Origin of the sequence: Bradyrhizobium sp., assembly GCF_049519115.1 — a bacterium.
Classification (GTDB): domain Bacteria; phylum Pseudomonadota; class Alphaproteobacteria; order Rhizobiales; family Xanthobacteraceae; genus Bradyrhizobium.
Window position 1 is genome coordinate 1 of the sequence record NZ_JBEKRB010000026.1, and the last position, 57,671, is coordinate 57,671.

The 57,671-nt window shown below is 62.0% G+C and carries 47 protein-coding genes and 3 pseudogenes (1 of these 50 running past the window's edge); 18 read left to right on the forward strand and 32 right to left on the reverse strand.

Going from position 1 to position 57,671, the window contains the following annotated elements:
* Window positions 1-172, forward strand: a pseudogene (locus tag ABSE61_RS19685) (NADP oxidoreductase coenzyme); the annotation flags it as partial.
* A 169-nt stretch (window positions 173-341) separates the two neighbouring features.
* Here the strand turns inward: ABSE61_RS19685 and ABSE61_RS19690 are convergent.
* Window positions 342-526: pseudogene (locus tag ABSE61_RS19690) on the reverse strand (GMP synthase (glutamine-hydrolyzing)); the annotation flags it as partial.
* Window positions 527-582: 56 nt separating this feature from the next.
* Between ABSE61_RS19690 and ABSE61_RS19695 the strand changes: the two are divergent.
* The 3 genes from ABSE61_RS19695 to ABSE61_RS19705 all read left to right on the forward strand — a co-directional run bounded on the left by ABSE61_RS19695 (window position 583) and on the right by ABSE61_RS19705 (window position 3,254).
* Window positions 583-813, forward strand: a complete 231-nt coding sequence (locus ABSE61_RS19695; RefSeq protein WP_423872805.1) for an AbrB/MazE/SpoVT family DNA-binding domain-containing protein — start codon at window positions 583-585, stop codon at window positions 811-813.
* Window positions 803-1,207: a PIN domain-containing protein gene (locus ABSE61_RS19700; RefSeq protein WP_423872806.1), complete on the forward strand. Its 405-nt coding sequence runs from the start codon at window positions 803-805 to the stop codon at window positions 1,205-1,207. The genes ABSE61_RS19695 and ABSE61_RS19700 overlap by 11 nt, the downstream gene beginning before the upstream one ends.
* 706 nt (window positions 1,208-1,913) lie before the next feature.
* Complete coding sequence (locus ABSE61_RS19705) at window positions 1,914-3,254, forward strand: GSU2403 family nucleotidyltransferase fold protein (protein WP_423872807.1); 1,341 nt, start codon at window positions 1,914-1,916, stop codon at window positions 3,252-3,254.
* Window positions 3,255-3,359: 105 nt separating this feature from the next.
* On the opposite strand, the gene ABSE61_RS19710 is transcribed toward ABSE61_RS19705, so the two are convergent.
* The 4 genes from ABSE61_RS19710 to ABSE61_RS19725 form a co-directional block, all read right to left on the reverse strand.
* The gene (locus tag ABSE61_RS19710) at window positions 3,360-3,584 is read right to left on the reverse strand and encodes a hypothetical protein (protein WP_423872808.1); all 225 of its coding nucleotides are present in this window, start codon (window positions 3,582-3,584) and stop codon (window positions 3,360-3,362) included.
* 6 nt (window positions 3,585-3,590) lie between these two features.
* On the reverse strand, window positions 3,591-4,136 hold the full coding sequence (locus tag ABSE61_RS19715) for a hypothetical protein (protein ID WP_423872809.1): 546 nt from the start codon (window positions 4,134-4,136) through the stop codon (window positions 3,591-3,593).
* A gap of 265 nt (window positions 4,137-4,401) precedes the next feature.
* Entirely contained in the window at window positions 4,402-4,995 is a 594-nt protein-coding gene (locus ABSE61_RS19720) for a hypothetical protein (RefSeq protein WP_423872810.1), read from the reverse strand.
* 116 nt (window positions 4,996-5,111) lie between these two features.
* Complete coding sequence (locus tag ABSE61_RS19725) at window positions 5,112-7,604, reverse strand: DEAD/DEAH box helicase (RefSeq protein WP_423872811.1); 2,493 nt, start codon at window positions 7,602-7,604, stop codon at window positions 5,112-5,114.
* 255 nt (window positions 7,605-7,859) lie between these two features.
* On the opposite strand from ABSE61_RS19725, the pseudogene ABSE61_RS19730 reads away from it, so the two are divergent.
* Window positions 7,860-8,401, forward strand: a pseudogene (locus ABSE61_RS19730) (amidohydrolase family protein); the annotation flags it as partial.
* 277 nt (window positions 8,402-8,678) lie between these two features.
* Here ABSE61_RS19730 and guaA read toward each other — a convergent pair.
* From guaA to ABSE61_RS19745, 3 genes are all read right to left on the reverse strand, one after another.
* Window positions 8,679-10,274 (reverse strand): glutamine-hydrolyzing GMP synthase, encoded by a 1,596-nt coding sequence (gene guaA / locus ABSE61_RS19735; RefSeq protein ID WP_423872812.1) that lies wholly within the window; start codon window positions 10,272-10,274, stop codon window positions 8,679-8,681.
* 148 nt (window positions 10,275-10,422) lie between these two features.
* Entirely contained in the window at window positions 10,423-11,724 is a 1,302-nt protein-coding gene (locus tag ABSE61_RS19740) for an RsmB/NOP family class I SAM-dependent RNA methyltransferase (RefSeq protein WP_423872813.1), read from the reverse strand.
* Window positions 11,725-11,753: 29 nt separating this feature from the next.
* Complete coding sequence (locus ABSE61_RS19745) at window positions 11,754-12,176, reverse strand: MAPEG family protein (RefSeq protein ID WP_423872814.1); 423 nt, start codon at window positions 12,174-12,176, stop codon at window positions 11,754-11,756.
* 171 nt (window positions 12,177-12,347) lie between these two features.
* Between ABSE61_RS19745 and ABSE61_RS19750 the strand changes: the two genes are divergently transcribed.
* The 3 genes from ABSE61_RS19750 to ABSE61_RS19760 all read left to right on the forward strand — a co-directional run bounded on the left by ABSE61_RS19750 (window position 12,348) and on the right by ABSE61_RS19760 (window position 14,533).
* The gene (locus ABSE61_RS19750; protein WP_423872815.1) at window positions 12,348-12,743 is read left to right on the forward strand and encodes a hypothetical protein; all 396 of its coding nucleotides are present in this window, start codon (window positions 12,348-12,350) and stop codon (window positions 12,741-12,743) included.
* Window positions 12,744-12,824: 81 nt separating this feature from the next.
* The gene (locus tag ABSE61_RS19755) at window positions 12,825-13,625 is read left to right on the forward strand and encodes an SDR family NAD(P)-dependent oxidoreductase (protein WP_423872816.1); all 801 of its coding nucleotides are present in this window, start codon (window positions 12,825-12,827) and stop codon (window positions 13,623-13,625) included.
* Window positions 13,626-13,705: 80 nt separating this feature from the next.
* Window positions 13,706-14,533 (forward strand): metallophosphoesterase family protein, encoded by an 828-nt coding sequence (locus ABSE61_RS19760; RefSeq protein WP_423872817.1) that lies wholly within the window; start codon window positions 13,706-13,708, stop codon window positions 14,531-14,533.
* A gap of 18 nt (window positions 14,534-14,551) precedes the next feature.
* On the opposite strand, the gene ABSE61_RS19765 is transcribed toward ABSE61_RS19760, so the two are convergent.
* The 3 genes from ABSE61_RS19765 to ABSE61_RS19775 all read right to left on the reverse strand — a co-directional run bounded on the left by ABSE61_RS19765 (window position 14,552) and on the right by ABSE61_RS19775 (window position 18,162).
* Entirely contained in the window at window positions 14,552-15,946 is a 1,395-nt protein-coding gene (locus tag ABSE61_RS19765) for an MFS transporter (RefSeq protein WP_423872818.1), read from the reverse strand.
* A 240-nt stretch (window positions 15,947-16,186) separates the two neighbouring features.
* Window positions 16,187-17,674 carry an IMP dehydrogenase gene (gene guaB, locus ABSE61_RS19770; RefSeq protein ID WP_423872819.1) on the reverse strand — a complete coding sequence of 496 codons (1,488 nt, stop codon included), beginning with the start codon at window positions 17,672-17,674 and terminating at the stop codon, window positions 16,187-16,189.
* Window positions 17,675-17,916: 242 nt separating this feature from the next.
* Window positions 17,917-18,162, reverse strand: a complete 246-nt coding sequence (locus tag ABSE61_RS19775; protein WP_423872820.1) for a hypothetical protein — start codon at window positions 18,160-18,162, stop codon at window positions 17,917-17,919.
* Window positions 18,163-18,463: 301 nt separating this feature from the next.
* Between ABSE61_RS19775 and ABSE61_RS19780 the strand changes: the two genes are divergently transcribed.
* On the forward strand, window positions 18,464-19,939 hold the full coding sequence (locus ABSE61_RS19780) for an MFS transporter (protein ID WP_423872821.1): 1,476 nt from the start codon (window positions 18,464-18,466) through the stop codon (window positions 19,937-19,939).
* 332 nt (window positions 19,940-20,271) lie between these two features.
* Complete coding sequence (locus ABSE61_RS19785; protein ID WP_423872822.1) at window positions 20,272-21,987, forward strand: methyl-accepting chemotaxis protein; 1,716 nt, start codon at window positions 20,272-20,274, stop codon at window positions 21,985-21,987.
* Window positions 21,988-22,020: 33 nt separating this feature from the next.
* On the opposite strand, the gene ABSE61_RS19790 is transcribed toward ABSE61_RS19785, so the two are convergent.
* Window positions 22,021-22,710, reverse strand: a complete 690-nt coding sequence (locus ABSE61_RS19790; RefSeq protein ID WP_423872823.1) for an RlmE family RNA methyltransferase — start codon at window positions 22,708-22,710, stop codon at window positions 22,021-22,023.
* 96 nt (window positions 22,711-22,806) lie between these two features.
* The gene (locus tag ABSE61_RS19795; RefSeq protein WP_423872824.1) at window positions 22,807-23,868 is read right to left on the reverse strand and encodes a Ppx/GppA phosphatase family protein; all 1,062 of its coding nucleotides are present in this window, start codon (window positions 23,866-23,868) and stop codon (window positions 22,807-22,809) included.
* A gap of 206 nt (window positions 23,869-24,074) precedes the next feature.
* Here ABSE61_RS19795 and ABSE61_RS19800 point away from each other — a divergent pair, with 206 nt between their 5' ends.
* Window positions 24,075-26,450 carry a xanthine dehydrogenase family protein molybdopterin-binding subunit gene (locus ABSE61_RS19800; RefSeq protein WP_423872825.1) on the forward strand — a complete coding sequence of 792 codons (2,376 nt, stop codon included), beginning with the start codon at window positions 24,075-24,077 and terminating at the stop codon, window positions 26,448-26,450.
* A gap of 135 nt (window positions 26,451-26,585) precedes the next feature.
* Here the strand turns inward: ABSE61_RS19800 and ABSE61_RS19805 are convergent, their stop codons facing one another.
* Window positions 26,586-27,386 carry a hypothetical protein gene (locus ABSE61_RS19805; RefSeq protein WP_423872826.1) on the reverse strand — a complete coding sequence of 267 codons (801 nt, stop codon included), beginning with the start codon at window positions 27,384-27,386 and terminating at the stop codon, window positions 26,586-26,588.
* A gap of 172 nt (window positions 27,387-27,558) precedes the next feature.
* Here ABSE61_RS19805 and ABSE61_RS19810 point away from each other — a divergent pair, with 172 nt between their 5' ends.
* The 3 genes from ABSE61_RS19810 (at window position 27,559) to ABSE61_RS19820 (ending at window position 31,141) form a co-directional block, all read left to right on the forward strand.
* A complete protein-coding gene (locus ABSE61_RS19810; RefSeq protein ID WP_423872827.1) occupies window positions 27,559-28,056 on the forward strand; it encodes a YaiI/YqxD family protein in 498 nt (165 codons plus the stop codon).
* 11 nt (window positions 28,057-28,067) lie between these two features.
* Window positions 28,068-29,876 carry an ABC-F family ATP-binding cassette domain-containing protein gene (locus ABSE61_RS19815; protein WP_423872828.1) on the forward strand — a complete coding sequence of 603 codons (1,809 nt, stop codon included), beginning with the start codon at window positions 28,068-28,070 and terminating at the stop codon, window positions 29,874-29,876.
* Between the two features lie 182 nt (window positions 29,877-30,058).
* Complete coding sequence (locus ABSE61_RS19820; protein WP_423872829.1) at window positions 30,059-31,141, forward strand: D-TA family PLP-dependent enzyme; 1,083 nt, start codon at window positions 30,059-30,061, stop codon at window positions 31,139-31,141.
* 83 nt (window positions 31,142-31,224) lie between these two features.
* On the opposite strand, the gene ABSE61_RS19825 is transcribed toward ABSE61_RS19820, so the two are convergent.
* The gene (locus tag ABSE61_RS19825) at window positions 31,225-31,638 is read right to left on the reverse strand and encodes a cupin domain-containing protein (protein ID WP_423872830.1); all 414 of its coding nucleotides are present in this window, start codon (window positions 31,636-31,638) and stop codon (window positions 31,225-31,227) included.
* Between the two features lie 122 nt (window positions 31,639-31,760).
* Between ABSE61_RS19825 and ABSE61_RS19830 the strand changes: the two genes are divergently transcribed.
* Window positions 31,761-32,633: a LysR substrate-binding domain-containing protein gene (locus tag ABSE61_RS19830; protein ID WP_423872831.1), complete on the forward strand. Its 873-nt coding sequence runs from the start codon at window positions 31,761-31,763 to the stop codon at window positions 32,631-32,633.
* A 3-nt stretch (window positions 32,634-32,636) separates the two neighbouring features.
* On the opposite strand, the gene ABSE61_RS19835 is transcribed toward ABSE61_RS19830, so the two are convergent.
* From ABSE61_RS19835 to ABSE61_RS19875, 9 genes are all read right to left on the reverse strand, one after another.
* Window positions 32,637-33,866: a BaiN/RdsA family NAD(P)/FAD-dependent oxidoreductase gene (locus tag ABSE61_RS19835; protein ID WP_423872832.1), complete on the reverse strand. Its 1,230-nt coding sequence runs from the start codon at window positions 33,864-33,866 to the stop codon at window positions 32,637-32,639.
* A gap of 178 nt (window positions 33,867-34,044) precedes the next feature.
* Window positions 34,045-34,962, reverse strand: a complete 918-nt coding sequence (locus ABSE61_RS19840) for an SDR family NAD(P)-dependent oxidoreductase (RefSeq protein WP_423872833.1) — start codon at window positions 34,960-34,962, stop codon at window positions 34,045-34,047.
* Between the two features lie 125 nt (window positions 34,963-35,087).
* The gene (locus tag ABSE61_RS19845; protein WP_423872834.1) at window positions 35,088-35,567 is read right to left on the reverse strand and encodes a MaoC family dehydratase; all 480 of its coding nucleotides are present in this window, start codon (window positions 35,565-35,567) and stop codon (window positions 35,088-35,090) included.
* On the reverse strand, window positions 35,568-37,304 hold the full coding sequence (locus tag ABSE61_RS19850) for an AMP-binding protein (RefSeq protein WP_423872835.1): 1,737 nt from the start codon (window positions 37,302-37,304) through the stop codon (window positions 35,568-35,570).
* Window positions 37,305-37,314: 10 nt separating this feature from the next.
* On the reverse strand, window positions 37,315-38,202 hold the full coding sequence (gene mmsB / locus ABSE61_RS19855) for a 3-hydroxyisobutyrate dehydrogenase (RefSeq protein WP_423872836.1): 888 nt from the start codon (window positions 38,200-38,202) through the stop codon (window positions 37,315-37,317).
* A gap of 36 nt (window positions 38,203-38,238) precedes the next feature.
* Window positions 38,239-39,318: an enoyl-CoA hydratase/isomerase family protein gene (locus tag ABSE61_RS19860; RefSeq protein WP_423872837.1), complete on the reverse strand. Its 1,080-nt coding sequence runs from the start codon at window positions 39,316-39,318 to the stop codon at window positions 38,239-38,241.
* Window positions 39,315-40,460, reverse strand: coding sequence for an isobutyryl-CoA dehydrogenase (locus ABSE61_RS19865; protein ID WP_423872838.1), 1,146 nt, complete (start codon window positions 40,458-40,460; stop codon window positions 39,315-39,317). Before ABSE61_RS19865 ends, ABSE61_RS19860 begins: the two co-directional genes overlap by 4 nt.
* Window positions 40,461-40,497: 37 nt before the next feature.
* Window positions 40,498-41,994 carry a CoA-acylating methylmalonate-semialdehyde dehydrogenase gene (locus ABSE61_RS19870; protein WP_423872839.1) on the reverse strand — a complete coding sequence of 499 codons (1,497 nt, stop codon included), beginning with the start codon at window positions 41,992-41,994 and terminating at the stop codon, window positions 40,498-40,500.
* Window positions 41,995-42,151: 157 nt separating this feature from the next.
* Window positions 42,152-42,772: a TetR/AcrR family transcriptional regulator gene (locus ABSE61_RS19875; protein WP_423872840.1), complete on the reverse strand. Its 621-nt coding sequence runs from the start codon at window positions 42,770-42,772 to the stop codon at window positions 42,152-42,154.
* Window positions 42,773-43,019: 247 nt separating this feature from the next.
* Here ABSE61_RS19875 and ABSE61_RS19880 point away from each other — a divergent pair, with 247 nt between their 5' ends.
* The 3 genes from ABSE61_RS19880 to ABSE61_RS19890 all read left to right on the forward strand — a co-directional run bounded on the left by ABSE61_RS19880 (window position 43,020) and on the right by ABSE61_RS19890 (window position 46,554).
* Window positions 43,020-43,790, forward strand: coding sequence for an enoyl-CoA hydratase (locus tag ABSE61_RS19880; protein ID WP_423872841.1), 771 nt, complete (start codon window positions 43,020-43,022; stop codon window positions 43,788-43,790).
* A 159-nt stretch (window positions 43,791-43,949) separates the two neighbouring features.
* The gene (locus ABSE61_RS19885) at window positions 43,950-45,146 is read left to right on the forward strand and encodes an acetyl-CoA C-acyltransferase (RefSeq protein WP_423872842.1); all 1,197 of its coding nucleotides are present in this window, start codon (window positions 43,950-43,952) and stop codon (window positions 45,144-45,146) included.
* Window positions 45,147-45,255: 109 nt separating this feature from the next.
* Window positions 45,256-46,554, forward strand: a complete 1,299-nt coding sequence (locus ABSE61_RS19890) for an MFS transporter (protein WP_423872843.1) — start codon at window positions 45,256-45,258, stop codon at window positions 46,552-46,554.
* On the opposite strand, the gene ABSE61_RS19895 is transcribed toward ABSE61_RS19890, so the two are convergent.
* The 8 genes from ABSE61_RS19895 to ABSE61_RS19930 all read right to left on the reverse strand — a co-directional run.
* Complete coding sequence (locus ABSE61_RS19895) at window positions 46,544-48,103, reverse strand: acyl-CoA carboxylase subunit beta (RefSeq protein WP_423872844.1); 1,560 nt, start codon at window positions 48,101-48,103, stop codon at window positions 46,544-46,546. The two genes, ABSE61_RS19890 and ABSE61_RS19895, sit on opposite strands and share 11 nt — an antisense overlap.
* Window positions 48,104-48,223: 120 nt before the next feature.
* The gene (locus ABSE61_RS19900) at window positions 48,224-49,084 is read right to left on the reverse strand and encodes an IclR family transcriptional regulator (protein ID WP_423872845.1); all 861 of its coding nucleotides are present in this window, start codon (window positions 49,082-49,084) and stop codon (window positions 48,224-48,226) included.
* Window positions 49,085-49,328: 244 nt separating this feature from the next.
* A complete protein-coding gene (locus ABSE61_RS19905; protein ID WP_423872846.1) occupies window positions 49,329-49,853 on the reverse strand; it encodes a carboxymuconolactone decarboxylase family protein in 525 nt (174 codons plus the stop codon).
* Between the two features lie 735 nt (window positions 49,854-50,588).
* Window positions 50,589-52,685 (reverse strand): acetate--CoA ligase family protein, encoded by a 2,097-nt coding sequence (locus ABSE61_RS19910; RefSeq protein WP_423872847.1) that lies wholly within the window; start codon window positions 52,683-52,685, stop codon window positions 50,589-50,591.
* A gap of 62 nt (window positions 52,686-52,747) precedes the next feature.
* Window positions 52,748-53,914 carry an acyl-CoA dehydrogenase family protein gene (locus tag ABSE61_RS19915; RefSeq protein WP_423872848.1) on the reverse strand — a complete coding sequence of 389 codons (1,167 nt, stop codon included), beginning with the start codon at window positions 53,912-53,914 and terminating at the stop codon, window positions 52,748-52,750.
* 4 nt (window positions 53,915-53,918) lie between these two features.
* Window positions 53,919-55,130, reverse strand: a complete 1,212-nt coding sequence (locus ABSE61_RS19920) for a CaiB/BaiF CoA transferase family protein (protein ID WP_423872849.1) — start codon at window positions 55,128-55,130, stop codon at window positions 53,919-53,921.
* Between the two features lie 118 nt (window positions 55,131-55,248).
* Complete coding sequence (locus tag ABSE61_RS19925; RefSeq protein WP_423872850.1) at window positions 55,249-56,781, reverse strand: class I adenylate-forming enzyme family protein; 1,533 nt, start codon at window positions 56,779-56,781, stop codon at window positions 55,249-55,251.
* 15 nt (window positions 56,782-56,796) lie between these two features.
* Window positions 56,797-57,671, reverse strand: partial view of an acetyl-CoA acetyltransferase gene (locus ABSE61_RS19930; protein WP_423872851.1) — the 3' portion only. 295 nt of this gene lie beyond the right edge of the window; only the last 875 of its 1,170 coding nucleotides appear in the window; the start codon falls outside the window, past its right edge — the gene reads right to left on this strand; the stop codon is at window positions 56,797-56,799.

Genomic DNA, 57,671 nt, shown 5'->3' on the forward strand with positions numbered 1-57,671 from the left:
TCTGTCCAGCGACGACGAGGATGCGACCGCTCCCGTGGCGGCCTTGGCCAAACAACTCGGGTTCGCACCCGTCAAGCTGGGAAAGCTCAACGAGGGTGGCGCGCTGGTGCATGCACGCGGCCGCATTTGGGGCCAGCTCATCTTCCAGGATTTGTTCAAGAAGGAGCAGTAATCGGCGTATGGGCGCCGTTCAAAGAGCAGGGAGACGCCTACGGAGCGGCAGATCTGCGGGTCGCTTAGACTCTATCGACTACTATCGATAGCCTAGGATTCGCCCGAGTATCCTCTGCTCTCCGATACTTCTCCACGGTACTTCCCCTCACACCCACTCGATCATCCCCTGCGGTAACGTCATAGACCACGCGGTTGACGCCCTTGACCTCGTTGAGGATGCGGGTTGCGGTTTCGCCCAATGCTTTCATGTCGAACGAATAGAAGTCCGCTGTCATGCCGTCGGTCAAGGTCACCGCGCGCCCACGACATATTCATGCGTGCGCCCGTCGCCCATGACGCCGACGGTCTTGACCTCCGAGCATCCAAGATATACACTGCACTAATTGTATATCAATCGAGGATGAAGCCGTGCAAGTTGCCAAGTGGGGAAACAGTCTCGCGGTCCGCTTGCCTGCTGCTGTCGTCGAAGCACTCAAGCTCAAGGAAGGCGACGAGATCGAAATCCACATCGCGGATGGCCGGCTGTTCGGCGTGGCGCGCAAGCCTGGACGCGGCGAACTGTTAAAACGTTTACGCGCCTTCCGCGGCCGTCTCCCTGCCGATTTCAAGTTCGATAGGGACGAGGCGAATGCCCGTTAGCTTCTTCGACACCAACGTTCTCGTTTACATCGCCTCAGGCGATGCGAAGAAGGCCGATCGGGCGGAAGCGGCGATTGCCAAGGGCGGCTCCATCAGCGTGCAGGTTCTCAACGAACTCGCGAACGTCGCACGCCGGAAGATGCAAATATCATGGGATGAGACGCACGCGTTGCTCAACATGCTGCGCGACCTGCTGACGGTTCATCCCCTCACCGTCGAAGCCCACGAGACCGGCCTTGGAATTGCCGAGCGATACGGCCTTTCCATCTACGACGCGATGATCGCAGCTTCCGCGCTTCACGCCGGCTGCGACACGCTGTGGTCGGAAGATATGCAGCACGGCTTGGCGCTGAAGGAAGGGTTGCGGATCGTCAATCCGTTTCGGGATACGTAGTTTGTAGGGCAGTCAACGAACTGCGAACGCGCCATTGGAAGCCCCCTACTCCCACTCAATCATCAATTGCCGTTCTAAATTCTTGTAATAGCAAATATTTTTTGGCGTTGATTCTTCAATACCGTCATCCATGCCGTCAGATTTCTTCGCTGTTGAAATTATTGGCTTAATCTTGGCCTCCCCAGAATATGCATCTCATCATCTATCGGCTGCAGACGACTCGACGAGCCGGCAGTCGAAGACGATCAAACGCAACTTCCGTTGCGCGACGAAAGATGTCGCTGGATAGCGTTAGAACACAGAGCAATGCGCACAACGCGACTCGCATTCTGGCGAAGTGCTTTAGTATTATCTAGCCGAACTGGTCGAGCACTGAAATGACAATGGGAAGGCTGTTGCCGTAAGCGGCCCATGGCGGTGTTTCTACGAATAGGTTCACCGCGATGGCCCTGATGCCTCGTTGCCGTGCGCACCTCGCAACGTATTTCTAGCAACGCCAGCCCGACGTCCTTGAACACCGCATGCGGCCCGCACAGCCGCACAGCGTCAGCCTTCTGAATCTCGACACAGGGCCGGCTGCCCATACTTCCATGCATTAACTGTTGTTATACTCATTTTGCGAAATGAGTATAAATTTGGTGGACGCCCTTAGTCCGGCAAGGTTATACTCATTTTGCAAGATGAGTATAACGCCCCGGAGGTCGTCATGGCCGTGCCCCCACTGGTCGCCCAGACGACCTATGCCGAGTTGCTGGAGCGCTGCGCCAACGCTGCATTCAACGACGCCTTCACGGAAGGCGGCGCCTTCACCTCCAAGACCCTCAAGGGACGCAAGTACTGGTACTTTCAGACAGGGACTGGTGCGGCGCGAACTCAACGATATGTCGGCCCGGAGACGCCTGAATTATTGGACCGCATCGCGCATCACACGGAAACGCGTGACGACGAGCGCGAACGCCGCGCCCTAGTATCCACGCTGGTGCGATCATTCGGTCTTCCCCGGCCTATTCCCGAAATCGGCGATGTCATCGCCGCGCTCGCCAAGGCCGGCGTCTTTCGGCTTCGCGGTGTTCTCGTCGGCACAGTCGCCTATCAGACCTATGCCGCGATGCTGGGTGTCCGGCTCTCCGCCGCTCCCCTGCAGACGGGCGACATCGATATCGCTCAGTTCAAAAATGTATCGGTTGCGATCGGCGATAGCACTCCGCCGGTGCTCGAAATTTTGAAGGAAGTCGACAAGACCTTCCGTGCCATTCCGCACGTCGTCGATGGCAGGCGCGTGACCAGCTATACTGCCAAAGGCGGATTGCGGGTTGATTTTCTCACCCCCAACGAAGGACAGGAGACCGGCAAGCCCCGGGCACTTCCGGCGCTGCAAACAGACGCGCAGCCGCTGCGCTTTCTCGATTTTCTCATTCACGACCCGGAACCAGCCGTGATCCTGCACGGCGCCGGTATCCATGTTCACGTTCCGGCTCCCGCGCGCTATGCGGTGCACAAGCTGATTGTTTCGCGACGGCGTCCCGAAGGATTGGCCAAGCGCGATAAAGATCTTCAGCAAGCCGATGCCCTGTTCGAAGTGCTCGGGCAAAAAAGACCCAACGAGCTGAGGCTCGCGTGGCAGGAGGCCTATAAGCGCGGTCCGAGCTGGCGCGAATTACTCAACGAGGGTCTTGCCGCCGTCAGCGGCACCGGTCGTGATTGGGTGCTCAAGGCTATTGACGGTCGGCGCTCGGCGATCGCAGATATCGATCTGACCTTCAATAATCCACCCCCACGTTACGATTTCAGCCGGGATGTTGTGACGTTCGTCGGCCAGGCGCTTGGCAGCTCCGTCAGTTGTGAAATTAGCCGTGAAGCTCTTGATGATCATTTCGGGACCAATGGTCTCGACCAGAAGGGGCGGGTCGAAGCTTTTCTCAAAAACCGATCGAGAATTGAGCTTATGGCTCACGCGAAATATCTTTCATGGCCGATCGAGGAACCTGGCACGGTTCTGATCAAGACCATGGACGTGCAGAATCTCCTGAAAGAGATTGGCTCGTAGAACGTCGCGACATGTACATTTTGCGCAAAGCACCTCAACCTTATTGAGATGCGAGCTAACAAGCGCAATAAATTTTAACAGAGTGAAGCTGCCGGGCATCAAGGGTTACTCGAAACGGCCGCTGCGTGCGCGATCCTGTTCGGTCTCGCGGCTTCGCCAAGCATCAACCTCTTTCTGCAAGGCATCCTTGGCCCTTGCCAGCGGCGCCGCAAGTGCGGGCATATCGCTAAGATCTAACTGGCCGAGAAGCTTGAGCCGGGCTTCGTACTGCGAGGAGAGCGAGCCGACGCCACCCGTTGGAAACAACCGGCTGGCGATCTCCTTGAACACAGCCTCCTAGTCCGGGGTTTTCAAGAGAAGGGTCCGTGCGATGTCTCTCCATCCGTCCGGATTCTCGTCGTCCTTCTGATTATACAGGGTGGCAATCGCGGCCGCGAAGGGATAGCGCGCTACAGGATCCCGGTCACACCATGCGACCAGCGTGGCATCTGGCACCGCATCCATCGGGCTCGTGTGATGGCGCGCGAATTCGCCGATCAATCCCACGCTTCCGCCTTTGGCTTTCTTATCGCCGCTTATCTGTTCATCGAGCACGTCGTCCGGATGGACCCTAAGTAATCCCGTCATCAGGTCGTCGTACTCAAAGGCGGATACGCTGTGGCTGGCAGCTGCAGCGAGCAAACCCCGACACAGCTGCCGCGCGATCGGCTTTCCCTCGTCGCCCGTTAGCGAGGCCCGGACGATGACACCCAACTCGTAATCCTCGCGCTGGTGGTGGTTGCCCGTGCGCTGAAACGAATACGCCGCCAACAGCGCGCGGCCGGCGTCAGCCACTTCGGGAACGGAAGCCTTCTTATTGCTGCCATCGGAGCGGATAATCATTCAACGTGAAATCGATTCCGGAGCGTTTGCGAAGTGAACGTAGCCGGCCTCGCTGTTCGAGTACACCCAGATCGGCATCAAACCCGTCATGCACCGATCGCTTTTCCTCTCACAGCCGAACCGGCCCGGCTGTCCGGCTGCCCGGACTAACTTGTAATCCCACCTGTGCCCGCGGCGTTTTGAGGTCCTCCACGAAACTCGTAAGCAGGCGCTGCATCAAGCCTAAACCGAGGCGTAGTCAATGCCATATTGCCCTTCGCGTATCTCAATCCTGATCCTCATCCACCGAAGGCAGGTCGAGCGCTGAGCGCAGCAGGCCGGCACCGCGCTGGTAGAGCATCGCCCGCGCGGCCGAGGCGAGAAGATCGCCGCGAGGCGCAAAATCCGCAATGCGCTTGTTGAACGGAATCGCGCCACAACCGGGAACCGAGCAATCCGGTTTTCCCTTGGGACAATGGTTGAACGAGCACAACCGACCGAGATAGCGATCATTCTGCGGCTCGAACAAAAACACGTCAACCTCATGGTTGGCGATGCTCGTGCCGATCCCGCCCTCATAAGCTTCGCGCAAGGCGCGATCGCCTACCCGACGCAGCTCACCGAGTCGATGCTGCAAATCGATCCAAAGAGCCAGATCGAGGTCCCTGCATTCGTGCCAAATCTCGATCCGCTGTTCGCGAAACTCCCTAAATCTCGGAACCTCCTTCCATAACGGCTTTGCGACCGAGCCTATCACGGCGAGCGCCTGAACCTCCGGAAAGGCCGTCCACGCCTTCGTCACCACGTCTGCAGCGGTCCGGAGTTCGCGCTGGCGTCTGACCATGAGACGGTTTTGTTCCTCGATCTTGGCGCGCCGCATGAAGCTACCCCAATGACTTCATGAAATTGCACCAGCGACCGAAACGCACTTTGAGCGTGAGAACGTAGGTGACCTGTTCCGCCTCGCCGCGCATGTTCGCCATCCGCCCTCGCCCGTCACTCAATCCCACCCCGCAGATTGTCCGCGAGCGCTGAAAGCGCATCGGCCAGTTGCTTCGCGATTTTCGGTGATGGCAGCGGTATTTTGAGGTTTTGCGCGCCGGTGGCCAGATCGCGCTCGATCCACGGATGCGTCGCAGCGTTGGGTCCACTGGCAGCCGCCAGTGCACCGATCAACTGCGCACCCACGTGCACTAAGGCTTGCCACGGATCGGGAGCTGCATCGCGCGGTGGTGCTCCAGCCCCATCGGTCCGCGCGATCGCCATCTCGCCAGCGCCAATGTTCGCGTCCGCATGTACATCTTCTATGGATCCGGCGTCATCAGAAGTGATGATATTCCTCACTTCCTCAGCCGGCGTCACGGCCTCGCCCTCGCCCATATTTCCGGTGACGTTTTCCACGTCCTTCATGAAGCGGTTGAGACGCGAACCGCCGAGCGAAATCTCGCCGCTGCCGCCGTCGAGAATTCCTGCCGATAAGGAGCGTTTGAACGCCAACGTCGAAAGCATGCCCTCCTCGATGGTGCCCTTTGCCACGAAGTTTATGACGCGAACCGGCCGCACCTGACCCATACGATGGATGCGCGCGATACGCTGTTCGAGAACCGCCGGGTTCCACGGCAAGTCCATGTTCACCACGGTCGAGGCATGCTGCAGATTGAGGCCGGTGCTGCCGGCATCGGTCGACAGGAACACGCGGCAGGCGGGATCATCGCGAAACCGCTCGATCAACGCCGGCCGTTTGTCCGACGGCACGCCACCGTGGAAGGAGACGTAGCCGATCCCGCGGGCTTCGAGACGGCGGATAACGATGTTGTGGGTCCGTGTCCACTGCGAAAACACCACCGCCTTGGCTTCGAGCTCGGCGAACAATTCGTCGAAGAGTGCCGCCAATTCGTCAGCCTTGACGCCATGGTCGGTTTCCCGGTCCAGCAAATAGGTGCTGTTGCACGACATGCGCATGTTCTGCAGGGCGATCATCAGCCGCCGCTGATCCTTGTCCGACAGAAACCTGGTCCTGCGCCAACGCCGAACGATTTTCGCCACCTCGTCGGCGTTTTCCTGGTGATAGAGCATTTGCATCTCGGTCATCGGCACCAGCAGGTTCTGGTCGGTCCGGCTTGGCAGTTGCCGCAGCACCTCGGATTTGCGCCGGCGGATCATGACCGGCGCCAACGTTTGGCCGATCTTCTCCAGCCCGGTATAGCCGGTGACGCGCCCGGTTTCGTCCTTGACCTGATGCTCGTGCAACAGCTTCCAGGTTGGCCCCAGCCGGTGCTGATCGACAAACTGGACGATGGAAACCAGTTCTTCTAGCTTGTTTTCCAGGGGCGTCCCGGTCAGCACGATCGCATAGGAGCTATCGATGCGTTTCAAGGCGCGTGCTGCGATGGTGTTCCAGTTTTTTACCCGTTGCGCTTCATCGACGATCACCAGTTCGGGCGCCCAGGCGGCGATCAGGTCGAGATCGGGCTTGAGTTTCTCGTAGTTTGTGATCTTGCAGAAGTCGTCTAACGCATAGTCCTTCTGCCGCTGCGCCCGGCCGCCGTTGATGACGCGCGCCGCATTTTCACCATGTCGCCCCGAGAAACGCCCAATCTCGCTTTGCCACTGGTATTTGAGCGAGGTCGGGCAGATCACCAGCACTTTCGAGACGCCAAAATTCCGTGCCAGTATTTCTGTGGCGGCGATTGCCTGTATGGTCTTGCCTAGCCCCATATCGTCGCCGATCAGTGCCCGACCGACCCGCACCGCGAATAGCGCCCCCTCGGCCTGATAGGGATGGAGAGGCGCCTTCAGAAGCGCTAGCAGCTTGGGATCGGCAGCGCCGCGTGGGAACAACTGCTCGAGCTTTGCGGCCCGCCGGTCCGCATCCCGCCGTCCCGCGAAAAAATCGAGAGCGTCTTCGTAGGCCCGTAACTCATGACCGGACTTGGACGCCATGGTCATAAAATGCTCGAGTTCGCCAAGGCGATTGTCCGGCAGCATTCCGTCGTGCCCGGCGTCGAACAGGCCGGCAGCGGCCTCGCGCACCGCCGGTGGGCAATCCGTCCCGGCACGAAAATGCACGCGGCGCTTGCCTTCATTGCGCAAATACAGCTCGGAAAATGCCGGCTGATAGCCGCGCGCGAACGCGGTCTTCGCGCCGCGCTTTTTCTCCAACCGGGCGAGCGTGAATTCGATGTGCTTGCAGGTACCTAACTCGCTGGTGGCATAATCCGGGCAGGAACAGAAATTTCCGCCTGGTCCACTGCCTCGAATCGCCACGCGATAGCTTGATTTCGAATCGGGATTGCTGACGCGAAACTCGGAGAAAAACGGTTCGCTGCCCAGATTCTCAATCCCGAAGGCCTGCTCGCGCCCGAACTGGCGGCGCAAACCGCGCTGCCAGTCCACCGGTGAAAGATCGGCGGGTGAGTGAGTGCGGGACAGCTTCGGTTCCTTGTTCGGCTTGGTCGCGGAATTCAGGTTTCGGCGCGTGGATTTCATCGAGGCAGGCTCCGTCTGGCTTGTGCGGCCGAGCACAAACCACTCCCGCTCCATCGTCGCGTCAAGTCATAAGCCAGACGATCAACAGCCCAGATGTTTGGGATTTTCATGCAGCCGAACACGTGCAAATTCGATCCCGCGGCGCCGATAGCGCCCGAGTTGTGCCTGGACCTTGTTCCTCCAAGGACAGAGGGCGCAGGGAAAGCCGAGTGTCCGATGCACCCGCGGCCCCATGTGCAAAGGTAGAAAGCACATGGGTATTGGACGGATCCTCCGCTCACCGACCGGTGGTGGTATCCACTCTACGAGAAGATGGTTGAGCTCGATGTGCCCGCCATGGTCCACGTCAGTTCGTGTTGCAACCCCAATTTCCACGCCACGGGCTCTCACTATATCAACGGCGATACCACGCCTTCATGCGATTCCTGACATCGAAGCTCTTCAAGGATTTCCCGGGCCTCATGTTCATTATCCCGCACGGCGGCTGCGCGGTGCCCTATCATTGGGGGCGCTATCGTGGCATCGCTCAGGATATGAAGCTTCCGCCACTCGCGGAACATCTGCTCGGAATCGTCTTCTTCGACACCTGTGTCTATCATCAGCCGGGTATCGAACTACTCACCAAGGTGATTCCGATCGATAACATCCTGTTCGCGTCGGAGATGGTGGGAGCAGTGCGCGGCATCGACCCGGAAACCAATCACCATTACGACGACACACGGCGTTACGTCGATCAGGTGGCGGCCCTCAGTGCAGAGAATCGTGCGAAGATTTTCGAGGGTAATGCCCGCACGGTCGCCTCGACGCCTATCTTGATCGCCGAAGTGCAACCGCCTGGACCCTTCCACAAGTCCAATAGTTCTGACGTCCGAACCAACGCCACCGATCTGCACGCCAGACTACACAATGGCTCTCTGGCCGGGTGAACGCTCTTTACGGTCGGCGCCGATCGCGCTTCAGTTCACTGGCGGCGATCGAGACGGAGCGGAAGAACCGAGCGAAGACCATGAGCGCTGCCATCTCAGCTGGCAATAAATCCACCAAACCTACGCTATAGCCGCCCGTGGTATCCCCTTACTCCCACTCGATCGTCCCCGGCGGCTTTGACGTCACGTCATAGACGACGCGGTTGACGCCCTTGACCTCGTTGATGATGCGGGTCGCGGTCTCGCCCAGGAATTTCATGTCGAAGGCATAGAAGTCGGCGGTCATGCCGTCGGTCGATGTCACCGCGCGCAGGCCCACGACATATTCATACGTCCGCCCGTCGCCCATCACGCCGACGGTCTTCACCGGCAGCAGCACGGCGAAGGCCTGCCAGATCTTGTCGTAAAGTCCGGCTTTGCGGATCTGGTCGATGTAGACCGCGTCCGCGTTGCGCAGGATGCCGAGCTTTTCGCGCGTGATGTCGCCGGGGCAGCGGATCGCAAGCCCCGGTCCGGGGAATGGATGCCGGCCGACGAAAATCTCCGGCAGGCCGAGTTCGCGGCCCAGCACGCGCACCTCGTCCTTGAACAGTTCACGCAACGGCTCGACCAGCTTCATGTTCATGCGCGCGGGCAGGCCGCCGACATTGTGGTGGCTCTTGATCGTCACCGACGGGCCGCCGGTGAACGACACGCTCTCGATCACGTCGGGATAGAGCGTGCCTTGCGCGAGAAATTCCGCGCCGCCGATTTTCTTCGCCTCCGCATCGAACACGTCGATGAACAGACGCCCGATGGTTTTGCGCTTTTGTTCGGGATCCGTGATGCCTTCGAGCTCGCCCAGAAACTGCTTCGATGCATCCACGTGAACCAGCGGGATGTTGTAGTGGTGCCGAAAGAGGTCGACGACGGTTTCGGCCTCGTTGAGCCGCAACAGGCCGTGATCGACAAACACACAGGTGAGCTGGTCGCCGATCGCCTCATGGATCAAGACGGCCGCGACCGCTGAATCGACGCCGCCGGAGAGACCGCAGATCACTTTACCCCGGCCGACCTGGGCGCGGATCTTCTCGATCGCCTCTTCACGAAACGCGCGCATGGTCCAGTCACCGGCAAGCCCCGCGACCTTGCGAACGAAATTGCGAATGAGCTTGGCGCCATCTGGCGTATGCACCACTTCAGGGTGGAACTGCATGGCGTAGAATTTTCGCGCGTCGTCGGCGATCACCGAGATCGGCGATCCATGCGCGCTCGCCACGCCGCGAAATCCCTTCGGCAGTTGCGTGACGCGGTCGCCATGGCTCATCCAGACGTCGTAACGGCCGCCCTTCTGCCAGACGCCGTCGAACAGCGCGCAGTCATCGGTGACCTCGATGGTGGCGCGGCCAAACTCGCGGTGGTGGCCGGCTTCCACCGTGCCGCCGAGCTGCTGCGCCATGGTCTGCTCGCCGTAGCAGATGCCGAGCACGGGAATCCCTGCATTGAGGATCGACATCGGAGCCGCGGGTGCATCCTTGTCCAGCACCGAGGCCGGGCCGCCGGAGAGGATCACGGCTTTGGGCTGCATCTCGCGGAAGGCGGTTTCAGCCTTCTGGAACGGGACGATTTCGGAATAGACGCCCTCCTCGCGAACGCGGCGGGCGATCAGTTGCGTGACCTGGCTGCCGAAATCGACAATCAGAATCTTGTCATGCGCCGAGGCCACGGAGGGCACCGACTCTGCTGCGGGCTGGGCCTGAGTCATATCAAGCAATTACGCGACGGAGGCCGGGGTCGCAAGGCTGAAACAGCCGTCATGGCCGGGCTTGTCCCGGCCATCCACGCCTTAAAATATGCAGCCGAGGAAGACGTGGATGCCCGGCACAAGGCCGGGCATGACGAGCTTATTCGTCTCAGCTTTTCCGGGTCAAAATCGACACATAAAACCCGTCCGTACCCGTCCGGCGCGGGGTCATCAGTAGCCCCTCGGCCGACTGCAACGTGGCGGCGGTGAAATCCTCGGCCTTGTCCCAAAGCGCCGTCACGGTCTCGGCGGCCGGAATCACCGCGAAATCCGCACTCCGGGCCAGAAATTCGCGGATCTGGCCGCCGTTTTCAGCAGACAATACCGAGCAGGTCACATAGGCGATACGGCCGCCCGGCTTGACCAGAGGAGCCGCGCGATCAAGCACTTCGGCCTGGGCCTTCAGACGCTGTTCGAGCGCGCCGGGACGAATTCGCCATTTGGCGTCGGGGTTGCGCCGCCAGGTTCCGGTTCCGGTGCAGGGCGCGTCGATCATCACGAGATCGGCCGAGCCGCGGATGTCGGACAATTCGCCGCCGTCACCCTTTGGCGTCCGCACGTCGCAATTATGGATCCCGGCGCGCGACAGCCGCTCATGGATCGGCGCGAGCTGGCGCTTGTCGCTATCCGTTGCAATGAGCCGGCCCTTTCCACCCATCATCGCGGCGAGCGCCAGCGTCTTGCCGCCGGCCCCGGCACAGAGATCGATCACCTGCTCGCCGGGTTTGGCGGCCGACAACAGCGCCGCCAGTTGCGAGCCCTCGTCCTGCACCTCGAGTGCGCCCTTGATGAAGGCTTCCTCGGCATGAATGCCGGGGTTGCGGGCATCGGCGCCAAGTTCGATGCGCAGCCCCAGTGGCGACCACGGCGTCTCCATGGTGCCGAGATGCGCGGTCGAAGCCAGCACCTTGTCGCGCTTGGCTTTGAGCGTATTGACGCGCAGATCGAGCGGCGCGCGGCTCGCCATCGCGGTGGCTTCCGCTACGCGGTCCTCGCCGAATACTTCCGCCAAATAAGGATCAAGCCATTCCGGATAATCGCCGGCAATCGGTGGAGGCGCGGATCGAAGCGAATTCGAGATCAATGCGGATCGTTCAGTATCGGTCACCGCGGAGGGCGCGAAACGGCTGCCGTCGCACAACGCCGAAATCTGGTCGGCATCGAGCTTGCGCTCGAGATGGAGCATGCCGAGCAGGCGCGCGCGCGGCGTGTCGCTGCCCATCAACCAGGCGCTCGAGGCGCGCCGGCGCAGCACGTCCCAGACCAGGCCCGAGATCGCGGCACGGTCGCCCGAACCGGCAAAGCGATGCGCGGTGCCCCATTCCTTCAAGGCTTGGGCCGCGGGAACACGCTGGTCGTCAATGGTCTGGAGCAGCTCGATAGCTGCCGAAAGCCGTGCGGCGGGGGTCATTCAGATCTTTCGATTGGGGTCTAGATGCTTCAGATCAGAAGCAGAATCTTCAACGCGAAATAGACCCACATCGCGAGCAACACAAGCACGCCGGCAAACCAGGCCAGCGAACGCTGGTTGAGGTCGTTGGAACTCACGAAAATGCCGGCATGCACGAAGCGCGCCACCACGAACACCCAGGACAGCATCACGATCACGAGGTCCGCATGGCGGATCGGCAGCGCAATCGCGATCAGGACGTAAAACAGCACCGGCAGTTCGAACTGGTTCCGGTAGCAGTTGCCGATCTGGGTAGCACGTGTCGGCCAGTTCTGCTGCCCCAGCGCAATATCCCTGATCTTGGTCTCCTTGCTGACCAACGCCCTGCGGCGGGCGCCGGCCATGCCGAGCAGGAGCGCGAAAGTCAGCCCGATCAGGACGAAGACCGGCAAGAGAACGCTTTGGATCGACATGTCAGCCCCCGATTCTCTTTGAGAGTGCCTCCCCCGCTATAGCGACGAGCCGCCGCCGTGACAATGAATTGGGCAGGGAATAGACGACCCCGGCTTGAACCGTGGCCGAGGCGAAGGCGACCAATGGTCACCTGTTCGCGTTGTCATCCCTTTAGCCGCAAAGAGGCTGCGATGAACCTCGATCCGCTCCACACCGCTGCCACCGAATTAACGAGCCTGGTCTCGGGCGCGGCAGGCATTTTGCCCGATTTGAGCGCCGACGACGGAACCGGTGTGCTGATGCCGGCGCTGACGGGTGTCGTCGCGGCCGTGACGGTCGCGCTGGCGCTCGCGATCTACTTCCAGACCGGCTATCGCAGCTACCGCGACATGATCCGTCACGGCCTGGCGGCAGCGATTGGCCTCGCCCTGATGGCGTTCGTGATCTACGACATGCGCAATGCCGCGATGGCCCATCTCATCAGTACGCAGGTCAGCCCCACCGCCCAATTCGAACTGCAATGGCAGAAGACGACCGAACGGGCGAAAGAACTCGCCACCGAGATGGACCGGTCGCATCAGGGCTGAGCGGCTCCGCGCAACGGGAATTAGCCTCGCACCTGCGCTTCCGGTAAACTCTCCGCAAATGAAAATTTGCGGGAGTGAAACATGCGGCTGAAAGATCGTACGGCCATCGTCGTCGGCGCCGGCCAGAGCCCCGGCGAAGGCATAGGCAACGGCCGCGCCACGGCGATCACCTTTGCGCGCGAAGGCGCTTCCGTGCTCTGCGTGGATCGCAACTTGGCGTCCGCGCAGGAAACCGCTGATCTGATCGAATCCAAAGGCGGCAAGGCGGTCGCCTTTGAAGCCGATGTCACGAGAGAGCGCGACCTCAAGGCCATGATCGAGGAAGCACCGAAGCGATGGGGCCGCCTCGACATCCTCCACAACAATGTCGGCGTCAGCCTCGCTGGTGGCGACGCCGAATTGCTGCACATCACGGAAGCCGCGATCGACAATTGCGTCGCGATCAATCTGAAGAGCTGCATTCTGGCGGCGAAATATGCGATTCCCGTCATGCGGCAACAAAAGAGCGGCGCCATCATCAATATCTCCTCGATGGCCGCGATCACCGTCTATCCCTATGTGGCCTACAAGGCGACCAAAGCGGCGATGATCGCGTTCACCGAACAGCTCGCCTATCAGAACGCCGAATACGGCATCCGCGCCAATGTGATCCTGCCCGGCCTGATGGACACGCCGATGGCGGTCGATACCCGCGCCAAGGCGTTCAAGAAGACCCGAACCGAAGTCGCCGCCATGCGCGACGCCCAGGTGCCGTTGCGCGGCAAGATGGGCACCGCGTGGGACGTCGCCAATGCCGCGCTGTTCCTGGCTTCCGACGAAGCAAGCTTCATCACCGGCGTGACGTTGCCGGTCGATGGCGGCGCCAGCGTGCGGCGGGGTTAACTTGGTCACACGGCCGCAACCAACCGAGGCGATGATCAACGACGTCAGATGCGCCGGATTTCATCTGGAGGGATATCGCCATGGTCGAATTTCGCCTAACCCAGATTTCAGATACGCACCTCACCCGCAATTTTGCTGTGCTGACCGAAAATTTCCATCGCGTCAGCGAACATATTGACGCGCACCGGCCCGATCTCGTCATCAACACCGGGGACGTGTCTTGGGATGGGCCGACCAGCCGCGCCGACATGGAATTCGCGAAAGAACTTCATCGCATGCTGCCGGTGGATTGCCGTTACCTGCCCGGCAATCACGATATCGGCGACAACCCGAGCGCGGTCGGCGCAGCACCTTCATGCCCAGCGACTGAGGAGCAGCGCGACGCCTTTATTTCGGTTTTCGGCGAAGACCGCTGGCAATTCGAGGCACAGGGTTGGCGCTTTATCGGATTGAACTCGCTGATCATGAATACGGGAATCCTGAGCGAACTGGAGCAGGAGGAATGGCTGACCTCGCAGCTTGCGGGCGCGAACGGAAAACCGGTCGCGCTGTTTCTGCACAAGCCGCTATTTTTGAATACGCCGGAAGATCTCGAGGAAGCGGCTACGGCCATCCGGTTCGTTCCCCAGCCCGTGCGCGCGCGGTTGGCTGCTTTGCTTGATGCGTACGATGTCCGGCTAGTTGCGAGCGGTCATGTGCATCAGCGCCGCGATTTCACTTACGCGCATACCCGGCACATCTGGGCGCCGTCGGTCGGATTCATCGTCCCGGATCGGATGCAGGAAGTGATCGGCGTGAAGGAGACCGGACTGGTGGAGTACCGGTTTCGGCCTGGGAGTTTCGAGGTCCGGCACGTCCGCGCATCCGGTCAGGTCAATGTCAGCCTGGACGATATTTTCTCGAGGTAATCCGCCTCTGGCCGCGCTTCAGGGCTTGGTCGCCGGTATCGTCAGCCGCAGAAAACTCATGACGCTGCCGACCGCGGCAAATCCCGCACCGAGCGCAAGCGCATAGGTGGCGCCTTCGCGGCCGGCCAGCACAAAGCAGAACGCGGTCAGCGCCGCGCCGATCGTCTGTCCGGTCAGGCGCGCGGTCGCCACGATGCCGCTGGCGCCGCCGCTGCGGCCGGGCGGCGCGCTCGACATGATCGCCCTCAAATTCGGCGTCTGGAAGAAGCCAAAGCCGAGCCCGCAAATCGCCATGCGCCAGACGATGTTGAGAATGCTTGGCGAAGTCGGCAACGTCGCCAGCAACGTCATGCCGATCCCAAGCAGAACGAGACCGACGCCGCCGAGCAGTCCCACCGGATAACGATCGCTCAAGCGGCCGGCGACGGGCGCCATGATCGCGACCACCAGCGGCCATGGCGTCATGAAGAAACCGGTTTCGACCTGGCTCCGGAGCAGAATGTCCTCGAAATAGAACGGCAACGAGACGAAGGCGATTCCCTGGATGGCAAACGAACAGACGGACGTGACGGCCGAGAGCGCAAACATCGGCCGGCGAAACAAGTCGATCGGCAGCATCGGCGCCGGATGATCGGCGTGGCGGCGGATCAGAACGATCCCCAGCACCAGTCCCAAAACGAGTTCGGCCGACACCAAACCAAGTTCAGCCCTATGCGCCGCGCTGCCGACACCGAGAATGACAAGGCCGAGGCACAACGAGGCCAGGATAGCGCCGAGAAAGTCGAAACCATGTTCGGCGCGCGGCGTCAGCGGCAGGGTCCGCATGCCGATGGCCATCGCCAACAGGCCGAAGGGAATGTTGACCGCGAACAGCCATGGCCACGTCCCGAGCGACAGAATGCCGGAGGCAATTGTGGGGCCGAGGGTAAATGCGGTGCTGACGGCCATCGCGTTATAGCCGAAGCCGCGGCCGAGCAGCCGGCTTGGATAGACGAAACGGATCAGCGCCGAATTCACGGCCATCAGACCGCTGGCGCCGAGGCCCTGGAGCACGCGCGCGATCAAGAGAGTCGGCAACGACCAGGCGCAGGCGCATCCGAGCGAGGCGATCGTGAACAGCAACAGGCCGCCGAGATAAATGCGCCGGTGGCCGACGATCTCGCCGAGCGCGCCGAGCGGCAACAACGTGGCCACCAGCGCGATCTGATAGGCGTTGACCACCCAGACCACATCCGCCGGGCTCACTTTCAGGTCGGCGGCGATCGTCGGCAAGGCGATATTGGCAATCGCTGTGTCAAGCGAAGCCATCCCGACCGCGACGGAGATCGCGACGACCGCCCAGATCCGGCTCTCCGGCGGCAAGCCGTCCATCGGCGGCGACGCCGGCTTTGCGATCTTGACCTCCTGCAACATCCGGCTGAACTCTCACCGCGGGCAAAAGCGTCCGCATCTCGGCTGGATGTACACTGGATGATCAGCCCACCCCATACGCCATGTTGCATAATGCGTATGCGGCGAGTTGGTGTTCTGAAGACTCGAGCACCTTATCGTCATGGCCGGGCTTGTCCCGGCCATCCACGTCTTTTGTATCCGCAGAAAGCAAGACCTGGATGCCCGCGACAAGCGCGCGGGCATGACGGACAGAGGCAGCAATTACGCCCCGCCCGGATAGTTCGGCGCCTCGCGCGTAATCGTCACGTCGTGAACGTGGCTTTCGCGCAGGCCCGCACCGGTGATGCGCACGAACTGCGCCTTCTCGTGGAATTCGGCGAGATTACGCGCACCGACGTAGCCCATCGCGGCGCGCAGACCACCGGCAAGCTGATGCATGACATTGGCGACCGGCCCCTTGTACGGCACCTGCCCCTCGATGCCTTCGGGCACGAGCTTGAGCGTATCCTTGATGTCCTGCTGGAAATAACGATCGGCCGAACCGCGGGCCATCGCACCCACCGAGCCCATGCCGCGATAGGCCTTGTAGGAACGGCCCTGCCATAAAAACACTTCGCCCGGCGTCTCGTCGGTGCCGGCCAAGAGCGAGCCGACCATCGCGATATCGGCACCGGCCGCCAGCGCCTTGGCAAGATCGCCGGAAAACTTGATGCCGCCGTCCGCAATCACGGGCACGTCGGCCTTCTTGGCGGCTTCCACCGCATCCATGATCGCGGTGAGCTGAGGGACGCCGACGCCGGCGACAATGCGCGTGGTGCAGATCGAGCCCGGGCCGATGCCGACCTTGATGGCGTCAGCGCCGGCATCGATCAGCGCCTGGGCGCCTTCCTTGGTCGCGATATTTCCGGCGATCACCTGCACCGCGTTGGACAGCCGCTTGATGCGATTGACCGCTTCCAGCACCCGCGCGGAATGGCCGTGCGCGGTGTCCACCACGATCAAATCGACGCCGGCGTCGATCAATCGCTCGGTGCGCTCAAAACCGCCCTCGCCGACCGTGGTCGCGGCCGCCACACGCAAACGTCCCTGCGCGTCCTTACACGCCAGCGGATGGGCGACGGCTTTCTCCATGTCTTTCACGGTGATCAGACCGACGCAGCGATATTGTTCGTCGACCACGAGCAGCTTTTCGATGCGATGCTGGTGCAGCATCCGCTTGGCCTCGTCCTGGCTGACGCCCTCGCGCACCGTCACGAGGTTCTCGTGCGTCATCAGCTCGGAGATCTTCTGCCTCGGATCGGTGGCGAAACGCACGTCGCGGTTGGTAAGAATGCCGACCAGTTTTCCCGGCCTGCCCTCACCGCCGCCGGTGACAACGGGAATGCCGGAAAAGCCATGGGCGCTCATCAGCGCCAGCGCATCCGACAGCATCGCGTCGGGGCCGATGGTGAGTGGATTGACCACCATTCCGGATTCGTACTTCTTGACCTGGCGTACCTGCGCCGCCTGACCTTCGGGATCGAAATTGCGGTGGATGACGCCGACCCCGCCCGCCTGCGCCATCGCGATCGCCATGCGCGCTTCGGTGACGGTGTCCATGGCAGACGCCATGATCGGAATATTGAGCGGGATAGCGCGGGTGACGCGCGAGCGGATATCGGCTTCTGAAGGCAGAATGTCCGAAAGGCCGGGTTTCAGCAGCACGTCGTCGAACGTGAAGGCTTCGTTGATGGATTGAACCTGCGCCATTACCAACTCCATCCGGCGGCTCGCAGGCCGCGGTTGATCCAGGATGTGCCAATGCAACGGCGAAGCGGGCTTCGTCGTCGAATCAGGCCCATCAGTAGGGTTGGCGGTGGTCGATAGCACGCCACCATGACGAATCAAAGGGGCCAATCCAGCAATCGTGTGGGCGGCCCACAGCCACCGTAGCGGCAAAAAAGCCGCGGGCGCACATCACGTGCATCCCGCGGCAATCACTTATAGTTGGATTAGTGCATGTCCTGAGCGGTGCGAACGCGCGAAGATCCGGTATCGAGGCAGCGCCGGGCTGCTTCGATTTCAGCCTCGGTCGCGCCCTTGCTGCGCGCGTAGGCTTCCGCCATCGACGCGCTGTACTTGGCGACGTAATAACGAACGACCGAGCAGGATGCACGGTGCAGAATACCCTCAGCGGACGCGCTGACGGGAGCGAGACCAAGAACGATCGCGGCAACAAACAGCAAACGGTGCCCCATTCCGGGTTTCTCCTTCTCTAAAAGATTGACTGGGAAATGAGCATCACAGCTCTGTAGGGCCTAGCTCCCACAATGTTCTCCCAGGCACAACCCCTCTTGTGCAGACGAGCTATGCACATCAGGGCACGTTAAGGTTTCCGCACAGAATCGCCACAAACACTAACCGAAGCCTTTTGTTAGCATGCGCCGGGAATGCATTGAAATCAAAGATCAACTAAGATGAATCCCCAGGTTCCGCTGTGTTCCACGAGCAACTAAGGCAGGACTGCCTCATAAGTTCCCCGCATCACAAAGTATCTCCATGGACAAACAACGTCTGCTTCCACTGATCGTGGCCACTGCGCTGTTCATGGAGAACATGGATTCGACGGTCATCGCGACGTCGCTGCCGGCGATTGCCGCCGACATCGGCACGAGCCCGTTAACGCTCAAGCTCGCGATCACGTCCTATCTTTTGTCGCTTGCCGTGTTCATTCCGGCGAGCGGCTGGACCGCCGACCGTTTCGGCGCGCGGCTGGTTTTTTCAGCGGCGATCGCGGTATTCATGGCCGGCTCGATCGGCTGCGCGTTGTCGGAATCGGTCGCCGGTTTTGTCTTTGCACGCACGCTGCAAGGCATCGGCGGCGCGATGATGACGCCGGTCGGACGGCTCGTGCTGTTACGCTCGATCGACAAGAGTGCGCTCGTGAACGCCATGGCCTGGGTCACCGTTCCGGCGCTGGTAGGCCCTGTGATCGGACCGCCGCTCGGCGGATTCATCACCACCTATTTTTCCTGGCACTGGATTTTCCTGATCAACATCCCGATCGGGCTGCTCGGCATCTTCATGGCGCTGCGCTACATCGATCCCATCAAAAGCGAGAACCCCGAGCGATTCGATCTCTACGGCATGGTGCTCGCCGGCGTTGGGCTGGCCGGAATCGCCTTCGGCCTCTCGGTCGCCGGACTCAATCTGTTGCCGTGGAGCGTCGTCGCCGCGTTAGTCGCCATCGGCTCGATTTCAATGACGCTTTATGTCACCCACGCCCGGCGGACCTCTTCCCCCGTGCTCGATTTCGGACTGCTTCGGCTGCCGACCATGCGCGCCAGTATTCTCGGCGGCTTTCTGTTTCGGCTTGGCATCGGCTCGCTGCCGTTTCTGCTGCCGCTGTTGATGCAGGTCGGTTTCGGCCTGTCCCCGTTCCACTCCGGGCTTGTCACCTTCGGCACCGCCGCGGGCGCCATGGGCATGAAGACGCTCGCCGCGCGCATCATCCGAACGTTCGGCTTCCGCAATCTGATGACAATCAACGCCGTCATCAGTTCGATCTTCCTTGCCGCCTGCGCGCTGTTCACCGTCACGACGCCACTGCTGCTGATCGTGATCATCCTTGTGGTCGGCGGTTTCTTCCGCTCGCTGGAATTCACCGCGATCAACACGGTCGCTTATGCGGAAGTCGAGCCGCCGCAGATGAGCCGCGCCACGACACTCGTCAGCGTCAACCAGCAGCTGGCGGTTTCGGCCGGCGTCGCGGTCGGCGCCTTCTCGGTGGAATCCACCATGTGGTTCCGCCACGTGAACGAACTGACCGCCGACGTCTTCGCCCCGGCCTTCCTTGTGGTCAGCGTGATATCGGTCGCCTCGGCCTTCCTGTTCTGGCGGATGCCTGACGATGCGGGCCACGAAATCTCGGGCCGCAAGGCGGTGGAGATTTCCAGCCGCAAGGGCGCGGCCAAGGAAGCCGTCAAGGCGGCAAGCCAGGGCACTCAGGATGCGCGGGATCAGCGGTTGGGGTGATGGTCTGTCTCGTGTCCCGAACGCGGTGCATCGTGTAACGCTGCACCGCAGAGCCGGGACCAATTGGACCCCGGATCAGCAGCGCAACGCGCCAGAGATCTACCGACAACGTTCCAAATATGCGCCGGCGCTGCGCTGCATCCGGGGAACGCCGGATGCACCATCGTCATGTGTTCGCATGATCCGCCTTTCACTGCCTAACTCATAAGCATCGCCATAACCAAGGCGTGAAATGATCGTGAATCCGATTTTAACGATTGGGTTTTAGCGTCGCGGTTATTAGCCAGCGCATGATCGACACGCTTTAGCGCAGCACTCGCCGGACCGTACCCATGTCGAAATTTCTCAATCTGTTTTCGAACCGCTCGATTGCCGCGAAACTAGCGGCCATGACGATTGTCGGGGCGATATGCATGGCGCTGGTCGCAACCTCGGTACTGCTCGTCGGACGCAACCAATTGATTGTCGAACGGACGCAGAAGGCACAAGCCATCGTCGATTCGGTCTGGCAGATCGCCGATGGCTTTCAAAAGGCCGTTACCGCGGGCCAGATGACGGATCAGGAAGCGAGAGCGCGCTTTCTGGCTGTCGCCAGCCTGGTTTGGTATGAAAACCACACCAACTACGTCTTCATCTACGACTACGACACCGGAATCATGGTCGCCAACCCCAGCGTGACCACGCTGGTGGGCAAGGACATGCGCAACATGAAGGATGCCAATGGCATGCCGTTCGCATCGACCCTGATCGATATCGCGCGGCAAGGCGGGGCGGGCTCTAGCCTTCGTTTTGTTTTCCTGAGCAGCAGCGCCGATCCGACACCCGTCGACAAAGTGGCCTGGGCCCGCGGCTTTGAACCCTGGCACCTGATGATCGGGAACGCGCAGTTCATTTCCTCGGTCGACGCGTCGTTCTGGTCGATGGTGCGTACCGCATCGATCGTCATCGCCGTGCTGATGATGCTGTCGATCGCCATCGCCTGGATGATTACCCGTAGCGTGGTGAAGCCGCTGGCCGTTCTGAAACATCGCATGGCCTCGCTCAGCATCGGCGAATTCGAGGCGCCGGTCGCCAATATGGACCGCAAGGACGAAATCGGCGAGATGGCGCGTACCGTCGGTGTATTCCGCAATGCCATGATCGAGACCGATCGTCTGCGCGAGGAGCAAACCGCGATCGAAGGCCGACAGACCGAGCAGCTCAAATCCGAGATGAACCGGCTGGCCGATCAGTTTGAGCGCGATGTCGGCGAGATTATCGTGCTGGTGTCGAGCGCAGCGAGCCAGCTGGAAGCCTCGGCAACGACATTAAGCCGGACCGCGGACACGGTTCAGACCGTCAGCAACCACGCGGCGGATGCGTCGAGCAGCGCATCGACCAATGTGCATTCGGTGGCCGCGGCCAGCGAGGAACTGGCGTCGTCGGTGGCCGAGATCAGCCGTCAGGTCGATGCTTCTTCTCGCATTGCGTCTGATGCGGTGGATCAGGCACAGAAGACCGATGCGCGCATCGGCCGGCTATCGCAATCGGCGGCGGAGATCGGCGAAGTGGTCAATCTCATCAAGAATATCGCGGAGCAGACCAATCTCCTGGCGCTTAACGCCACCATCGAGGCGGCGCGCGCCGGCGAAGCCGGCCGCGGTTTCGCGGTGGTCGCGGCCGAAGTGAAGAGTCTGGCCGAGCAAACCGCCGATGCCACCGGCAGGATCAGCCAGCAAGTCGCCAATATTCAGTCTGAGACGCAGGACTCGGTGGTAGCGATCAAGGAAATCGGCACGACCATCGGACGGATCTCGGAAATTTCCTCCACCATCGCTTCGGCCGTTGAAGAGCAGAGCGCCGCCACGCAAGAGATCTCCGGCAACGTGCAACGCGCGGCTGAGGGCACCTCACAGGGCGCCGCCAACATCGCCGACGTGCAGCGCGGCGCTGCCGAAACCCGCACCGCCTCGTCGCAGGTGCTGTCAGCGGCCCAATCGCTGTCGACTGAGAGCAACCGGTTGAAACAGGAAGTCGGAAAATTCATGGACTCGGTGAGGGCGGCATAATCTCTGGCGGACACGGCTCGCGGCGTATGCGGTCTAGGCCTGTTCCTTGCCGCCTCGAAATCCCGTTGCCAGCACGTAGCGCTCGGAGGAATCCTGCCGGCTCGCTGCCGGCTTGACGTGGCGGACGTTCGCATAATCGCGTTTCAACTGAACCATTAGTTCGGCGTCGGCGCCGCTCTGAAAGGCTTTCGCCAGGAACGTCCCGCCCGGTTTCAACACTTCGGCGGCAAACGACGCGGCCGTTTCAATCAGACCGACCATCCGCAACTGGTCGGTCTTGCGATGGCCGGTCGTGTTCGCCGCCATATCGGACATCACGATATCGGCGCGCCCTTCCATCATCGCAATCAGACGCTCCGGCGCGCGGGAATCGAGAAAATCGAGCTGCGCGAAAACGACGCCGGCGATCTCCGGCATTTCCAACAGGTCGATCGCCACCACCCTGCCCTTGCCACTCGCGAGCCCGATCCGCTTGGCCGCGATCTGGCTCCAGCCGCCCGGCGCGGCACCGAGATCGACCACCGTCATGCCGGGCTTGAGAAGATGATGTTTGTCGTCGATCTCGATCAGCTTGTAGGCCGCGCGCGAACGCAGGCCTTCACGCTTGGCGCGGGCCACATAGGGATCGTTGAGCTGGCGTTCGAGCCAGAGCTTTGAGGACAGCTTGCGCTTGCCGCCGGTCTTGACGGTGACATGCAGCCGCCCAGTGGTATCCTTGGCCATTCTATCCTGCTTGAGGTCATTGCGGGGTGCGCGAAGCGCAGGCCCGGACTCTCGAGATTCCGGGTTCGCATCTTCGATGCGCCCCGGAATGACATTTTAACGTGAACTTAGCGCGCCGTCCTCGCGCATCATTTCCACCAGCATGCCCTCGCGCAAGCCGCGGTCCGCGACGCGCAGCCGCGGCAGCGGGAAGGCGTTGCGGATGGCATCGAGTATGGCGCAGCCCGCCAGCACCAGATCGGCGCGCTCTGCGCTGATGCAGTGATTGGCGGCGCGCTCCTGATAGCTCATGCGCAACAGGCGCGCGATGGTCGCGGTGATGTCCGCATCGTTCATCCAGATTCCGTCGACCCGCCGCCGGTCGTAGCGGTGCAGATTGAGATGAATGCCGGCGAGCGTCGTCACCGTGCCGGAGGTGCCGAGCAGATGCATGCCCGCAAGATCGCCGCTGTGTTCGGCCGCGAATGGCTCGACGTGCTTGGCGACTTCGGCGATCATGGCGGCATAGGATTGCGCGGTGACATCACGGCCGCCGAAATGCTCGGCCAGCGTGACCACGCCGAGCGGGATCGACATCCAGGCCTTGATGCGCGGCGTGGCACCCGCCTGCGGATCGCGCTCGATCCGCACCAGTTCGCTCGATCCGCCGCCGATATCGAACAGGATGGCGCCGCGCCCCAAGGGATCGATCAGCGGCGAGCAGCCGATCACCGCCAGCGCCGCCTCGGTCTCGCGGTCGATGACTTCGAGCCGGATGCCGGTTTCGGCGGCGACGCGTTTGCGAAAGCCTTCGGCATTCGAAGCGGCCCGGCAGGCTTCGGTTGCGATCAGCCGCAAACGCCTGGCCTTTCGCGATTTGATCTTGTCGCGGCAAACGCTCAAGGCGGCAATCGCGCGATCGATCGCGGCGTCGCTGATGCAGCCGGTGGCCGAAATGCCTTCGCCGAGGCGAATGATCCGTGAAAACGAATCGACCACGCGAAAGCCGTCTTCGGTCGGGCAAGCGATCAAAAGGCGGCAGTTATTGGTGCCAAGATCCAGCGCCGCATAGACCTCGGCGCCGGGAACCAGCTTTGCCTCCGCGGCATCGGCCGCGACCGGTATTACCGAGCTACCGCGCGACGCCGCGTCGTCGCGCGCTCGCGTATCGTCCGTCATCCAAATGTCTTTCCCCGGCCATGAAGGGCCGACGAGGAATGTCTGTTTCGGAAACGACTCTAGCAGTGGCAAGAATGGTGGCAAGGGCGGTGCAGCAACCCTACATGGCATCATACCCAAACAGACGTTGTCGCCGCCAAAAGCGTGGTCTATTGGGGTGAAGGCCGGAAAAACTTCAGGAAAACCGGCCATTTTCAGGTTTTTCAATGCAAGATCATACCTCCCCCGGTTCGCTGGAAAACGCTATTGCACTGCAAAAATACGGGGTGGGGCAGCCGGTCCGCCGCAAGGAGGACGACACGCTCGTCCGCGGCAAGGGCAAATATACCGACGATTTCCAGCTTCCCGGGCAGGCCTATGCCTGGATCGTGCGCTCCAGCCACGCCCATGGCGTGCTGCGCGGGATCGACACCTCAGCCGCCAAAGCCATGCCCGGCGTGCTCGGCGTGTGGACCGGAACCGATCTGGTCGCCGCCGGCTATGGCCCCTTCACCTGTGCGTTGCCGCTGAAGAGCCGCGACGGCACGCCGCTCCATCAAACCAATCGCACCGCGCTGATGACCGACAAGGTGCGCTATGTCGGCGATCCGGTCGCGTTTGTTGTCGCCGAAACGCTCGTGCAGGCCCGCGATGCCGCCGAGGCGGTCGAGGTCGACATCGATCCGCTGCCGTCGGTCACCGACCCCGAGGAAGCGGCCCAGCCCGGCGCGCCGCAGCTTTACGATCACATCCCCGACAACGTCGCGCTCGATTATCACTTCGGCGATACCGAGAAGGTGGAGCAAGCGTTCAAGAATGCGGCGCATGTCACCAGACTCGACATCCTCAACACCCGCGTCGCGGTGGTGGCGATGGAACCGCGCGCCGCGCTCGCCTCCTATGACAAGCCAAGCGAACGCTTTACGATTCAGGTTCCGACCCAGGGCGTTGCCGCCAACCGCGTCGGTCTCGCCAAGAACATCCTGAAAGTGCCGAACGATAAAGTGCATTTGCTGACCGCCAATGTCGGCGGTTCGTTCGGCATGAAGAATATCAATTATCCCGAATATATCTGCATCCTGCACGCGGCAAAGGCGTTGGGACGGCCTGTGAAATGGACCGACGAGCGCTCGACCAGCTTTCTGTCGGACAGCCACGGCCGCGCCCAGAAGGTCCATTGCGAGCTCGCGCTCGATGCGGAAGGCAAGTTCCTGGCGGTCAAGATTTCCGGCTACGGCAATCTCGGCGCCTACATTACCGGTGTCGCCCCACAACCGTTGTCGCTGAACATCGGCAAGAATCTCGGCAGCGTCTACCGGACGCCGGCGATGACGGTCGACATCAAGACCGTGCTGACCAACACCACGCTGATGGGCGCCTATCGCGGCGCCGGGCGGCCCGAGGCCAACTATTTCATGGAGCGGCTGATCGATCGCGCCGCCGACGAGATGGGCATCAACCGGCTGACGCTCCGCAAGCGCAATTTCATCAAGCCTGCGCAGATGCCCTTTGCCGCCTCCTCCGGCGTCACCTATGACAGCGGCGATTTTCAGGGCGTGTTCGACAAGGCGCTGGATATCTCCGACCACGCCAATTTTGCCAAGCGCAGGAAGGAGAGCCGCAAGCGCGGCAAGCTGCGGGGGATCGCGGTCGGCTCCTACCTCGAAGTCACCGCGCCGCCCAATGTCGAACTCGGCAAGATCGTGTTCGAGGACGACGGCTCGGTGAAGATCATCACCGGCACGCTCGACTACGGGCAAGGTCACGCGACGCCATTTGCACAGGTGCTCGCAACCCATCTCGGCGTGCCCTTCGAGCGCATCACACTCGAACAGGGCGACAGCGACCTCGTGCATACCGGCAACGGCACCGGCGGTTCGCGCTCGATTACGGCAAGCGGCATGGCGATCGTCGAAGCCTCACAGCTCATCGTCGAAAAGGGCAAGCGCGCCGCCGCGCACCTGATGGAAGCCGCCGAAGGCGACATCGAATTTGCGGGCGGCCAGTTCACCATCGCCGGCACCGACCGCTCGATCGACATCATGGAGCTTGCAAAGCGCGTGCGCGAAGGCCAGATGCCGGAAGACGTGCCCTCCTCGCTCGACGTCGATCATACGAGCGGGCCGGTGCCTTCGACCTTCCCCAATGGCTGCCATGTCGCCGAGGTCGAGATCGATCCCGAAACCGGCGTCGTGGAAATCGTGCGCTACACCGGCGTCAACGATTTCGGCACCGTCGTCAACCCGATGCTCGTCGCGGGTCAGCTGCACGGCGGCGTCGCGCAGGGCATCGGACAGGCCTTCATGGAATGCGTCAGCTACGACGCCAACGGCCAGCCGATTACGGGTTCGTTCATGGACTATGCGCTGCCGCGCGCCGAAGACATCCCCTTGATGCAAATCGGCGATCATCCGGTGCCGGCCAAATCGAATCCGCTCGGCACCAAAGGCTGCGGCGAAGCCGGCTGCGCCGGCTCGCTCTCGACGCTGACCAATGCGGTGCTGGATGCGCTCTCGGAGCTCGGTATCACCCATATCGACATGCCGCTGACAACGGAGCGCGTCTGGCGCGCCATTCGGGATGCGAAGACGAAGGCGGCGTGAGGGAGCGTTATTCCTCCACTCGTCATGGCCGGGCTTGACCCGGCCATCCACGTCTTGGCGCCACAAAAAGGAAGACGTGGATGCCCGCGACAAGCGCGGGCATGACGTAGGAAGGTGTCGCGCCTTCGCTGACGCCTACGCCGCCGCCTGCTCGCGCGGCTGATAGATCGCGATATGATGACAATGCGCCAGCGGCGTCGTGCCATTGCCGACAACGAGTGCATCGAGCTCAACGAAGCGATGGCCCTTCTTCTCGTAATTGCCGGTGACTTTCGCCCGCGCGATTATTTCATCGCCGCGGCGCGCGGCGTTCAACAACTGCATCCGGCTGCCGACGTGAATCCACGGGCCCAGGATCGCGTTGTCGACCAGCACCTTGTTCATCACCCGCTGCAGCAATCCGGGATGGCCGAGCCCTTCGCGCGCGTAGACGGGATCGTGCTCGCGCACCTCGCCCAGATATTCATCCGCCGCCTCATCGGCCCATGTGCGCGGCATCGAGCCCAGCCATTGGCCGGCCTCATAGGAGGTGACGCTGACCGGCTTGCGTTCCGACACCGGCGCGGTTTCCGGGTAATCGGCGATCGAGAGGCGAGGTGCGGCCGCAGGAAGCGACGCGGTTCCGGTCGCGCAGAGTTCGCCACGGCTTTCGACCTCGATCGCAATCACGCCATCGTTTTCCGCACCCCTGATATCGGTGATTTCGCCGTCATAGACCGGCTTGACGAAGCGCGCCTCGATCAGGCCGCGTTCGAGGAAGGCACGGCCCCATTTTGCGACCGGAACATGCATCATGTAGGCCATGACGTCGACGCCGGGAACGAGACCGCCGCTGAAGCCGAAACGGCGCGCCACCGTATCGTCATGCATCCTGTTTTCGGACAATTTGGCGGTGTTATAGGCCTCAACACGATAGGTTTCGATTAGGCCAGCCATAGCCCCATCCCTTTTTGACTTTGGATTTCGCGGCCGATGGTACGCCAAGGGAAATCCATATCAAGGGTCTCCAAGGGGCTCGGCAAGGAGCTTCAAGGGTCGCCTTTTGGTGGCCGATGGGCTACACGCGCATCGCAAACCCTGCGACCGGTTCCTATCTATTCAATCAACAATGACAACGCCCCCAAATCCCACCCGCATCTATGTCGATGCCGACGCCTGCCCAGTCAAAGACGAGATTTACCGGGTCGCGGCGCGGCACGGGCTTGCCGTGAGCGTTGTCGCCGGACAGTTCATCCGGGTGCCGCAGGATCCGATGATCGAGCGGATTGCGGCAGGGTCGGCGATGGACGCCGCCGATGACTGGATCGCGGGTCGCGCTGGCCAGGGCGACATCGTCATCACGTCGGATATCCCGCTCGCCAGCCGCTGTGTGAAGGCCGGCGCCGAGGTGATCGCGCCGAACGGCAAGCCGTTCACCGAGCAATCGATCGGGATGACGCTGGCGGTGCGCAATCTTATGACCGACCTGCGTTCGTCGGGCGAAGTCACCGGCGGGCCAAAATCGTTCGCCGCCCGCGACCGTTCGACGTTTCTTGCCGCGCTAGACCAGACCATCCGCCGCATCCAGCGCCGGCGCGCCGACGCGCCCGCACCCCCTCAAGGTTGAACCGAGACATCATGGCCCCGCCGCTGATCCAGTTGAAAGACATCGCGCTGACCTTCGGCGGCACGCCGTTATTGTCAGCCGTCGAACTGTCGGTGTCGGCCCAGGAGCGCGTCTGTCTGATCGGCCGCAACGGCTCCGGCAAATCGACGCTGTTGAAGATTGCCGCGGGTCTGGTCGAGCCCGATAGCGGCAGTCGTTTTGTGCAACCCGGCGCCACTGTCCGCTATCTGCCTCAGGAGCCGGATTTCGCAGGCTTTAACACCACGCTCGCTTATGTCGAAGCAGGGCTCGGACCCGGCGATGACCGCTATCCGGCGCGCTATGTGCTGGAACAGCTCGGCCTTCGCGGCGATGAGGACCCCGCGCATCTGTCCGGCGGCGAGGCGCGCCGCGCGGCGCTTGCGCGGGTGCTGGCGCCGTCGCCCGACATTCTGCTTCTGGACGAGCCGACCAACCACCTTGACCTCACCACGATCGAATGGCTGGAAAGCGAACTCGATGGCCGCCGCAGCGCGCTGGTCATCATCAGCCATGATCGCCGATTCCTTTCCAATTTGTCGCGTGCCACCGCCTGGCTCGACCGCGGCAAGATCAGGCAGATCGATCGCGGCTTTGCGGGCTTCGAGGCCTGGCGCGACGAGGTACTGGCCGAGGAGGAGCGCGAGCAGCACAAGCTCGACCGCAAGATCGTCAATGAAGAACACTGGCTGCGTTACGGCGTTTCAGGCCGCCGCAAGCGCAACGTCAAACGGCTCGGCGATCTGCATGCGTTGAGGCAGCAGCGGCGCGACTATCGCGGCACGACGGGCAACGCCAATCTCGCCGCCACTGAGGCGGATAAATCCGGCAAACTGGTCATCGAGGCAAAAAACATCGGCCGCAGCTATGGCGATCGCAAGATCGTCGACGACTTCTCGATCCGCATTCAGCGCGGCGACCGCATCGGCATCGTCGGCCCCAACGGCGCCGGCAAGACCACCCTGATCGAAATGCTCACCGGCGCCAATCCGCCCGACACCGGCAGCATCCGTTTCGGCGCCAATATCGAAATGGCGACGCTGGACCAGCATCGCGAAAGCCTCGATCCGAAATCGACACTGGCCGAGGCCTTGACGGGCGGACGTGGCGACCACGTCATGGTCAGCGGCAAGCCAAAACATGTCATCGGCTACATGAAGGACTTTCTGTTCGGCGAAGAACAAAGGCGCACGCCGCTGGAAGCCTTATCTGGTGGCGAGCGCGGCCGGTTGATGCTGGCGCGGGCGCTGGCAAAACCTTCCAATCTCCTGGTGCTGGACGAGCCGACCAACGACCTCGACCTTGAAACCCTCGACGTGCTCGAGGACATGCTCGGCGACTATGAGGGAACGGTGATCCTGATCAGCCACGACCGCGACTTCCTCGACCGCGTCGTCACGTCCGTGATCGTGCCCGAAGGCGACGGCAAGTGGATCGAATATGCCGGCGGCTATTCCGACATGCTGGCCCAGCGCGGGGTGGACCTGAAGCGCGAAGCCAAGGCGGCGGCGATCGAGCGCAAGAAGACCGCCTCGACGGACACGTCTTCGAGCGCGCCGAAGCGCCGGCTCAATTTCAATGAAAAGCACGCGCTCGAAACCCTGCCGAAGACCATCGCCAAGCTGCAGGCCGAAATCGCCAAACAGCAACGGCATCTTGACGATCCCGATCTCTACAAGAAGGATCGCAAGAAATTTGACCAGGCCTCTGATGCCCTGACCAAGGCGCAGAAAGAGTTGCAGGAAGCCGAGGACAAATGGCTGGAACTTGAAGTGCTACGTGAAGAGATAGAACAGGCCTGAGTGTCTTCTCCCTCCCCTCCCCCTGCAAGGGGGAGGGTTGGGGTGGGGGTCGGACGCACGCAGATGGAATTGACCCCCCCTCCCGTCTCGCTCAGCCGCTTAAAAATTGCGGCCGAGCGCGCCGACCTCCCCCTTTGAAGGGGAGGTGAAAACGGCAACATCGTTGGTTGGAGAAACAAGAAATGACAACTCCCCTCGCCGCCAAAATCGCCCGCGAATACGGCACGCCCGTTGCCGTGATCGACATGGACCGGGTCGAGCGCAACATCGCACGCGTGCAGAAGGCTTGCGACGCGGCCGGCGTCGCCAACCGCCCGCACATCAAGACCCACAAGAGCCCGATACTCGCGAAACTCCAGATCGCGGCCGGCGCCAAAGGCATTACCTGCCAGAAGATCGGCGAAGCCGAAATCATGGCGGCTGCTGGCATCGACGACATCCTGATCAGCTACAATCTCCTGGGCGAAGAGAAGATGGCGCGCCTCGGCGCGTTGCAGGCCAAGGCCCACATGACGGTCGCGGCCGACAATCCGACCGTTGTGGCAAGCCTGATGCAGGCGGCAGCGGCTTCAGGCCTTCCGCTCTCGGTCGTGGTCGAATGCGACACGGGGCGCAAACGCGCCGGCGTCGAAACACCAACGGAGGCGATTGCGCTGGCGCGGCAGATTGCCGATTCCAAGGGTCTCGTCTTTGCGGGCTTCATGCTCTACCCGACCGAGACCGGCTGGACGGAAGCGCAGAAATTCTATGACGAGGCGCTGGCCGGCGTCCGCGCGCATGGCCTCGATGCATCGATGGTCTCGACCGGCGGCTCGCCGAACCTGAAGAATCTCGGCAAGCTCAGGGGCGCGACCGAGCATCGACCCGGCACCTACATCTATAACGACCGCATGCAGGTCGGCGCCGATGTCGCGACCTGGAACGACTGCGCGCTCAATATCTATTCCACCGTGGTCAGCCGCGCCGGTCCCGATCGCGGCATTCTCGATGCGGGCTCGAAAACGCTGACATCAGATACCGGCAGCGGGCTCGACGGCCACGGCCTGATCCTCGAACACCCCGAAGCCAGGATCGCGAAATTCGCCGAGGAGCACGGCTTCCTCGATCTCACCCGCAGCAACACGAGGCCGGAAGTCGGCGATGTCGTGCGGATCATCCCCAACCACGTCTGCGTCGTCGTCAACATGATGGACGAGGTGGTGATGGTGCGCGGCGAGGAGATCCTCGGCACGCTGAAGGTCGAGGCGCGGGGGAAACTGCGCTAGCTGCGCGCGAGTGCTGAAAGACGCTCTACGCTGCGAGGAAGGATCTTCCGGCGCGACGCGCCCAGCAAGGAATCCAGCACAATTTACTTCGAACCCAGCATTTCGATCAGCGGTCGATCCTTTGTATCGGTGATATAGAAGGCGATAAGCTCGGCAGGCTCGGTTGCAGATGCATTATCGAACCGCTCGGTGGTGACACCAGCCGGCTCGAAGAAACTGTCGCCCGTCTTGATGACCTTCTCAGGCTCCCCCTCTCTCTTGAAGATGAAGCTGCCGGCGGTGACCACGCCGGCAACCGAAATCGGATGACGATGAAGACCCGTCGGCTGCCGCGGGGCAAACCGGATACGCGCACCACGAACCAGCTTGACGGGCGGATTGCTCGATGGAATCGCCTCTTCCAGTACCGGAACACGCTGCAAGGGCGGAAAGTCTTCGGCGATAGCTGCCGCCGAAATGGCTGATAATGCCCCGACGGCTATCAACGTTTGTTTCATCGATTTGTCTCCCGTTTCGTCAATATTCAGTGAGTGCCGTTCCGTGACCTTCTTCGCCCGTGGATTACGCCGTGTAAAACGAGTAATTCTGTAGCCGTGACTTGAGCAAAACCGGAGATCACATGCAGACGCTCGACCTGGCTGTTATGCGCACTCTGCTCGCGGCGGTCGAAACCGGAAGTTTCGCCGGCGCGGCACGGAAAGTTGGACGCTCGGAATCCGCGGTCAGCCTGCAACTGAAGCGGCTCGAAGAGCAGATCGGTGAGCCGGTTTTCTTGCGTGCGGGAAAGCAAATGACGCTTACGGGCGCGGGCTCGCGGCTGGTCGAATATGCGCGGCGGTTACTCGATCTGAACGATGAGGCGTTGTCAGCTGCGTCGGAAAGCTCGACCGGCGGAACGGTCACGCTCGGTGTTCCGCACGATGTAACGGAAACATGGTTGCCCGCGGTGATCGAAGGATTTCGGCGCAGCCATCCATCCGCAACATTGAAAGTTGTCGAGGGGCGAAGCGCCATCCTGTTGAGCCGGCTTGCAGACGACCAGATCGATCTCGCTATCGTGTTTTCGGCGAAGAGACCTGAAAACGCGGTGTGGTCTGCCGACCTTCCGATGGCGTGGATCGGGCGTGACGATTACGGTCTGAAAAAACATCAACCGCTTCGGCTGGCCGCGTTCGATCCGCCGTGTTTCTTTCGCGCCGCAGCCATCGCGTCGCTGGAACACGCCGGCATCGATTGGTCGATCGGCTATGTCAGTAACACGCTTCCCGATCTCTGGAGCGCGGTGAAGCTCGATCTGGGCATCGCGGTCCGAACGCCTGCTGCAGTGCCGGCGGGACTCGCGATCCTGGACAGCGAACACGGCCTTCCGGACTTACCGCCCTTCCGCGTATCGCTCTGCCGGTCGGCAACGGAGTTAAAACGGCCGATCACCGATCGGCTTCGGGTCATTCTGGAAGAATGCCTCGCTTTGTCCGTAAGCGCGGCGACATAACCGTCAGCCCACAAGACACTTCAGTGCTCCTCGCCCAGCCGCAACACCTGTCGCAAAACAGGCCTGCAACAGATAGCCGCCGGTCGGCGCTTCCCAATCGAGCATTTCGCCCGCGGCAAACACGCCGGGTAAACGACGCAGCATGAAATCGGCATCGAGTTCGTCGAATGCGACGCCGCCTGCACTCGAGATCGCTCTCGCAATCCAAGCGATGCCGGTGAGCTGGATCGGCACTGCGTTGATTAGCGCGGCAAGTTTTTCCACCGGCAATGACGCAAGCGGCGTCCTCGAATTGATCGCCGCCTCTTGCAACAAGCCGATCGCGACCGGCGATAATGCTGCGGCCTTGCGCAGCCAGTTTGACAACGTCTGCTTGCCGCGCGGCGCCGACAGGCGCGTGACGAGATCATCTGACGCCACGTCCGGCCGGAGCGCGATATGCAACGTCGCCTGCCCCGATGCCAGAATGGCGTCACGCAGCTCGGCGGACAACGCATAGACCGCCCCACCCTCGATGCCCTCGCGCGTGATCATGGCCTCTCCGCGAACGCTGCGCCCGGCAAACGACAGCGCAATTCCCTTCAGGGGAGCGCCCTCAAAGCGCTCGCGAAAGATGTCTGACCATCCAACCTCGAAGCCGCAGTTAGCCGGCTTGAGTGCCGAGACCTTCACGCCGCTGGCATGAAGCGTTTCTACCCATCCACCGTCCGACCCCAATCGTGGCCAGCTCGCGCCGCCCAGCGCCAGCACGGTCGCGCGGGCCTCAACGGCGCTTTCTCCCGCCGGCGTCTGAAACCGCAAGCGCCCGCTGTCGTCGCAGCCGGTCCAGCGATGACGCAGCGAAAATGACACGCCCATCGTGTCGAGTTTCCGAAGCCAGGCCCGTAGCAACGGCGAGGCCTTCAAGGCTTTCGGGAATATGCGTCCGCTGCTCCCGACGAAGGTCGGTTGTCCCAGCTCCTCGCACCACGCCCGCAGACGTTCGGGCGGAAAAGCTTCAATGCACGTGGCCAATTTCGGCGCGGCTTCGCGATATCGCGCCAGAAATGCCGTTAACGGCTCGCTATGCGTGAGGTTAAGCCCGCCGCGGCCCGCCATCAGGAATTTCCGACCAACCGACGGCATGGCATCATAGACGGTGACTTCGACGCCACCTTGCGCCAACACTTCTGCCGCCATCAAACCGGCCGGCCCCGCGCCGATGATGGCGACGTCAACAGTGGCTGAAGACATTCAACGTCCGATCAGTAAAAGGTCGTCATGCCCGGACTTAGCCGGTCGAAGAACGGCGTCGCTTCCGCTTGCCTATGATCCGGGCATCTCCGCCTTTCCTGCTGTGGCCTTCGTGGATGGCCGGGTCAAGCCCGGCCCATGACGGGCGAGTTCGGGACGGATTGCGGAGAACAGTAATCTACAGCTTCACACCAGCCCGTGCCGCGGCCTGACCGACATATTTGTTGGTCTGCTGAAAAGCGTTTTCCAGTGCCCTCGCGGTCGACATGTCGCCGATCTCTGCGAAATGCGCCGCGATGGTCTCCGGTGTCCATTCGCTTGGCGGAAAGTTGATGCCTTCGGTCTCCACGACCTTGATCACGGCAAAGGAGCCTGCGCCCGCGCCCATGATGGTGCGGGTCGGCGCGTCTTCACCCAGCAGATAGAGCACGGCCGGCGTAATCGCCTCGGGCTTCATCAGTTCAAGCGCCTGTGGCGGCAACAGCTCTTCCGTCATCCGCGTCGCCGCCGTCGGTGAAATCGTGTTGACGCGGATATCGTTCTTGCGGCCCTCCTCCGCCAGCACGTTCATGAGGCCGACAATGCCGGCCTTCGCCGCGCCGTAGTTGGCCTGGCCGAAATTCCCGAACAGGCCGGACGACGACGTCGTGACGACGATGCGGCCGTAGTTTCGTTCGCGCATGCCGCCCCACACCGCCTTGCAGCAATAAAACGTACCGTTGAGGTGCACGTCCAGCACCTTGGCGAAATCGGCGATTTCCATCTTGGCGAACGACTTGTCGCGCAGGATGCCGGCATTGGCGCACAACAAATCTACGCTGCCCCACTCCGCCGTGGCACAATCGACCATCGCCTGCACCTGTTCGAAACTGGAGACATCGGCGCCATCGGCCATCGCGACGCCACCCGCTTTGCGGATCTCCTCGACCACGGCTTCTGCCGGCGTCAGCGAACCGCCGGTGCCGTCGCGCCCGCCACCGAAATCGTTGACCACGACCTTGGCGCCGCGGCTTGCAAGCTCGAGCGCATGCGCACGGCCAAGACCATTCCCCGCGCCGGTGACGATGGCGACGCGTCCGTCAAACCTGATTGTCATGAGTACATTTCCCGGACTTGTTTCTCTTGTCATGCCCGGACTTGATCCGGGCATCCATCAAATCAAAACGAGGTCTTTGACCAGCGATGGATTGCCGGGTCAAGCCCGGCAATGACGAACGGCGTTCAAGCAAAGTAAATCAAGCCGATCCAGTCGGCCACCAGCGCAGGCTTTTCTTCGCCTTCGATTTCGACTGACACATGGGTGAGCGATTGCAGCTCCTTTGGCTTGCGCAGCTTCGCTTCCATCAACGTAAACCGCCCGCGCACGCGCGAGCCGGATTTCACGGGGGAAACAAATCGCAGTTTGTCGAAGCCGTAATTGACGCCCATCGTCGTGCCTTCTATCACCGGCATCACCTCATAGGACATGATGCTGAGCAGCGACATCGTCAAAAAACCGTGGGCGACCGTTGCGCCAAATGACGTCTCACGTTTGGCGCGTTCGGGATCGACATGGATGAACTGATGATCCTCGATCACGTCGGCATAGACGTCGATCCGGCCCTGATCGACCAGATGCCAGGACGATACGCCGATCTCGTGTCCGACCATGGCCCGGTACGTCTCAAGCGAAACTGGCGGCTTTTTCCAGACCTCGTTCATTTACTGATTTTCCGATCCGACCGAGCGTGCTTTCTGCAATTCAGGAAAGTCCTCCTCGCGGAACTCGTCGCCGCGCAGCGAATCGCTGCGAATATTATCGTGCTCGAGGCGGCGCAGCTGTACCCGCCGGATTTTGCCGGAAATCGTCTTCGGCAATTCGCTCACGAGTTCAATGCGCCTGATACGCTTGAACGGCGCAAGCCGCGCGAGCAGATGCTGGAAGATCGATCGCGCGGTATCGCTCGAGCGCTCCGTGCCCGGCACCAAAAGGACGTAGGCTTTCGGGATTGCGAGCCGGATCGGATCCGGGCTCGGCACCACCGCCGCTTCGGCGACCAGCTCATGTTCCAGCAGCACGCTTTCGAGCTCGAACGGGCTGATGCGGTAGTCGGATGATTTGAACACGTCATCGGACCGGCCAACGAAAGTGAAATAGCCGTCGTCGTCGACGAATACGACGTCGCCGCTGCGATAAAACGCGCCGTCGGCGCCCGAAAGCTTGCCGTACTCGCCCTCATAGCCCTGCATCAGGCCCGCGGGACGGTCGGCGCCGAGCCGGAGCGTGATTTCGCCTTCCTGAGCGGCGTGGCCGTCGGCGTCGGTAACCTCGACGCGCCAGCCGGGCAACGGCCGCCCCATCGATCCGACCTTTACCTTCTGGCCCGGTGAATTGCCGGCGAGCGCCGTGGTCTCGGTCTGGCCGTAGCCGTCGCGGATGGTCAGGCCCCAGGCCGTGCGCACTTGGTCGATCACTTCGGGATTGAGCGGCTCGCCCGCGCCGCACACCTCGCGCAGCGACACGTTGAAGTCGGCGAGCCTCTCCTGAATGAACAGCCGCCATACCGTCGGCGGCGCGCAAAGCGTCGTGACGCCGCAACGGCCGATGGTGGCAAGTAAGCCTTTGGCGTCAAAGCGTGGCTGGTTGACCACGAACACGGTCGCGCCCGCATTCCATGGCGCAAAAAAACAGCTCCAGGCGTGCTTGGCCCAGCCCGGCGAGGAAATGTTCAGGTGGATGTCGCCTGGCTGCAGCCCCAACCAGTACATGGTCGAGAGACCCCCGACTGGATAGCTGCGCTGGCTATGACGGACCAGTTTCGGCTTTGCGGTGGTGCCGGAGGTGAAATAAAGCAGCATCGGATCTTCGGGACCGGTCGGCCCGTCAGGCGCAAAGCTTTCGGGAAAATCCGCGGACGTCTCGAAAGCAAGCCACCCCTCCTGCGGCGAGGCCGCATTGACGACAACGCGCACGAGTTTCTCGCTGCCGAGGCCGGCAAATTTACCGATCTGGTCTTGCGTCGCGACCACCACCCGCGCGCGGCCGCGGTCGAGCCGGTCGTGCAATTCGTCCGGCGTTAGCAAGGTAGTCGCCGGAATCACGACCACGCCGAGCTTGATCGCCGCCAGCATGGTTTCCCAGAGTGGAACGACGTTGCCAAGCAGCAGCAACAGATGATCGCCGCGCTTTAAGCCCTGCGCCCGAAGAAAATTCGCGACCTGATTGGACCGCCGCGACAGCACGGCAAAAGATAGCCTGGTCTCGCGGTGGCTGCCGGCATCGACGATCCAGAGCGCCGGACGATCCCGGCTTCGCGGATCGCGCGCCAATTCCGCATCGAACCAGTCCAGCGCCCAGTTGAATGGAACCGCATCAGGCCAGCGGAAACCGGCAACGGCCTTGTCGTAATCGGTCCGGTGCTTCAGGAGAAAGGCGCGGGCTTCCTGAAAGGTTGTCATTGGTGCAGCTCTATTTGCCGGCCAATTCTCTGACGTGCCGGATAATCCCCGAAAAATCGACTGCGCCGTTGCCGGCGGCGTCGAACGCCTTGTAGATCTCCTGCGCGTGTTTCCCGAGCGGGGTCACAGCGCCCGACGCCTGAGCCGCGTCCTGTGCCAACGTCATGTCCTTCACCATCAGGGCCGAGGCGAAGCCGGGCTTGTAGCCGTTATTGGCTGGAGAGGCCGGCACCGGGCCGGGCACCGGGCAATAGGATGTCAGCGACCAGCATTGCCCGGACGAGGTCGAGGCGACGTCGAACAGCGCCTGATGCGACAAGCCCAATTTTTCCGCGAGCGCAAACCCCTCGCTCACCGCGATCATGGAAATGCCGAGGATCATGTTGTTGCAGATCTTGGCCGCCTGCCCTGCACCCGCGCCGCCGCAATGAACGATCTTCTTGCCCATTTTTTCCAGCACCGGCTTGGCTACTGCAAACGCCTTATCTTCGCCGCCACACATAAACGTAAGTGTCGCGCCCTTCGCGCCGCCGGTGCCGCCGGAGACTGGCGCATCGATGGAGGCTACGCCATGTTTGGACGCCAGGGCATGGGCCTCCTTGGCGCTTTCGACGTCGATCGTCGAGCAGTCGATGATAAGCGAGCCTTTGGCCATGGCCGGCAGCACTTCCTGCCAGACTGAAAGCACATGCTTGCCCGCCGGCAGCATCGTGATGACGACCTCGGCGCCCTTGACGGAAGCGATCGAACTCTCGGCGATGGCTGCGCCATCCGCTTTGGCCTGATCGCGCGACGCCGCGACGAGATCGAAGGCGATCACCTTGTGGCCAGCCTTGACGAGATTGGCCGCCATCGGGCCGCCCATATTGCCAAGACCGATGAATGCAATGCTGGCCATCTCTCAACTCCTCCGCTTTCGGTTTCTGTTTTTGTTCTAGAATACCAGTTCGTCGGCACCGATTTCCCCGAAATACGGGGCCAACATTTCCGGCGTCACGTCCTCAACTCGAGGCGGCGACCATCTGGGATTGCGATCCTTGTCGATGACGGCCGCACGCACGCCTTCGCGAAAATCATCGCTGCGAAAGACCTCCAGCGCGGCGCGATATTCCCGCACCAGACATTCCTCCAGCGACGAAGAGCCGCGCGCCAGCCGCAGCAATTTCAACGTCACGATCATGCCGCGCGGCGACTTCTCGTTCAGCACATTGAGCGTCGATCGCGCGAACCCCGAATCGTCGCGCGTGAGCGTGCTGAAAATATCCTCCATCCGGTCATGCGCAAACCAGCGGTCGATCGAGGCCTGCTTGCTTGCGATCGGGCCTGTGCTTTCACCGCTCGCAGAACCCGCGATGACGTTGTCGACCTCAGCCGAGGTCGCGCCAGGCCGCAGCGCCGTCAACGCCGCGCGTAGCGCAGGCAGTTTTGCCGATGGCACGACCGCGTCGGCGAATCGGGCAAAGACCGCATCCGGCCCATTCATGGTCTGCCCGGTCAGCCCAAAAAACGTGCCGATTTCGCCGTGGATGCGCGTCAGTAGCCATGTGCCGCCGACATCGGGGAAAAATCCGAGACCCACTTCAGGCATCGCCAGTTTCGTCTTCTCGGTGACGACGCGGTGGCGCGCATGCCCAGACAGCCCGACGCCGCCGCCCATCACCAAACCATCCATGAAAGCCACATACGGCTTTGGATATTTGGCAATCCGGGCGTTCATGACGTATTCCTGACGCCAGAACATCTTGCCGAGATCGCCGCCGGCCTTTGAGCTTTCGTAGAGCCCGCGGATGTCGCCGCCCGCGCACAGGCCGCGCTCGCCAGCGCCTTCCAGTATCACCACGGCAACGGCCGGATCGGACTCGAAGCGGTCGAGCGCCGCATCGATGCCGAGCGACATTTCATACGTCATCGCATTGATAGCCTTCGGCCGGTTCAACCGGATGATCCCGGCCGCGCCCTCGCGCCGCACGATCAGATCGCCCGCGGTTTCCGCAACCACCGCCGGCGCCGTCATCGCGCACCCTCGACCAGCTTGCGCGCCACGATCAGCCGCATGATCTCGTTGGTGCCTTCCAGAATCTGGTGCACGCGCAAGTCGCGCACGATCTTTTCGATACCGTATTCGCTAAGGTAGCCGTAACCGCCATGCAGTTGCAGCGCCTGATTGGCGACCTCGAAACCGACGTCGGTGCCGAAACGCTTGGCCATCGCGCACAGCATCGTGGCGTCCGCGTCCTTGCGGTCGAGCGCGGCTGCGGCGCGCCAGACGAAAGTCCGGGCCGCTTCGAGTTCGGTCGCCATGTCGGCGATGCGAAACTGCAAAGCCTGGAATTCATCGAGGCGTTTTCCGAACGCCTTGCGCTCATTCATGTAGGAGAGCGTGCGATCGAGCGCATTTTGCGCGCCACCGAGCGAACAGGCCGCGATGTTGATGCGGCCGCCGTCAAGGCCGGCCATCGCGATCTTGAAGCCGATACCTTCCTCGCCGAGCCGGTTGGCGACCGGCACGCGAGCGTTCTCAAAGATCACCGCACGCGTCGGCTGCGCGTTCCAGCCCATCTTGCGCTCGTTGGCGCCGAGCGACAGGCCGGGCGTATCGCCTTCAACGACGAGCGTGGAAATGCCGCCGGGCCCGCCCTCGCCGGTCCGCACCATCACGACGTAGAGATCGCCCTTGCCTGCGCCGGAGATGAACTGTTTCTGGCCGTTGAGGACGTAGTGATCGCCGTCGCGCAGCGCGCGGGTGCGCAACGCGGCCGCGTCCGACCCCGATCCCGGCTCGGTCAGGCAGTAGCTGGCAAGATATTCCATCGTGCAAAGTTTCGGCAGCCATTGCTTTCGCTGGGCCTCGTTGCCAAAGGCATCGATCATCCAGGCTGACATGTTGTGGATCGAAATGAAGGCCGACACCGTCGGGCAGCCCTGCGCCAGCGCTTCAAAGATCAGCGCCGCGTCGAAACGCGTCAGCGCCGAGCCGCCGACATCGTCGCGGATGTAGATGCCGCCGATGCCGAGCTTGGCGGCCTCGCGCATCACGTCAACCGGGAAATGCTTCTCCTCGTCCCAACGGATCGCATGCGGCGCGATTTTCTCCGCGGCAAAATCCCGCGCCATGTCGCGAACCGCAATCTGGTCCTCGGTGAGTGCGAATTGCATCTGCGCCCGGCGCTCTCCTCGAAGAGGCTGTTCTGGGTCAGTTCATCGTCGGGATCGAGAACTCCGCACCCTCCTTGACGCCGGACGGCCAGCGCGAGGTTACCGTCTTGGTCTTGGTGTAGAAGCGGATCGAATCCGGGCCGTGTTGGTTGAGATCGCCGAAACCTGATTTCTTCCAGCCGCCGAAGGTGTAATAAGCAATCGGCACCGGGATCGGCACGTTGATGCCGACCATGCCGACATTGACCTTGGCGGCGAAGTCGCGCGCGGCATCACCGTCACGGGTGAAGATCGCAACGCCGTTGCCGTAGTCGTGATCCGACGGCAGCGCGAGCGCCTCCGCATAATCCTTGGCGCGGACCACGGACAATACGGGGCCGAAAATCTCTTCCTTGTAGATGCGCATATCCTTGGTGACGTTGTCGAACAGGCAACCGCCGAGATAGAAGCCCTTCTCGTAGCCCTGCATCTTGAAGCCGCGGCCGTCGACGGCAAGCGTCGCGCCCTCCTTGACGCCGATATCGATATAATTCCTGACCTTCTCAACCGCCTCCCTGGTGACCAGCGGACCGTAGTCGGCCGACGGATCGATCGAGGTTCCGATCTTGAGCGATTCAACACGCGGGATCAGCTTTTCCATCAGCCGGTCGGCGGTGGTCTTGCCGACGGGCACGGCGACCGAGACCGCCATGCAGCGCTCACCGGCTGAGCCGTAGCCGGCACCGATCAAGGCGTCGACCGCCTGGTCCATGTCGGCGTCGGGCATCACGATGGCGTGGTTCTTGGCGCCGCCAAAACACTGGCAGCGCTTGCCGCTGGCCGCCGCGCGCTCATAGATATATTGTGCGATCGGCGACGAGCCGACAAAGCCGACCGCCTTGATATCGGGATCGTCGAGGATCGCATCCACTGCTTCCTTGTCGCCATTGACGACGTTGAGGATGCCCGCCGGCAGGCCGGCCTCGATCATCAGCTGCGCCAGCATCATCGGCACGCCGGGATCGCGCTCGGACGGCTTCAGGATAAACGCATTGCCGCAGGCGATAGCGGGGGCAAACTTCCACATCGGAATCATCGCCGGGAAATTGAACGGCGTAATGCCGGCCACCACACCCAAGGGCTGGCGGAGCGAGTAGATGTCGATGCCGGGACCGGCACCTTCGGTATATTCGCCCTTCATCAGATGGGGAATGCCGCAGGCAAACTCGACGACCTCAAGGCCGCGCTGAATGTCGCCTTTGGCGTCGGGAACGGTCTTGCCGTGCTCACGCGCCAGAACGTCGGCGAGCTTGTCGTAGTCGCGTTGCGCGAGTTCAAGGAACTTCATCATCACGCGCGCCCGGCGCTGCGGATTGGTCGCGGCCCATTCAGGCTGTGCAGCACGGGCATTCTCGACGGCGGCGCGCAATTCCGCCTTGGAGGCGAGCGCGACCTGGGCCTGCACATCGCCGGTCATAGGCTCGAAAACATCAGCAAACCGGCCGGATGTGCCCGCAACCTCACGGCCGCCAATGAAATGCCCAATCTTACGCATGCGTTCCTCCAAGAAATCCGAGTGCCGATTTTGGCAACATCTTGCAGGCTTTAGCGTGTTTGGAAAGGTGTTTTCAGCGGACGAGGAATGCGCGAAAACAACGATCTGTGGTCTTTCCGGCAGCCATACGACCAATGTCGAATGCGGTAATTTCGCATCACATCGAGGTGGTCGCCTTTTTGGCCGGTTTTTTCGCCACAGGGTTCGCCCGGCCAAGCACGGCGTCGCGGCCCGATTTGAGGATTTCCTCGGAAAGCTCGCCGTTGCCGGCAACGCGGGCCATCACCAAAGACCCCATCATGGTGGCGAGCGCGGCCACCGCCTCTTTTCGCGCCGCCTTGCGCGGCATGCCATGAAACTGTTCAGCGAGCATGTCGATCATCTGCTCCATCCGGCCGGAAAATACCCGCCGCGTCTTGGCGCTTTCCCGGGCGATCTCCGCTGCCAGCGCCGGCACCGCACAGCCATGGCCGAGATCGTCGCGGTGAACGGGGGCGAGATAGGTATTGACGATCTTCGACAGGCGCTTTTCGACCGGCGTTTCCTCCGACAGTTTTCGCCAGCGCGCGGTCGAGCGGTCCATCGCATGCGTGAAGGCTTCGATCACCAACGCATCGCGCGAATCGAAATGCGCATAAAATCCGCCATGGGTCAGGCCGGCATCCTTCATGAGATCGGCAACACCGATGCCATGCGCTCCCTTTTCGCGGAGCTTGACCGACGCCTTCTTCACGATCCGCTCGTGGGTCTGAAACTTGTGTTCTCTGGAGTACCGCATCGAAATCCCATGATATGTTCGAAATCATATAATGACGGCAGCGTCCTTTTAACATCAGCCGCTACGAAATGCTGCATCTTAATTTTGGCAAGTGTTCCGATTTTGGCCCCTTGCCTTTTCGAGAAAACGCCTTGGACAGATCTGGCATTCACGCCCGGCTCCGATCTTGACAAGACCGGCCTTTGGCAGGGAACTGCGATCCTTTGGCAGAGAACTGCGATTTATCCTTTCAGGTCACGAGGGCGCCATGCAAATGCTCACCCCCCATTGCGGCATCGAGCGCGATTCCCGCGGGGTCGTTCGCCTGACGATTTGCAAGGCGGGCCCGCTGAATATCCTGGGGTCCGAAGCGATCCGGGCCGTCCGCGAAGGGCTCGAGGCGCTGGCGCCGGATCGTCAGATCCGCGCTCTCATCCTTGCCGGCGAAAGCCCGAAAAGCATGATCGGCGGCGCCGATATCAAGGAGATGGCCCGCCTCGATCAGAAATCGGCGGAGAAATTCATCACCGGCTTGCGCGATCTATGCGAGGCGGTGCGAACCTTCCCCGCGCCGGTGATCGCGCGGATGCCCGGCTGGTGCCTCGGCGGCGGGCTTGAAGTCGCGGCCGCCTGCGATTTCCGCATTGCGGGATACGACGCCAAATTCGGCATGCCGGAGGTCCGCGTCGGGATTCCGAGCGTGATTCATGCAGCCGTGTTGCCGCGTCTTATCGGCTGGGGCCGCGCCCGCTGGCTGATCATGACGGCCGAAACCATCGATGCCGCCACGGCACTTGCCTGGGGACTTGTCGACGTGGTCGCGCCGGAAGGCGGTCTTGATGAAGCTGTCGAAAAAGTGATCGATGCGCTGCTGAAAGCCGGCCCGGAAGCGCTACGCGCGCAAAAAGCCCTGCTCCGGCAATGGGAAGAACTGCCGCTGACGGAATCGATCAATCTGAGCGTCGGCACATTCGGCCGTTCGTTCCTGACCGACGAGCCGACACGGCTGATGCAGGCCTTCATCGACCGGAAGCGGTGACGGACGGCTCGCAGTCGGCAACGAGCGCCGCGGCCGCCGATCAAGACATTTTGTCATCCGACCGATGTGTAGTTGTCATCGCCGTGATCCGTTGCGGAATTTTGCACTGCATCATATGATAGCTGTAATCCAATTACCTCGTCCCGATGGAGTGCACGCATGGCCACAACATCCGATCCCGTTGTCATCGTTTCCGCCGTCCGCACGCCGCTTGGCCGCTTCATGGGCGAGCTTTCGCCGTTTTCCGCCCACCAACTCGGCTCCCACGTGATCGCCGCCTCGCTCGAACGTGCCGGGCTTTCGCCGGAGCGAGTCGATGAAGTCTTCATGGGCTGCGTGCTGCCGGCCGGACAGGGCCAGGCTCCGGCACGACAGGCCGCCCGCGGCGCCGGATTGCCGGATGCCACCGGCGCCACCACCATCAACAAGGTCTGCGGCTCCGGGATGAAAGCCACGATGCTCGCCCACGACATCATCCGTGCCGGATCTGCCGAGATCGTCGTATCAGGCGGCATGGAGAGCATGACGAATGCGCCCTATCTGCTGGCGAAAGCGCGCGGCGGATATCGCGCCGGACATGATCGGATTATCGATCATATGCTGCTCGACGGCCTCGAGGATGCCTATGAGGCCGGCCGTTCGATGGGCGATTTCGGCGAAGCCACCGCGGAGACCTATCAGTTCACGCGGAAGGACCAGGACGCTTATGCGATGGAAACGCTGACGCGCGCCCGTAACGCAGTGCAAGGCGGCGCGTTCAAGGCCGAGATCGCTGCTTTAACCGTGAAAGACAAGACGGGTTCGCGCATTGTCGGCAACGACGAAATTCCGTTGAAGGTCGATGCCGCCAAGATTCCCGGCCTGAAGCCGGCGTTCCGCGCCAACGGCACGATTACGCCGGCCGCGTCCTCGGCGAACGCCGACGGCGCCGCCGCGTTCGTGCTTGCCAAGCGCTCGCTGGCGGATCGCGATGGTCTGCCCACACTGGCCGAAATCAAGGCTCACGCCACCCATAGCCAGGAGCCGCAGTGGTTCACGACGGCGCCGATCCCGGCGATCCGCAAAGTGCTAGACAAGGCCGGCTGGAGCGTTGACGATGTCGATCTGTTCGAGATCAACGAGGCATTCGCGGTGGTCGCCATGGCCGCGCAGCGCGACCTCGGCATTCCCAGAGAGAAACTCAACATCAATGGCGGCGCCTGCGCGCTCGGTCACCCCATCGGCGCAACAGGCGCCCGGCTGATCGTTACGCTGCTGCATGCGCTTGAGGCGAAAAATCTCAGGCGCGGCGTGGCCGCGTTGTGCATCGGCGGCGGCGAAGCGACCGCTGTTGCGGTCGAGCGGATATCATCTTGACAAAAGACGATGTCCGAAAATGAGGGAACTTAGCCATTTCGGTCACGCAACGATTGCGTCAATATGCACCTGTAACCAACCAAGATAACTCTCCCCGGAGACGACAACATTGATTTCAAACTGGCTCTCATCGGCTCTCGCCCGCCGCAACATTCACTACGGCTGGGTGATGGTCGGCGTGACCTTTCTCACCGCATTGATCACGGCCGGCGCTGTCGGCGCGCCCGGCGTCTTCATCGTCCCGCTACAGCGTGAATTCGGCTGGAGCACAGCCGAAATATCCTCGGCGCTGTCGATCCGCTTCATTCTGTTCGGGCTGATGGCGCCGTTCGCGGCCGCGCTGATGAACCGTTACGGCCTGCGCAACGTTGCGCTGTCGGCGCTTCTTATCGTGGCCTCCGCGCTGGTGGCTTCGCTCGCCATGACGAAGGTCTGGCATTTGCTGCTGTTGTGGGGCGTCGTGATCGGCATCGGCACCGGAATGACCGCGCTGGTCTTGGGCGCGACGATCGCCGCACGCTGGTTCAATGCGCGGCGCGGCCTCGTGGTCGGGATTTTGACCGCAAGCGTTGCAACCGGACAACTGGTGTTCCTACCGATGCTTGCCAGCGTCACCGAACGGTTCGGCTGGCGCATCGCACTGTCCATCGTTTGCGCGATGCTGGGGGTGGCGGCTTTTGCCGTGCTCATGCTGATGCGCGACCGGCCGAGCGATGTCGGATTACGTCCGTTCGGCGATCAGGGCACCGAGCCGCTGCCAGCGCCGCCGCCAAGCAACGCGCCGATCATGGCGGCCGCGCTCGGCACACTGCGCGAAGCGGCCAAGACGCGGACTTTCTGGATTCTGTTTGCGACGTTCTTCATCTGCGGCGCTTCTACCAACGGTCTGGTCCAGGTTCATCTGATCCCGATGTGCCTCGATTTCGGCATTCCACAGGTGCAGGCCGCGAGCCTGCTCGCCGCCATGGGCGTGTTCGACTTCTTCGGCACCATCTTTTCGGGCTGGCTGTCCGACCGTTACGATAACCGCTGGCTTCTGTTCTGGTACTACGGCCTGCGCGGTCTCTCGCTGCTAATGTTGCCATTCACGGACTTCTCGTTCTATGGCCTGTCGCTGTTTGCGATGTTTTACGGGCTCGACTGGATCGCCACGGTGCCGCCGACGGTACGGTTGACGGCGCAGCGTTTCGGCGCCGAGCGGGCCAATCTTGTGTTCGGCTGGGTTTTCGCCGGCCACCAGATTGGTGCGGCCTTTGCGGCCTTCGGCGCCGGGCTGTCGCGCACGTTGCTGTCGACCTACCTGCCGGCCTTCTTCTTTGCCGGCGCGCTGTGCGTGGTGGCGTCGGTGATCGTGCTGGCGATCGCGCGTGTGCCAAAGCCGGCTATCGCGAAGACCGCTACGGCCTGATCGCCATATTGGTTACCGGGCCCGCCTTGCGCAGCGGCTCGGCGAGGCGGGCGAACTCGCAGAGCAGCGAGCGGGTGTTGCGCGGGTCGATGATCTCCTCGACCCAGAACTTTTCGGCCGAACGGAACGGCGAGCGAAGCTTGTTCAGCCGTTCCTCGATTTCTTCGAGTTTCGCCTGCGGATCGTCCGCCGCGTCGATGTCGGCGCGATAGGCCGCCTCGATCCCGCCTTCGAGCGGCAGCGAACCCCAATAGGCCGAGGGCCAGGCATAGCGCATTGAAAACCGCCCCGCAGGCTGATGCACGACACCGGCAACGCCAAAGGAATTGCGCACGATGACGGTGCACCAGGGAACGGTGGTCTGGTTCACGGCGGCCATCGCGCGCACGCCGTGACGGATGGTAGCGGCCTTTTCGGCCTCGAGCCCGATCATGAAACCGGGGCAGTCCATCAGATAGACCACCGGCAGATGGAAGGTCTCCGCGAAGTCGACCCAGCGGACGACTTTCTGACAGGCGTCCGCCGTCCACGATCCGCCATAGTGAAAGGAATCGCTGGCGAGTACCAACACCGGCCTGCCCTCCAGACGCGCCAGCCCCGTGATGACCGGCCGGCCGAAATTCGCAGCGACCTCGAAGAATGAATCCTTGTCGACGACGGCATTGATGATCGGCCGCATCTTGTAGACCTGACGGCGGTTGCGCGGGACCGCCGTCAATAACGATTCCTCGACGCGTTCCGGATCGTCGTTGCAGGCAACCGTCGTCGGCAACTCGTAGACCGACTGCGGCAGGTAGGACAGGAAGCGCCTGGCGCAGGCAAAAGCCTCCTCCTCGGTCTCCACCGCCTGATCGATGCTACCGGCGCGGGTCTGAATATCCGCCCCGCCCAGTTCCTGCTTGCCGAGATCCTGGCCCAACCGCTTCACCACCGGCGGCCCCGCGACGAACATGGCGGAGCTTTTGGTCATCACGGAATAGTGGCTGGCGGCCAGCCGCGCCGCGCCGAGGCCCGCGACCGAGCCGAGCCCCAGCCCAACCACCGGCACGCGGGCGAGGTTCGCGGTCGTATACGCGTACCACCGCGTGCCACCGACGCCGCCCGGCAGATTGGCCGCGCCCTTGGTCTCGATGGTCTTCACTGAACCCCCGCCGCCCGAGCCTTCGATCAGGCGGATGATCGGCAGCCGAAAATCATGCGCCATTTCCTCGGCCATCAGCGGCTTGGCCGAAATCGAGGCGTCCGCCGAGCCGCCGCGCACCGTGAAGTCATCGCCGACCACGACCACGGTGCGGCCATCGACCTTGCCGCGGCCAAAGACGCAATTGGCCGGGGTGACGTTCTTCAGCTCACCCTTCTCGTCATATTCCGCGGTGCCGGAGATGGCGCCGACTTCGTGAAAGCTGTCGCGATCGAGCAGGCCGTCGATGCGCTCGCGAACGGTGAGCCTGCCCTGGTCGCGCTGGCGTTTGACCTTGTCGGCGCCGCCCATCTGGCGGGCAAAGGCTTCGCGCCGGGCCAGTTCATCGAGCTCCGGCTTCCAGGTCATCGAATGTCTCCAAAACGGACCAGTGGTTTTACAACTTCAACATTCGCGCAAACCGTCGCAGGCTGCGAGTGCTGGAGTGATAGAACCACTAACAAATGCAGGTTTCTAGGGGTTGGAGCCTTAATGCGGCTCGCCTGCCGCGCGCTGGGCAAACAGCGCGCTTTCGCCATCTTCTAGCATAGCCCGAATGGACAGGCTCAACTCCAGCATTTGCGGCGCGACGTCCCTGTGGAGACGCATCTCGTCATAGAGGTTGGAAAGCAGGCCGATCGTGACGACGACGTAGGTCTGATACTGCGGCGACCACAACGGAACGGCCAGGCCGTTGATGTGCGGGCTCCAGACGCCACACACCGTGACGTAGCCGCGCTCGCGCAAGGCGTGGCGATCCGCATCAAGACGCGGCCGCAGCAGTTTGGCGCTTTCGGGAATCTCGCGCTCCATGTCCGCAAGCAGGATTTCTGCGGCCTCCGGCGCCAGCGCGGCGGCATAAGCGTGACCGGCGGCGGTGCTCGCGATAGCAATGCGGCTACCCGACGTCGATGAAAGGCCGATCGCGTTGGCGGCGCGGCCGACCTCGAGGTAGACCAGATGGAAACGATCGGGAATGACAAAGCCCACCGTCCCCGGAAGGTGCTCGGCGACTTCCTGCAGGCGCATGCGGATCAGGTGGCGCAACTGCAAGCCGCGCATCATCGAGGTGCTCATGGCAACCGCGCTTGGACCGATGCGGTATTTCTGGTCGCGCGGCAGATAAACCAGCTGGCCCATCCGCGTCAGCGTGTGCGTCAAGCGCGAGACGGTCGAGCGCGGCAGGCCGCAGCGGCTGGAGATTTCCAGATTGCCTAACCGTGCTTCATGTCCTTCGAAGCACCGCAAAATGTCGAACGCCCGCGACACCACCTGAATGACATCGCCCTCGCCGGCCGCTTCATGGGCAAGCGCTCCCTGCTTGCTCAGCCGCTCCGAGCGTCGCCCCATTCCAATCCTCCCCGTATTCCGCATAGCGGAACTTAATTCCGCTTTGAGAAGAAGGTAGCTCAGGCGGGTGGATGCGACAACTGCAAGCCGGCAACATCAGGGTTTTGAAAAATGCACGCTCCGTTCGCATAGCGAAACACGGAACCCATGATTGCCGTCACCACTCACGAAGCGGCAGGCGCGTTTGCCAGCTTGCCGCGCAGACAGAGACCTATCGGCGATCGTCGAGACGGGAACGTCTTACTCAGACCACTTCTTCCACCGGCTGCAGATCGATATCGAAGGTTTCCAGAAACTTCGAGGTCATGATGTAGAAGCCCACCGAGAGTTGCAACTCGACAAGCGCGGCCGGGGTCAGTTTCGCGGCTATCGCGCTGAACGTCGCGTCGGTCGGACGACGAAGGCGGATGATCTCATCGGTAAAGGCAAGCGCTGCCCGCTGCACTTCGTTGAAGCAGCTCGCCGCCTGCCAGTCGTCGAGCGCTGCGTTCTGCTCGTCGGTGACACCCACATTCCTGCCGATCCGCTTGTGGGCCACGACCTCGTATTCCGCCTCGCACAGGATTCCGGTTCGCGTGATCGCGAGCTCCCGCACGACCGGGTCGAGTTCGCCACGGTGGCGGATCGCGCCACCCAATCGGCAATATTGTTCGAAATAGCTCGGCGAGTGCGCCATCATGCGAAAGATATTGGCGTTGCGGTTTTTGCCCAGAATTTCCTTCGTCCGTTCGTTCGATTTCGACGTGTCGCAATACTCGATACGGGCCATGGGTCACCTCCAGCATATGTTTTGAACCGCCGCGTCAGCCGGCGGATTTCCAAAAACCGTATCCTTGCCGCCTTGGTCGATCAACGGCTGGTACGAGTGGTCCTATTGCAACATTTGTATCCCGATGAGGCGGCCACTTTTTCAAATGTTAGAATCAAAGGCTCCCTCGCAAATACAGGTTTCTAGTGGAGTTTTGGATTTGACATTCGCTGGCGAGTTCGCGGTTGCGGGGGGCGAATGTCAAATCCACTCCACTAGCGCCAGCAAGCCTGGCCGCTTCCAAAATTCCTTGCCGCGCGCATAAACCCGCTACAGGCGAGCCAAAATGCCGCCTTATTGCTAAACGACCTTGCCCCCGTCGATGTTCGCTGAGTGGGGACTCAATCAAAGCGAATACTCGTCGTGGGGTGTTCCGAGTAAAATCCAGGCGGTTGTCGGGCCTTTGCGGGCCACGATGAAACGCGCCCATATCCGGGTCACCCAGGCCCGAGTCTAGGGAGAACGGCATGAAGGACGCCACCAAAAGGGCGACCTCGGAGGCACTCGCGCAGATGATGGCAGTGACGGCCATGCTCGTCATTGCCAGCGTCGTCCTCTACGTGCGGTGAAATCACCTCGCCGCAAGCGCGCGGGGTTACGCGAATGCGACGAAGCAATCCGGGGCGCTAGGTTCCGCGTAGCCTTGGGGGATTGCTTCGTTGCGTTCGCGACCACCGTTCGGATCGGCTTGCCGAATCATCCCTGAAAAACAACCGCATCCACGACCACGCAGCCTTTGCCGGCGCTGTCGAGCAGCACCGGATTGAGATCGAGGCTTACGACTTTCGCCGTGGGGTCCAACATCAGCTCGCCGATCCGCATCACGGCGTCGCAAAGTGCATCCACATCCATCGGCGGCTCCCCGCGGACGCCCGCAAACAACGGCGCGACCTTGAGCCTGTGAAGTGCTGCCTTCGTCTCTTCCCTTGAAAAAGGCGGCAGCAGCAGCGCGGTATCGCGGAAAATCTCGACATATTTGCCGCCGTCGCCGACCGCCACCACGGGACCGAAGACGGGGTCTCTATGCGCGCCAATCATGATCTCGCGGCGTCCACGGGCCATCGCTGCCACGATGACGCCATCGAACCGCGCACCGTGCTTGCGGATGATCGCTTCCATCTGGGCCCAGACCTCGCCGGCTTCCTCGCGGCTCGCGACGCCAAGCTTGACGAGCCCAAGCTCGGATTTATGCGCGATATCGGCCGAGCAGCCCTTGACCACGACCGGGCCGCCGATGGTCTCGAAGGCGGCAATCGCCTCCGCGCGGGACCGGCAGAGCCGATGCGCCACCACGGGGACGCCGCGCAAAGCCAGCAAAGCAAGACTGTCGGCTTCGTTGAGCATGGTGGTCGCCGCCGCTGGCACCCATGGCGCGCGGGCGTATGAGCCCTGCGCCTGGCGCGTCTTCGTTCGCACCATCAATTCGCGATGCGCCAAAAATTGGTGCAGCGCCGTGACGGCCTCGGTTTCGGTCGGAAACACCGATGAACCCTCGGCGGCGAATTGATCGGCAACGCTCTTTTGCGTCGCCGCGATCACCAGCGGCTTTCCGGTCTGTTTGCCGAAGACGGCCGCATCGCGCGCAAACGCCTCGACATCGTAGCCGGGTCCTGCGACGGGAACGCCAATCAGGAACGCGTCGGCCGCGGGGTCTTCGGCGATGACGGGAAGGATGTCGCCGAACAGGCGGCTGTTGGACAACAGCGCGGCCGTCAGATCGATCGGGTTCACCGTGGTCGCAAAGCTCGGCAAAATTCCCTTCAGCTTCTGGTCGGTCTCGGGGGAGAGTTTGGCCATCGGCATGCCGACATTGGTGGCCGCATCCGCGGTCATGACACAGACCGCACCGGAATTGCTGATGGCGACGAGCCGCCGGCCCATCGGCTTCCAGCCTTTCAGGTAAAGCTCGGTCGCCTCCACAAGGCCGCGCATGTCGGGCGCGCGCCAGATGCCGTGCTGTTCGAAAAACACGTCGACGACGCGATCTTCATTGGCAAGCGCGCCGGTGTGCGACTGCGCCGCCTGACGGCCGGCTTCCGAGCGGCCGGACTTCAGCGCGATGATCGGCAGGTCGCGCTTCAACGCCACCGAAGCGAGTTCTTCCAGATATTTTGTGTCGGGAATGCTTTCGAGATAAAGCAGCAGCAGCTTGACTTCGGGGTCTTCGGCGACCGCGACTGCGAGTTCGCCGACCGAGATATCGGCGTCGTTGCCGGTCGCATGCGTATGGCGCACGGCGATGCCGCGTTCGCGCAGGAATCCGACCGGGACCGAGGAGAGCGCGCCGCTCTGGCTCAGCATCGCGACATGACCCTGCCCTTCCGAGGCCTCCATCTCCATGAACATGGTGGAGAAGCTTGCGATCGTCCCGGTGCCGAAATTGGCAAGTCCTTGCGAGTTCGGACCGACGATGCGCATGCCGGCCTTGTGCGCGACCTCGACCATGCGCCGCTCTTTCGCCTTGCCGGCAACCGCATCGACCTCACCGAAACCCGACGCCATCACGACAGCGCATTTGACGCCGTGCGCGGCGCAGTCGTCCACGGTGCCGATGGCGTTGTCGCCCGCGACCGCCACGATCACCATCTCAGGTGCTTCCGGGAGATCGCCCAGGCTCTTGTAACACTTGTGGCCCTGTACCTCGGTGCGCGACGGATTGATCGGGAATATCTTGCCCTTGAATCCGAACTTGTCGAGATAGTGCACCGGCCGGCCACCGACCTTGTTGGGATTTTCCGAGGCGCCGATGATGGCGACGGAGCGCGGGTCGAGCGCGGCCTTCAGACGGGTCATGATGGTTCCTTAACGTGCCTTGTGATTTGCAAGCCTGCGATTTGCCAAGGGAGATGGCTGCCTCAATACGACTTGGGCAAGCCCAGCACCTTTTCGGCGATAAAACTTAAGATGAGCTGCGGGCTGATCGGGGCGATGCGCGGGATCAGCGATTCGCGAAAGTAACGCTCGACATGAAATTCCTTGGCATAGCCGAAGCCGCCATGGGTCATCACGGCCTGTTCGCAAGCATGGAAGCCGGCCTCGCCGGCGAGATATTTTGCGGCATTGGCCGCCGGTCCACACGGCTCTCCCTGATCGTATTGCCAGGCGGCCTTTAGCGTCATCAGCCAGGCAGCCTCCAGCTCCGTCCAGTTTTCGGCAAGCGGATGCTGGATCGCCTGGTTCTTCCCGATTGGGCGGTTGAACACGTTGCGCTCCTTGGCGTAGGCGGAGGCGCGTGACAGCGCCAACTGCCCAAGCCCGACAGCCTCAGCCGCAATCAGGATGCGCTCGGGATTCATCCCGTGCAGGATGTATTCAAAACCCTTTCCCTCTTCGCCGAGGCGATCTTGCAGCGGGATTTCGAAATCCTCGATGAAGAGTTCGTTGGAATCGACCGCCTTGCGGCCCATCTTTTCGATTTCGTGCACCGAAATGCGGCTGCGATCGAAATCGGTATAGAACAGGCTGAGGCCGTGGGTCGGGTTTTTGACTTCTTCCGGCGGCGTGGTGCGCGCGAGCAAAAGAATCTTCTCGGCTACCTGCGCGGTCGAGATCCAGACCTTCTGTCCGTTGACGACGTATTTGTCGCCCTTGCGCACCGCGCGCGTTTTCAGCTGCGTGGTGTTGAGCCCGGTGTTGGGTTCGGTGACGGCAAAGCAGGAGCGTTGCGCGCCCGATACGATCGGCGGCAGCATCCTCTCACATTGTTCCTTAGTGCCGAACACGACGACAGGATTGAGCCCGAACACGTTCATATGCACGGCGGAAGCGCCTGACATGCCGGCGCCGGATCTGGCGATCGTGTGCATCATGATCGCAGCATCGAGGATGCCGAGACCGGAGCCGCCATATTCCTCGGGGATACAGATGCCGAGCCAGCCGGCGTCCGCCAGCGCCTTGTGGAAGTCGGCCGGATATCCGCCTTCCTTGTCCTTCTTCAGCCAATAGGCATCGTCGAAGCGCGCGCAGATCTTTGCGACCGCATCGCGGATCGATTCCTGGTTGGTTGTCAGTGCGAAATCCATGCGATTAGCCCGTGACCGAATCTGGGGCGGCGAGCGTAGCGCCCTCACGCACCAGCGTAGCGATTTCGTCTTCGGAAAATCCAGCCTCTTTCAGGATTTCGCCGCCATGCTCGTTCAGGCGCGGCGCCAACCGGGACGGCTGGCTCGGGCTTTCCGACCAGCGCGCGGAAGCTTTCATGCTGCGAATTTTGCCCTCGCTCGGATGATCGACGATGGGAAAGAATCCGGTCGAGGCGAGATGCGGATCATGCAACATGCTTTCGAGGTCATGCATCGGCATCACGGGTATATCGGCCTTCGTCAGCAGCTCGAGCCATTCGGCCGTCGTGCGTGTTGTGAAGATACGGGCGAGTTCGGCATAAACAGCGTCGATATTGGTGGAGCGGCCGGCAAACGTCGAAAAGGTCGGATCGCGGCGCAGGTCGTCGCGGCCGGTGGCCTCAAAGAAGCTCGCCCACTGCTTGTCGTTATAGACGATCACGCAGATATAGCCGTCCGAAGTCTTGTAGGGCCGTCGGTCGCGCGACAGATGCCGTGCATAGCCTCCCTTATCGAGCGGCGGCTCATAGGTCAGACCGCCCATGTGATCGCCCATGACGAACCCGGCCATGGTCTCAAACATCGGAATGTCCAGGCGCTGGCCGCGCCCGGTGCGGTCGCGATGCACGAGGCTCGCGCAAATCGCGCCAACCGCGGTTAAGCCCACGATGCGATCGACCAGCGCGTTCGGCACATAACGCGGAACGCCGTCGCCGGTTTGCGCCATCAGCGCCGGCAACGCGGTCGCGCCCTGAATGAGATCGTCATAGGCGGGCTTCGCGGCATAGGGACCATCCTGACCAAAGCCGAACACGCCGGCATAGATCAGTCGCGGATTGATCTTCGAGACGACGTCGTAGCCGAGTTGCAGGCGCGCCATCGCCTGTGGCCGCACGTTGTAGACCAGCACGTCGGCGGATTGGATCAGCCGCAGCACCGCGTCACGACCGCTTGGCTTCTTCAAATCGAGCGCGATCGAGCGTTTGCTGCGGTTGGTGTTGAGGAACACCGGTCCCATGCCGGAATGCCGCGTCGGGCCGATCAGCCGCGTCACGTCGCCGTCGAGGCTCTCGACCTTGATGACGTCGGCGCCGTAGTCCCCGAGCATCTGGGTGGCATAGGGCCCCATCAGCACGGTCGTCATATCGACGACCTTGACGCCCTCCAGCGGTCCCATGGTTTGCCTGCTCCCGACACGAAGCCGCTCTGTGACGGCACGAAATCTAGTAACGTCAGGCCATCGGCAAGATCAAGGCCGGCAAGCGTATGGGCGCATGCGAAGAACGGCCGCGTCTTTACGGTTTCGCCATCATCAGCCGCAGCTCGGTCTTGAGCACCTTGCCGTAGTTATTTTTCGGCAATGCATCGAGATAAACATAGCGCTTCGGCCGCTTGAAGCGCGCTATCGAAGTCAGGCAATGCGCGTCCAGCTTGGCGTCATCGGGGGCGGTGCCCTCCTCCAGTACCACGCAGGCGACGACGATCTCGCCCCAGTCCGGATCGGGCACGCCGATCGCCGAGACCTCACGCACGTCGTCATGGGTCAGGAGCGCTTCTTCCACCTCGCGCGGATAGATGTTGGTGCCACCGGAAATGATGACGTCCTTGGAGCGGTCGGAGAGCGTGAGGAAACCGTCCTCGTCGAGGCATCCGACGTCGCCAGTGCGCAGCCAGCCGTCTTTCAGCGTCTCGGCATTGGCCGTCGGATTGTTCCAGTAGCCGAGCATCACGGCGGTGCCCTTGGCTTCGACCTCTCCGGTTTCGCCCACCGGCAACGGCTTGCTGTCCTTGCCCGTGATACGGACCGACATCACGCTCTGCGCGGTTCCGACCGAAGCCAGACGTTCCAGATAACGCGGATGGTCGGTCTTCTTATGCCATTCGCGGCCGAGCGCTGTGATCGTCATCGGCGATTCACCCTGGCCGTAGATCTGCACAAAGCGCTGCCCCATGACCGCGATGGCCTCGCGAATGTCTGCGAGATACATCGGCCCGCCGCCATAGATGATGGTGCGGATACCTTCGCCGTTTTCGCCGCGGCGCTTGGCGGCATCGACCAGACGGCGGACCATGGTCGGCGCGCCGAACATCACGACGTTATCGAGCTGACGGGCGAGGTTGAGCACCTCGTCCGGATCGAAACCGCCGGACTCCGGAACGACGTGCCGCCCGCCCATGCGGGTGTGCGGAAAATTATAAAGGCCTGCGCCATGCGAGATCGGCGCTGCATAGAGCGAGGCGTCTTTCGGCGTCGCCGGATCGACATCGATGAGATAACACGTCGACGCCGCGACCAGATTGCCGTGGCTGAGCATCACGCCTTTCGGCCGCCCCGTCGTGCCGGAGGTATAGAACAGCCAGGCAAGATCATCGATCTCGCGGGCAAGCGGCGCAGGCTCCCCCTCACCCTCGCGCATGGCGCGATAGGCCTCGCAATCGAGCGAGATCAGCTTCATCGACGGCCGCAGGTCGGCTTTCGTCTCGTTGAGCGCTTCGACCGTGTCATCGGAGACGAACGCCAGCTTCGCGCCGGCATCGCTGCAAATCCACGCGGCTTCGCGACCGTGTAACTTGGCATTGATCGGGATCGCGGCCGCACCCATCCACCAGATGCCGTAGAGGCATTCGAGATATTGCGTGCAGTTGGAAGCAAACACCGCAACGCGATCGCCGGGCGCAATACCATGGTCACGCGCCAGCGCGGCGCCGATGGCAGATGCGCGGCGCGCAAAGGTCTGGTAATCCGCGTCGAGATCGAAGCCGGTCAGAAGCGCCGGTGCCTCGGGCCGAAGTTTTGCCGTTGCGGCGAGCCAACAGGCGATGTTCATCGCGTCACGCCTCGCCTACTTCGCGGGCTCCAGGATCGAGACGTAGTTGGCGACCGCTGCTCCGCCCATATTGAAGATGCCGCCGAGCTTGACATTGGCGAGCTGCATGCCCTCCGGCGCTTGCCCTAAGAGCTGCATCGCGGTCATCACGTGCATGGAGACGCCGGTCGCGCCGATCGGGTGGCCCTTGGCCTTCAATCCACCGGACGGATTGACCGGCAGCTTGCCATCCTTTTGCGTCCAGCCTTCTTTGATCGCACGGGCGCCCTGCCCCCGCGGCGTCAGCCCCATCGCCTCATATTCGATCAATTCGGCAACCGTGAAGCAGTCGTGGGTCTCGACAAAGGAAAGATCAGAAAGCCCGATGCCGGCTTTCTCGAGCGCGCGCTGCCAGGCGACCGAGCAGCCTTCGAATTGCAGGATGTCGCGCTTGGACATCGGCAGGAAATCCTGGGCGTGCGCGGTGGCGCGAACGTTCACCGCCTTGCCCATGGATTTCGCAGTATCGGAATCAACCAGCACCAGCGCGGCGGCGCCATCCGATACCAGCGAGCAATCGGTGCGCTTGAGCGGACCCGCAACATACGGATTCTTCTCGCTTTCGGAGCGGCAGAATTCGTAGCCGAAATCCTTGCGCATCTGCGCATAGGGGTTGGCGACGCCGTTCTTGTGGTTCTTCGCCGCGATCATGGCGAGCGCATCCGACTGGTCGCCGTATTTCTGGAAATAGCCTTGCGCGATCTTGCCGAACACGCCGGCAAAGCCGCCCGGCGTATCGCCGTCCTCTGGCAGATACGACGCGCGCAGGAGATTGCGCCCGATCTCGGCGGGAGGCGTCCGCGTCATCTGCTCGACGCCGACCACCAGTACGATCTTGGCAGCCCGCGAGG

Bases quoted from the DNA above. Each gene is read 5' to 3' on its own strand.
- ABSE61_RS19750 (WP_423872815.1), top strand. From the start codon at position 12,348: ATGAACCTCGATCCGCTCCACACCGCTGCCACCGAATTAACGAGCCTG.
- ABSE61_RS19915 (WP_423872848.1), bottom strand. From the start codon at position 53,914: ATGGATTTCGCACTGACAACCAACCAGGAATCGATCCGCGATGCGGTC.
- ABSE61_RS19885 (WP_423872842.1), top strand. From the start codon at position 43,950: ATGGCCACAACATCCGATCCCGTTGTCATCGTTTCCGCCGTCCGCACG.
- ABSE61_RS19920 (WP_423872849.1), bottom strand. From the start codon at position 55,130: ATGGGACCGCTGGAGGGCGTCAAGGTCGTCGATATGACGACCGTGCTG.
- ABSE61_RS19765 (WP_423872818.1), bottom strand. From the start codon at position 15,946: ATGTTGCAGGAGGTCAAGATCGCAAAGCCGGCGTCGCCGCCGATGGAC.
- ABSE61_RS19835 (WP_423872832.1), bottom strand. From the start codon at position 33,866: ATGTCTTCAGCCACTGTTGACGTCGCCATCATCGGCGCGGGGCCGGCC.
- ABSE61_RS19715 (WP_423872809.1), bottom strand. From the start codon at position 4,136: ATGATTATCCGCTCCGATGGCAGCAATAAGAAGGCTTCCGTTCCCGAA.
- guaB (WP_423872819.1), bottom strand. From the start codon at position 17,674: ATGGCGCAGGTTCAATCCATCAACGAAGCCTTCACGTTCGACGACGTG.
- ABSE61_RS19755 (WP_423872816.1), top strand. From the start codon at position 12,825: ATGCGGCTGAAAGATCGTACGGCCATCGTCGTCGGCGCCGGCCAGAGC.
- ABSE61_RS19780 (WP_423872821.1), top strand. From the start codon at position 18,464: ATGGACAAACAACGTCTGCTTCCACTGATCGTGGCCACTGCGCTGTTC.
- ABSE61_RS19900 (WP_423872845.1), bottom strand. From the start codon at position 49,084: ATGGGGCGACGCTCGGAGCGGCTGAGCAAGCAGGGAGCGCTTGCCCAT.
- ABSE61_RS19745 (WP_423872814.1), bottom strand. From the start codon at position 12,176: ATGTCGATCCAAAGCGTTCTCTTGCCGGTCTTCGTCCTGATCGGGCTG.
- ABSE61_RS19785 (WP_423872822.1), top strand. From the start codon at position 20,272: ATGTCGAAATTTCTCAATCTGTTTTCGAACCGCTCGATTGCCGCGAAA.
- guaA (WP_423872812.1), bottom strand. From the start codon at position 10,274: ATGACTCAGGCCCAGCCCGCAGCAGAGTCGGTGCCCTCCGTGGCCTCG.
- ABSE61_RS19910 (WP_423872847.1), bottom strand. From the start codon at position 52,685: ATGACCCGTCTGAAGGCCGCGCTCGACCCGCGCTCCGTCGCCATCATC.
- ABSE61_RS19720 (WP_423872810.1), bottom strand. From the start codon at position 4,995: ATGCGGCGCGCCAAGATCGAGGAACAAAACCGTCTCATGGTCAGACGC.
- ABSE61_RS19705 (WP_423872807.1), top strand. From the start codon at position 1,914: ATGGCCGTGCCCCCACTGGTCGCCCAGACGACCTATGCCGAGTTGCTG.
- ABSE61_RS19825 (WP_423872830.1), bottom strand. From the start codon at position 31,638: ATGAAACAAACGTTGATAGCCGTCGGGGCATTATCAGCCATTTCGGCG.
- ABSE61_RS19830 (WP_423872831.1), top strand. From the start codon at position 31,761: ATGCAGACGCTCGACCTGGCTGTTATGCGCACTCTGCTCGCGGCGGTC.
- ABSE61_RS19795 (WP_423872824.1), bottom strand. From the start codon at position 23,868: ATGACGGACGATACGCGAGCGCGCGACGACGCGGCGTCGCGCGGTAGC.
- ABSE61_RS19805 (WP_423872826.1), bottom strand. From the start codon at position 27,386: ATGGCTGGCCTAATCGAAACCTATCGTGTTGAGGCCTATAACACCGCC.
- ABSE61_RS19725 (WP_423872811.1), bottom strand. From the start codon at position 7,604: ATGAAATCCACGCGCCGAAACCTGAATTCCGCGACCAAGCCGAACAAG.
- ABSE61_RS19875 (WP_423872840.1), bottom strand. From the start codon at position 42,772: ATGCGGTACTCCAGAGAACACAAGTTTCAGACCCACGAGCGGATCGTG.
- ABSE61_RS19870 (WP_423872839.1), bottom strand. From the start codon at position 41,994: ATGCGTAAGATTGGGCATTTCATTGGCGGCCGTGAGGTTGCGGGCACA.
- ABSE61_RS19850 (WP_423872835.1), bottom strand. From the start codon at position 37,304: ATGACAACCTTTCAGGAAGCCCGCGCCTTTCTCCTGAAGCACCGGACC.
- ABSE61_RS19760 (WP_423872817.1), top strand. From the start codon at position 13,706: ATGGTCGAATTTCGCCTAACCCAGATTTCAGATACGCACCTCACCCGC.
- ABSE61_RS19700 (WP_423872806.1), top strand. From the start codon at position 803: ATGCCCGTTAGCTTCTTCGACACCAACGTTCTCGTTTACATCGCCTCA.
- ABSE61_RS19845 (WP_423872834.1), bottom strand. From the start codon at position 35,567: ATGAACGAGGTCTGGAAAAAGCCGCCAGTTTCGCTTGAGACGTACCGG.
- ABSE61_RS19860 (WP_423872837.1), bottom strand. From the start codon at position 39,318: ATGACGGCGCCGGCGGTGGTTGCGGAAACCGCGGGCGATCTGATCGTG.
- ABSE61_RS19905 (WP_423872846.1), bottom strand. From the start codon at position 49,853: ATGGCCCGTATCGAGTATTGCGACACGTCGAAATCGAACGAACGGACG.
- ABSE61_RS19790 (WP_423872823.1), bottom strand. From the start codon at position 22,710: ATGGCCAAGGATACCACTGGGCGGCTGCATGTCACCGTCAAGACCGGC.
- ABSE61_RS19775 (WP_423872820.1), bottom strand. From the start codon at position 18,162: ATGGGGCACCGTTTGCTGTTTGTTGCCGCGATCGTTCTTGGTCTCGCT.
- ABSE61_RS19815 (WP_423872828.1), top strand. From the start codon at position 28,068: ATGGCCCCGCCGCTGATCCAGTTGAAAGACATCGCGCTGACCTTCGGC.
- ABSE61_RS19840 (WP_423872833.1), bottom strand. From the start codon at position 34,962: ATGACAATCAGGTTTGACGGACGCGTCGCCATCGTCACCGGCGCGGGG.
- ABSE61_RS19925 (WP_423872850.1), bottom strand. From the start codon at position 56,781: ATGAACATCGCCTGTTGGCTCGCCGCAACGGCAAAACTTCGGCCCGAG.
- mmsB (WP_423872836.1), bottom strand. From the start codon at position 38,202: ATGGCCAGCATTGCATTCATCGGTCTTGGCAATATGGGCGGCCCGATG.
- ABSE61_RS19895 (WP_423872844.1), bottom strand. From the start codon at position 48,103: ATGACCTGGAAGCCGGAGCTCGATGAACTGGCCCGGCGCGAAGCCTTT.
- ABSE61_RS19820 (WP_423872829.1), top strand. From the start codon at position 30,059: ATGACAACTCCCCTCGCCGCCAAAATCGCCCGCGAATACGGCACGCCC.
- ABSE61_RS19865 (WP_423872838.1), bottom strand. From the start codon at position 40,460: ATGCAATTCGCACTCACCGAGGACCAGATTGCGGTTCGCGACATGGCG.
- ABSE61_RS19740 (WP_423872813.1), bottom strand. From the start codon at position 11,724: ATGACCCCCGCCGCACGGCTTTCGGCAGCTATCGAGCTGCTCCAGACC.
- ABSE61_RS19800 (WP_423872825.1), top strand. From the start codon at position 24,075: ATGCAAGATCATACCTCCCCCGGTTCGCTGGAAAACGCTATTGCACTG.
- ABSE61_RS19810 (WP_423872827.1), top strand. From the start codon at position 27,559: ATGACAACGCCCCCAAATCCCACCCGCATCTATGTCGATGCCGACGCC.
- ABSE61_RS19880 (WP_423872841.1), top strand. From the start codon at position 43,020: ATGCAAATGCTCACCCCCCATTGCGGCATCGAGCGCGATTCCCGCGGG.